Source organism: Marinobacter sp. AC-23, assembly GCF_001858325.1.
GTDB lineage: Bacteria > Pseudomonadota > Gammaproteobacteria > Pseudomonadales > Oleiphilaceae > Marinobacter.
Genome location: NZ_MBPP01000045.1, coordinates 113,787 through 158,692, shown reverse-complemented (window position 1 = coordinate 158,692; position 44,906 = coordinate 113,787). Strand labels below are relative to the sequence as shown.

General features: G+C 53.1%; 40 protein-coding genes and 4 pseudogenes (1 of these 44 only partly in view). 18 read left to right on the top strand and 26 right to left on the bottom strand.

From position 1 onward, the window contains the following. Nucleotides 1-227, bottom strand: a 227-nt coding sequence (locus BCA33_RS19890) for a helix-turn-helix domain-containing protein (RefSeq protein WP_139173022.1), incomplete at its 3' end; no start/stop codon positions are given. A 228-nt stretch (nucleotides 228-455) separates the two neighbouring features. Here BCA33_RS19890 and BCA33_RS14785 point away from each other — a divergent pair. Continuing rightward, entirely contained in the window at nucleotides 456-1,277 is an 822-nt protein-coding gene (locus BCA33_RS14785; protein WP_071267023.1) for a DUF5011 domain-containing protein, read from the top strand. Between the two features lie 88 nt (nucleotides 1,278-1,365). On the opposite strand, the gene BCA33_RS14780 is transcribed toward BCA33_RS14785, so the two are convergent. Further along, the gene (locus BCA33_RS14780) at nucleotides 1,366-2,211 is read right to left on the bottom strand and encodes a DUF72 domain-containing protein (RefSeq protein ID WP_071267021.1); all 846 of its coding nucleotides are present in this window, start codon (nucleotides 2,209-2,211) and stop codon (nucleotides 1,366-1,368) included. 128 nt (nucleotides 2,212-2,339) lie between these two features. Here BCA33_RS14780 and BCA33_RS14775 point away from each other — a divergent pair, with 128 nt between their 5' ends. After that, nucleotides 2,340-3,029 (top strand): MgtC/SapB family protein, encoded by a 690-nt coding sequence (locus BCA33_RS14775; RefSeq protein WP_071267019.1) that lies wholly within the window; start codon nucleotides 2,340-2,342, stop codon nucleotides 3,027-3,029. Nucleotides 3,030-3,035: 6 nt separating this feature from the next. Here BCA33_RS14775 and BCA33_RS14770 read toward each other — a convergent pair whose 3' ends face one another. Further along, nucleotides 3,036-4,163, bottom strand: coding sequence for a hypothetical protein (locus tag BCA33_RS14770; RefSeq protein WP_071267017.1), 1,128 nt, complete (start codon nucleotides 4,161-4,163; stop codon nucleotides 3,036-3,038). Nucleotides 4,164-4,328: 165 nt separating this feature from the next. On the opposite strand from BCA33_RS14770, the gene BCA33_RS14765 reads away from it, so the two are divergent. Further along, nucleotides 4,329-5,018, top strand: coding sequence for a DUF3592 domain-containing protein (locus BCA33_RS14765; protein WP_083394774.1), 690 nt, complete (start codon nucleotides 4,329-4,331; stop codon nucleotides 5,016-5,018). A 126-nt stretch (nucleotides 5,019-5,144) separates the two neighbouring features. Here BCA33_RS14765 and BCA33_RS14760 read toward each other — a convergent pair whose 3' ends face one another. The 5 genes and pseudogenes from BCA33_RS14760 to BCA33_RS14740 form a co-directional block, all read right to left on the bottom strand. Continuing rightward, nucleotides 5,145-5,468: a TM2 domain-containing protein gene (locus BCA33_RS14760; RefSeq protein ID WP_083394773.1), complete on the bottom strand. Its 324-nt coding sequence runs from the start codon at nucleotides 5,466-5,468 to the stop codon at nucleotides 5,145-5,147. Between the two features lie 130 nt (nucleotides 5,469-5,598). Beyond that, the gene (locus tag BCA33_RS14755; RefSeq protein ID WP_254774437.1) at nucleotides 5,599-6,501 is read right to left on the bottom strand and encodes an SUMF1/EgtB/PvdO family nonheme iron enzyme; all 903 of its coding nucleotides are present in this window, start codon (nucleotides 6,499-6,501) and stop codon (nucleotides 5,599-5,601) included. A gap of 82 nt (nucleotides 6,502-6,583) precedes the next feature. Further along, a complete protein-coding gene (locus BCA33_RS14750; protein ID WP_083394772.1) occupies nucleotides 6,584-8,626 on the bottom strand; it encodes a LysM peptidoglycan-binding domain-containing protein in 2,043 nt (680 codons plus the stop codon). Further along, nucleotides 8,626-9,456, bottom strand: coding sequence for a DUF4123 domain-containing protein (locus BCA33_RS14745; RefSeq protein ID WP_071267011.1), 831 nt, complete (start codon nucleotides 9,454-9,456; stop codon nucleotides 8,626-8,628). The genes BCA33_RS14750 and BCA33_RS14745 overlap by 1 nt, the downstream gene beginning before the upstream one ends. Continuing rightward, nucleotides 9,456-10,473: pseudogene (locus tag BCA33_RS14740) on the bottom strand (type VI secretion system Vgr family protein); the annotation flags it as partial. The pseudogene BCA33_RS14740 and the gene BCA33_RS14745, both read right to left, overlap by 1 nt. Before the next feature lie 171 nt (nucleotides 10,474-10,644). Here BCA33_RS14740 and BCA33_RS14735 point away from each other — a divergent pair. Further along, a complete protein-coding gene (locus tag BCA33_RS14735) occupies nucleotides 10,645-11,523 on the top strand; it encodes an SUMF1/EgtB/PvdO family nonheme iron enzyme (RefSeq protein ID WP_071267009.1) in 879 nt (292 codons plus the stop codon). A 19-nt stretch (nucleotides 11,524-11,542) separates the two neighbouring features. Here the strand turns inward: BCA33_RS14735 and BCA33_RS14730 are convergent, their stop codons facing one another. From BCA33_RS14730 to BCA33_RS14650, 17 genes and pseudogenes are all read right to left on the bottom strand, one after another. Continuing rightward, nucleotides 11,543-12,478, bottom strand: coding sequence for a hypothetical protein (locus BCA33_RS14730; protein ID WP_071267007.1), 936 nt, complete (start codon nucleotides 12,476-12,478; stop codon nucleotides 11,543-11,545). Continuing rightward, nucleotides 12,475-12,966 carry a hypothetical protein gene (locus BCA33_RS14725; RefSeq protein WP_139173021.1) on the bottom strand — a complete coding sequence of 164 codons (492 nt, stop codon included), beginning with the start codon at nucleotides 12,964-12,966 and terminating at the stop codon, nucleotides 12,475-12,477. The genes BCA33_RS14730 and BCA33_RS14725 overlap by 4 nt, the downstream gene beginning before the upstream one ends. Before the next feature lie 2 nt (nucleotides 12,967-12,968). Further along, nucleotides 12,969-14,132, bottom strand: coding sequence for a hypothetical protein (locus BCA33_RS14720; RefSeq protein WP_071267003.1), 1,164 nt, complete (start codon nucleotides 14,130-14,132; stop codon nucleotides 12,969-12,971). Next, nucleotides 14,116-14,982, bottom strand: coding sequence for a DUF4123 domain-containing protein (locus BCA33_RS14715; protein WP_071267001.1), 867 nt, complete (start codon nucleotides 14,980-14,982; stop codon nucleotides 14,116-14,118). Before BCA33_RS14715 ends, BCA33_RS14720 begins: the two co-directional genes overlap by 17 nt. Continuing rightward, entirely contained in the window at nucleotides 14,951-17,056 is a 2,106-nt protein-coding gene (locus BCA33_RS14710; RefSeq protein WP_071266999.1) for a type VI secretion system Vgr family protein, read from the bottom strand. Before BCA33_RS14710 ends, BCA33_RS14715 begins: the two co-directional genes overlap by 32 nt. 86 nt (nucleotides 17,057-17,142) lie before the next feature. Next, complete coding sequence (locus BCA33_RS14705; protein ID WP_071266997.1) at nucleotides 17,143-17,886, bottom strand: class I SAM-dependent methyltransferase; 744 nt, start codon at nucleotides 17,884-17,886, stop codon at nucleotides 17,143-17,145. Then, nucleotides 17,876-19,729 carry a phosphotransferase gene (locus tag BCA33_RS14700; protein WP_071266995.1) on the bottom strand — a complete coding sequence of 618 codons (1,854 nt, stop codon included), beginning with the start codon at nucleotides 19,727-19,729 and terminating at the stop codon, nucleotides 17,876-17,878. Before BCA33_RS14700 ends, BCA33_RS14705 begins: the two co-directional genes overlap by 11 nt. Nucleotides 19,730-19,761: 32 nt before the next feature. Then, nucleotides 19,762-21,018, bottom strand: a complete 1,257-nt coding sequence (locus BCA33_RS14695; protein ID WP_071266994.1) for a 2-oxo acid dehydrogenase subunit E2 — start codon at nucleotides 21,016-21,018, stop codon at nucleotides 19,762-19,764. A 26-nt stretch (nucleotides 21,019-21,044) separates the two neighbouring features. Next, nucleotides 21,045-22,021: pseudogene (locus BCA33_RS14690) on the bottom strand (alpha-ketoacid dehydrogenase subunit beta). A 1-nt stretch (nucleotide 22,022) separates the two neighbouring features. Further along, entirely contained in the window at nucleotides 22,023-23,207 is a 1,185-nt protein-coding gene (locus tag BCA33_RS14685; RefSeq protein WP_071266992.1) for a thiamine pyrophosphate-dependent dehydrogenase E1 component subunit alpha, read from the bottom strand. 336 nt (nucleotides 23,208-23,543) lie between these two features. Continuing rightward, nucleotides 23,544-24,068: a cytochrome C gene (locus tag BCA33_RS14680; RefSeq protein ID WP_071266990.1), complete on the bottom strand. Its 525-nt coding sequence runs from the start codon at nucleotides 24,066-24,068 to the stop codon at nucleotides 23,544-23,546. 11 nt (nucleotides 24,069-24,079) lie between these two features. After that, nucleotides 24,080-24,601: a methylamine dehydrogenase light chain gene (locus BCA33_RS14675; RefSeq protein ID WP_071266988.1), complete on the bottom strand. Its 522-nt coding sequence runs from the start codon at nucleotides 24,599-24,601 to the stop codon at nucleotides 24,080-24,082. 17 nt (nucleotides 24,602-24,618) lie between these two features. After that, nucleotides 24,619-25,227, bottom strand: a pseudogene (mauD, locus tag BCA33_RS22030) (methylamine dehydrogenase accessory protein MauD). Between the two features lies 1 nt (nucleotide 25,228). Continuing rightward, the gene (locus BCA33_RS14665) at nucleotides 25,229-25,768 is read right to left on the bottom strand and encodes a MauE/DoxX family redox-associated membrane protein (RefSeq protein WP_071266986.1); all 540 of its coding nucleotides are present in this window, start codon (nucleotides 25,766-25,768) and stop codon (nucleotides 25,229-25,231) included. 11 nt (nucleotides 25,769-25,779) lie between these two features. Then, nucleotides 25,780-26,919, bottom strand: coding sequence for an amine dehydrogenase large subunit (locus tag BCA33_RS14660; RefSeq protein WP_071266984.1), 1,140 nt, complete (start codon nucleotides 26,917-26,919; stop codon nucleotides 25,780-25,782). A 109-nt stretch (nucleotides 26,920-27,028) separates the two neighbouring features. Beyond that, a complete protein-coding gene (locus BCA33_RS14655; RefSeq protein ID WP_071266982.1) occupies nucleotides 27,029-28,438 on the bottom strand; it encodes an aldehyde dehydrogenase family protein in 1,410 nt (469 codons plus the stop codon). Between the two features lie 68 nt (nucleotides 28,439-28,506). Then, nucleotides 28,507-29,835, bottom strand: coding sequence for a hypothetical protein (locus tag BCA33_RS14650; RefSeq protein ID WP_139173019.1), 1,329 nt, complete (start codon nucleotides 29,833-29,835; stop codon nucleotides 28,507-28,509). 335 nt (nucleotides 29,836-30,170) lie between these two features. On the opposite strand from BCA33_RS14650, the gene BCA33_RS22875 reads away from it, so the two are divergent. From BCA33_RS22875 to BCA33_RS14615, 8 genes and pseudogenes are all read left to right on the top strand, one after another. After that, the gene (locus BCA33_RS22875) at nucleotides 30,171-30,710 is read left to right on the top strand and encodes a hypothetical protein (RefSeq protein ID WP_071266978.1); all 540 of its coding nucleotides are present in this window, start codon (nucleotides 30,171-30,173) and stop codon (nucleotides 30,708-30,710) included. A 113-nt stretch (nucleotides 30,711-30,823) separates the two neighbouring features. Further along, nucleotides 30,824-31,084, top strand: a complete 261-nt coding sequence (locus tag BCA33_RS22870) for a helix-turn-helix domain-containing protein (protein WP_368087255.1) — start codon at nucleotides 30,824-30,826, stop codon at nucleotides 31,082-31,084. Nucleotides 31,085-31,486: 402 nt separating this feature from the next. Beyond that, nucleotides 31,487-33,762: pseudogene (locus BCA33_RS14640) on the top strand (DUF2339 domain-containing protein). Nucleotides 33,763-33,791: 29 nt separating this feature from the next. Further along, complete coding sequence (locus BCA33_RS14635; RefSeq protein ID WP_071266976.1) at nucleotides 33,792-34,175, top strand: DUF2750 domain-containing protein; 384 nt, start codon at nucleotides 33,792-33,794, stop codon at nucleotides 34,173-34,175. Nucleotides 34,176-34,226: 51 nt separating this feature from the next. Next, nucleotides 34,227-34,667: a thioredoxin TrxC gene (gene trxC, locus BCA33_RS14630; RefSeq protein ID WP_071266974.1), complete on the top strand. Its 441-nt coding sequence runs from the start codon at nucleotides 34,227-34,229 to the stop codon at nucleotides 34,665-34,667. 210 nt (nucleotides 34,668-34,877) lie between these two features. Next, nucleotides 34,878-35,057 (top strand): hypothetical protein, encoded by a 180-nt coding sequence (locus BCA33_RS14625; RefSeq protein WP_071266972.1) that lies wholly within the window; start codon nucleotides 34,878-34,880, stop codon nucleotides 35,055-35,057. A gap of 183 nt (nucleotides 35,058-35,240) precedes the next feature. After that, nucleotides 35,241-36,722: a triacylglycerol lipase gene (locus BCA33_RS14620; protein WP_071266970.1), complete on the top strand. Its 1,482-nt coding sequence runs from the start codon at nucleotides 35,241-35,243 to the stop codon at nucleotides 36,720-36,722. A 106-nt stretch (nucleotides 36,723-36,828) separates the two neighbouring features. Beyond that, nucleotides 36,829-37,527 carry a crotonase/enoyl-CoA hydratase family protein gene (locus tag BCA33_RS14615; protein WP_071266968.1) on the top strand — a complete coding sequence of 233 codons (699 nt, stop codon included), beginning with the start codon at nucleotides 36,829-36,831 and terminating at the stop codon, nucleotides 37,525-37,527. Between the two features lie 17 nt (nucleotides 37,528-37,544). Here BCA33_RS14615 and BCA33_RS14610 read toward each other — a convergent pair whose 3' ends face one another. Then, on the bottom strand, nucleotides 37,545-38,372 hold the full coding sequence (locus BCA33_RS14610; RefSeq protein WP_071266966.1) for a zinc-dependent peptidase: 828 nt from the start codon (nucleotides 38,370-38,372) through the stop codon (nucleotides 37,545-37,547). Nucleotides 38,373-38,527: 155 nt separating this feature from the next. Here BCA33_RS14610 and BCA33_RS14605 point away from each other — a divergent pair, with 155 nt between their 5' ends. The 6 genes from BCA33_RS14605 to BCA33_RS14580 all read left to right on the top strand — a co-directional run. Beyond that, nucleotides 38,528-39,511 (top strand): hypothetical protein, encoded by a 984-nt coding sequence (locus tag BCA33_RS14605; protein WP_139173017.1) that lies wholly within the window; start codon nucleotides 38,528-38,530, stop codon nucleotides 39,509-39,511. 29 nt (nucleotides 39,512-39,540) lie between these two features. Continuing rightward, nucleotides 39,541-39,771 carry a DUF1656 domain-containing protein gene (locus BCA33_RS14600; RefSeq protein WP_254774434.1) on the top strand — a complete coding sequence of 77 codons (231 nt, stop codon included), beginning with the start codon at nucleotides 39,541-39,543 and terminating at the stop codon, nucleotides 39,769-39,771. A gap of 10 nt (nucleotides 39,772-39,781) precedes the next feature. Continuing rightward, nucleotides 39,782-40,654, top strand: a complete 873-nt coding sequence (locus BCA33_RS14595; protein ID WP_071266960.1) for an HlyD family secretion protein — start codon at nucleotides 39,782-39,784, stop codon at nucleotides 40,652-40,654. Between the two features lie 14 nt (nucleotides 40,655-40,668). Then, on the top strand, nucleotides 40,669-42,768 hold the full coding sequence (locus BCA33_RS14590) for an FUSC family protein (RefSeq protein WP_071266958.1): 2,100 nt from the start codon (nucleotides 40,669-40,671) through the stop codon (nucleotides 42,766-42,768). Nucleotides 42,769-42,889: 121 nt separating this feature from the next. Beyond that, on the top strand, nucleotides 42,890-43,921 hold the full coding sequence (locus tag BCA33_RS14585; RefSeq protein ID WP_071266956.1) for a low specificity L-threonine aldolase: 1,032 nt from the start codon (nucleotides 42,890-42,892) through the stop codon (nucleotides 43,919-43,921). Between the two features lie 105 nt (nucleotides 43,922-44,026). Continuing rightward, nucleotides 44,027-44,906, top strand: the 5' portion of a protein-coding gene (locus BCA33_RS14580; RefSeq protein ID WP_071267042.1) for a dicarboxylate/amino acid:cation symporter. Its footprint extends 377 nt past the window's final position; only the first 880 of its 1,257 coding nucleotides appear in the window; the start codon lies at nucleotides 44,027-44,029; its stop codon lies off the right edge, out of view.

Sequence of the window (44,906 nt, the reverse complement as noted above, 5' to 3'; positions counted from 1 at the left end):
GAGGACGCTCTTTTATGAGATTTGCGAGCTCCTTTGCGCCGGTGCCAAGACAAACGACTGGCTTCCATCGGCTCATACTCCTTCAGGGTTCGATTGCGACGCAGCTCCCGACTGATGGTCGAGCTGTGGCAATTGATCTCTTGGGCTATTCTTCGCTGACTCCAACCTACTCGCAAGAAGGCCGAAATCTGGTATCGTTGTGCTTGGGTCAGTTGTCGGTATCCCATGGTTCTCTTCACTTTGGTAGGTAAAGCGAATGAGGGTACCGGCAACGGCCCTCCTACCTCTACCTGCTGATCCAAAGTGCTGCACTTATTCTATGAATCCAAGATACGCCTGCCGAAACAGAGGCACAATCTGCTGCCTGTTCTCCTTCCTACCAGAATAACTACGGTTGCACCCGTACCCGGTATACTCAAGACGGTACCAGCGGTGCCCGGTCACTGGTTGAAACTGTGTACTTCGATGGGCCGTTATCCACGCCGAATTCGCAAGATACCAATACCGGCCATTACTGGGCTGGTGGCGAGCAAGGCAGTAATGGCAAGTGGGCGGTGCGTGTAGGGCCAAGCTATCCGGATATTATCTGGAGCTTTTTCGAAGCACACCCACGCAATGGCCTTCCTCCCAAGGAGTTTCCTGTCATCGAACTGGCTGGAGATAACCCCATGTCAGTGGAGTTGAATACTTCATTTGTTGATCCGGGCGCGACAGCAGAAGATGCTGAAGACGGGGCAATAGCGGTTACGGCGGACTGCAGTTCAGTCGATACCTCTATAGAAGGCACCTATTCTTGCGAGTATACCGCAACGGACAGTGACACCAATGAGACCACTGCCGTGCGCCAGGTTGTTGTGATTGACCCAACGAGCCCTACCGAAACCTGTGATCAGCTGACGGCATCACCCAGTGCTCACATAACCGCAGGCCGCGCATACGCAGGTGGCAATTACGGCCTTCGTGCGCTTGCAAGCGGTGACGACTCAGATATCGGGGGCTCGTTCGATAGCTGGAGCAGCGTCCTCCTTTATGAGGGTGATACAGGCCAATGGTTCGCCAGTGAGCCCGCGGCATGTAAGGGTGAACAGGGCGGTGAGCCTGTAACCTGTAAAGACTGGAATGCCAGCATCCTGAGCCACAGCGTGGCTGGCCGGGCCTATTACGGCGGTGGTTATTACACCACTGGAGGTGATGATTACCTGGGAGCTATCCCGGGGACTCAAGCATGGGTCAAGGAAACCTCGGAAGGGGTTTTTGAGAAAGGCCAATGCGAGTGAAAGATGTGGTGGGAGTAGTTTGATTTCTGCCCCCTGACACATTTCAGGTTTAACAAAACGGCGCTTCATTCAGTCTTGGTGAAGCGCTCTAAAACAGCCCCATTTGGGGCTGTTTTTCATTGAAATGCAGCGCTTTAACTCCCTCCAAGCGTTCGCTTAAAAGCCCAGTCCAGATTTCAGTGAGGGAGAGTGCATCGCCAATATTTGGCATATGCAGGAAAAAGTACGGGTGACGTTTTTCCTCAACCCAGGTAGCGACTCGCTCAACCCAGGGCTCGAGATAGCGGCGGTTGGCTTCCAGATCTGGGTGCCCGATGTAGCGGATTACCGGAGCTGCATCGCCGGGAAGCAAGTGCACTGGCACTTGAGGCTTCTTGCGCTGGGCTTCAAGGGTAATGTCGTTATCCGGGGTAGCGGAGAATAAGGCTCTGGTGTCCATGCATACGCGTGCGATGTTGCGCTCCCGGAGGCCACGGTTCAGGCTTCTTTCGGCTTCCCCCTTGCTAAAAAAAGCGCTGTGCCGGACTTCGACAGTACATGTCAGAGGTGCCGGCAAGGCATCAATAAAGCGCCAGAGGTTATTCAGGTGCTGAGGCCCGAACGCGGCGGACAGTTGCAGGAGGAATGGGCCAAATAGGTCCTCCAGTGGTGTAACAACCTCCAGAAAGTCCCGGACACTCGCGTCTACGCCAGATAGCAATCGGTCGTGAGTGACAGTGCGGGGAAACTTGAGCAGGAAGCGAAAATCGTCTGGCACCTGTGAGCGCCATTGCAGGCACTGTTCCTGGCTGGGCGTTGCGTAAAAGGTTGTGTTGCCTTCAACACAGTTAAACACTTTGCTATAGCGCTCCAGCGGGCTTGGGCCTGGTGGCAGCATGTTGTTCCATGCAGGGTGTTGCCATTGCGGGCAGCCAAGAAAGTAGGGGTGTGCCATGGGTTAGCGCTTCCTTCCGGTTCAGGTACTTTTTTTGCTGGCGCCCGGTTGTGTCGCCTTGGTCGTAGATCATGCATTATACCTGAGTGTAGCTACTCAGTATCCGGGGTGTTTTTAGGGGAATTTTGATGGAGCATGTTCTCGACTCGATTGCTCGTGATGGGGTTTTTGTATTGCGGCTGTTGGCCGCAATGCTGCTTGGTGGTTTGGTTGGCATGGAACGCCAGTCACGAGGTAGGGAGGCCGGCTTGCGAACCAATATATTGGTTTGCCTGGGTTCGGCTGCGGTCATTGTCGCCTTCCAAAAGCTATCTTCCGGGCTCAGTGTTGATGCGGACTCCATCATCAGGATGGATCCGGCTCGCGCGGCTGCGGGTGTTATTACCGGGATTGGTTTCCTTGGCGCCGGTACGATCGTAAAGAGCCACGACTTTGTGCGCGGGCTTACGACAGCAGCCTCCATCTGGGCGGTTGCTGCTATCGGCGTGACTGTCGGGCTTGGCGAATATGTGATTGCGACCGCGGTGACTCTTTTGGTGCTTGTTGCGCTTTACGTTCTGCACCAGCTTCCTGTGAGAGGGGACCGGTATGCCTCACTGGAACTGAAGTGGACGGGTGATTTTGATCTGCTAGCTGAAGTCACTGCCCAACTTGAAAAGCAAGGAGCGAAGATCAAGAACCGGAGCGTGATTCGCCAGCCAAAAGCGGAAAACTGCCAAGCTACGCTGGTGCTGCGCTTAGGAAAAAACGAAAATGACATGGAGATATTCGGGCGATTGCAGGCGGATGTGCGGTTTGATGAGGTGGGGTGGAGTTAATCTGTTTCACAACTTCTCGTATCGGGCGCTGTGACGGTAGCGCCCGCTCAGTATTGCCACCAGTTGGCTCATGGCCCGAAACAGCGCCATCAACAGTGGAGCCAGCAACCATAACAGCCAACTGCCGATGTAAAGGGCCGGAATAAGCAGTAGCAACCAACCGACAAACTGAACCGCGGCCACAGGGTAGCCAAGTACCTCCGCCACTCCCGCGAACAGGTCATTAATCAGGCTGGGGTGGGTGATAACGAGATAGCCGGCGCCGATAACCAAGGGCCACTTGGCGTAACGGGCGCTGCGCAGAGCCATTTTCCCGCTGCGGGTAACCCTTGAGGCCAGAGCAGCAGAGCGAGTGCCCCGGCTTGCACCTTTGGTGGTTGCTGCCGTAGCACGCCCAACGCGGAGCACTTTCACCGCACTGGCAAAAATCAGCACGTCTACCGATGCCCAGCCAACGTCGCCGGCGGTGATCTCATTTCCGGAGCGGTAGTTTCGTTCCAGATTACGGATGCCACTGGCGAAAAACTGATTCAGTCCTTCCAGTACACGCTCTGTGCCGATCCATTGAGTTGCACCCTGGCTATCGACAATAAACTGACCCAGGAAATCGTGGCCTTCACTTTGAATGAAATTGACGGCAAACCATCCTCGCTCTTCCGGTGAGAGGTCTTTGCGCTCGTTGGATGGTTGATTATCCGATTTCGATGCCTCCGGAGCGCTGGTGAAGAAACGCTTGGCGGCTTGAAATTGACGAGATGCCCTATTCATCCATTCAATGGTGCTGATGGGCTGGCTAACAAAGTGCTGAATGGGTGGCAGAATGTCTTCGCCATAGAGTTTGAGAATATCCCGAAACTCCGGCTCTGCAGCGTAAAGCGGAAACAGGTTTCGCGCCATATCGGGATAACGTATGAACGCAGCCTGAGCCTTCAAAAGCAGAAGGGGGTCATCGGACATATCAAGCAGTATGGCTTGAATCTCAACGGGCTCCTGTTCAATGCCCGGAAAATCACCGAGCACATCGCGGGCGTGAATGTTAATCAGCTTCTGCTCAATGGGAACCGGCTGGGCTATAGTGCTGAAAACAGCCGCCATCAGCAGGGCCATTGCACAAATCAGGAGTAGTTTTTTCAAAGGGTCTCCCGTGCAGTTCGATTGTTCATGCCGATCAGTCTAGCGCGAATTGGGTGAGTTGGTGACGATTTGCGGGTATAATTTCGCACGCAGTTTGATCGCCCCAAGGCAGGGGCGTTATAGCCAAAACCTCAACGCTTAAAAAGGAAGATATCGTTGAAGACTATGAATATCATCAAGTACGTTTTTGCAATTATCGGTGCCTGCATGCTGGCCGGTGCGTTTGCTTTATATAACCACACAGCTTCATTTCTTGATCGTTCTGTTACCGCACAAGGCATAGTGGTTGAGTTGATCCGTTCTCGCTCCAGTGACTCTGTAAGCTATTACCCTGTCGTTCAATTCGCGGCTGCCGGTGGCCGCGAAATCGAGTTCCAAGCCCGCACGGGCTCTAATCCGCCCTCGTATAGCCAAGGTGAGCAGGTAACGGTGCTTTATGATCCATCGAGCCCAGAAGCTGCAAAGATCAACGGTTTTTTCTCACTATGGGGTGCTGCGTTAATTGTCGGTGGGATTGGTTCGGTATTTGGATTAGTGGGCGGCGGAATGTTGGCGTACGGTGCGGTGAAGAACCGTACAAACGCCCATCTTCAGAAAAATGGCGTAGAAATTCATGCGTCAGTGCAACGGGTAGAGCAAAATACGGGCCTAACCGTAAATGGCCGCAGCCCTTTCAGAATCGTATGCCAGTGGCAGCATCCGCAAACTCGCGAACTCCATGTTTTTCGTAGTGAAAACTTATGGTATGACCCGACCGATCACGTCAACCAGGAGAAAATTCCGGTGTTGGTGGATGAGGGGAACTTGAAGAAGTATTGGGTTGATACTTCGTTCTTGCCCAAGTTGGCGGGTTGACTGGGTAGGTTGGATGCCTTGCTGGTGTTGGCAGGGCATCCTTTGGAACAATGAAGTATATTGCAGCAGTGCACTCAGGAGTTTTGAACTCCTGAGTAAGACCGATGACTAGTTAATGCAGGACCGTTAGGCGCCAGTATCGAACCAATCTCGTTGCAAACGGCCATTTTTCAGCCGGTACAGCGATAGTCCATAGCGAAGATCCTGGCCGTTAGCATCCTTTACGATTCCCGAGTCTTTCCCCAAGGAAAATAGAAACGCATCAAGCAGCATCAGAGCGTTATCAATAAACCACCATACTCCCAGACCACCCAGCGTAAGTGCTTTCACAATGCCACTTTTCCACTTGCCGAGGTAAAATCGGTCAGCGCCAAAAATGCCGAGAAACCCACCAAGAATTAGGGCTAGCAGGCGATTCTTTTGTTGTGGTATTTGCTCCATGTGTCTCATATTTCTTCCTTGTGGTTTGCTTGATTTCTTTTGTGGTGGACCTGTTTGGGGTATGTGTTCCGGATTAAAACGAATCAGTTCACCGGTTCGGGGCTGTTGACGACGCAGCGGAAGCCATTGCCCGAGCTTTCTATATGCGCACCTGCTCTGGCAAATACGGTTCCGCCTCCGCCATGTGATCTCCACGGCCAGCCCAGTCTCTAACGGTTTTTTGGGGTTTGTCTGGATTTATCGGCTTTGCCGGGCCACTGGGGTTATTGCCAGGTGCGTGCTCGTAGAAGTCTTCCTGAAACCAGTCTCGCGTCCACTCCGCCACGTTCCCTGTCATGTCGTAGAGGCCGATAGGGTTGGGGGGATAACTGCCTACTGGGCGGCGCTCGAACTTAACCGATGATTGCATCAGGGTATTGCCCGACGGCGGAATTGATGGGTCCACATATTCTTTTGGGCGCCGCAGGTAGGGATCTTTTTCAATAGTGCCTGAGTCAGTTGCGTAAGGAATATTCGTCCCTCGGCTACGGGCCGCATATTCCCACTGTGCTTCAGTAGGTAGTGCAAACGGTAGTCCGGTTTGCTCTGCCAGCCAGGCACAGTAACCTTCTGCCTCTCCATAATTGGGCACTCGAGCGGGCTTGCGATAGTAGTTGGGTGATAACGGGTCGTCCGTTGCTTTTACATACTTTTTATAGATGAAGTCGTCTGCGTACAGAAGAGTGCGGTCAAGAGCTTCGTAATAGACTTTCATTTCTCCCCACGTTGTTTCGTAACGAGAAATGGAGTAGCTGTCGACGCTCACTTCCGCAGTAGGGCGGCTAAAATCGGTGAGCGTCACATACGGTGAACCATTTGGGCGACCCACATCTCCCAGTATAAATGTACCGCCTTTGATAAACACCTGATTTGCAATGGCTTGTGCAGCTGTTTGCTGCGCAGCCTCAGACTCAACTTTATCGTTTAATAGTCCGCCACATCCTGCAGTCAGGACAGGCACTGTAAACAACCACACGGCACTAATTCGGGCAATTTTTAACATCAATACACTCCGTATTAAGCGATTCCACAGGTCTTGCAGACTCTAAAAGGGTCAAGTTTCACCGGACTGCCGGATATCGCAACTACGTTTCCCAATTGGTGTATAAACAGCCGTTGATCCACTTTGCGTTTGCCAATAAACTCGAACAAACGGTCAAAGTTTTCCTGAAATTCTGCGGGCCTTGAGGTGCCTTGAGGTTCATCCGAACAACAGTTTCCTCAAAATCACGCCAACTCTGAAATGTCCGGAGTATCTGATTTACGGCTTGTACTTTTATATCGCCACTGCTCCAAATACCCGGTGTTAGCCACCAATCGTAGAGAATGTTATCCAGCACTGTGCCTTTAACTTCAGGCGGTGAATGCAGGAGTACGGCGTTTTCCTGCAGCTTAAGATCCTCAATCACATTATGAGCCAGTTCTGTCCCTTGCTGCTCGCGCTGGCGACCAACAAAGAAACTATCGACGTAATCGACGAGACTGTCTATTGATCCGCCTGTAAACTCTTGAGCAGCAGCAATGCTTGAGATGCCTTTGCTCAAGGCGAATAAACTAAGGCGCTGGTACCATACAAAGGTATCCGAATCCCCATCAAACAGCTCCAGATACCTGAAATCCACATCCAGCAGAGCGTTATACACAAAGTGCAGCATCTTGATGATGTTGTTGGACTCTATTTCCAGTAGAAAACTGCCTGATGGACCAACCCCCAGAACCAGACCGGCATGACAGTTAAAATAAAACTTGCCTGTCTGATCACTGAACATAAGTCGAACCTCAAACTCCGCAGCTGCCCCTGCCGCAACCTCCACTTTCTCCCCGATCTTGCACAAAGTGTCCCATTCTTTCTCAGAGGTTAGAACATCCTTCCATCGCAGATCGCCAGCCACTTCGCAGCCGGCGCGAACACCAGCAAAAACACTACCTTCTATATTGGCACCTTGTCCTTTTTTACGAGCTGCTATGCCTTTAACTTTTGGGAGACCTTCGCTGCTATCCACGTGGACGTTCGCAGCTAATACGGCAGATGCACCAGCAAAACCTGAAGCCGTAATGGCCAGTTTTGCCTGAAAGTGCCCAAGGGATGCATATTTGCGTTCGCCATCCCAGCCACCGACTCGGTAGTAGATGCGGATTGCACTCTTGTTGCTTGCGGGAAATGACTGCTCAATGGTCGCTTTACCCTCCGCAAGTACATACTGTGCGTCCGCCTTTGCTTGGATATGAACCTTTCCTTTTTTTGGATTGTATTCGGCAAACCCGCTAGCTCCTGCCGCAAAACGCATAAACTGAGCTTCTGCAGAGGCATCAAAACCGGTCTCAGCAACTTTTTGCTTTCGGTTTTTGCCCCAGACCGACCACTCAGCCTCTTCATAAAACTGATTAAGCGCCTGCATCATCACGCCGTCGGGATCTGGACTTCCCAGCTCGAACTTTACTTGTACTTTGAGTTCACTCTCTATCGCTTCGGCCAGCTTTTTGCCGTTAATACCGTCTGACGTTAACCAACCTTTGCTGCGTGCTTTATCCCGGGATGCAATGCTATAGCGCCGTAAGTGGTTCTTCATTTTATCGGAGCGCACGTAGCTACGATGTTTTTTGCCAGAAAGCCGTTTGATCTCGGTTAATTTGGGGATGGTTTGCATGTCATTTGATATGGCACCTTTAGATATTAGATCATCAATCAGCGCTTGTTTGCGTTCCTGAACTTCAGACTTCAGGCTTCCTTCAGCTTCTTTCGGCCTGTCTTCTGAGTCAGGTTCGCCGCCAGACAAGTTTTTGAGATCTTTATAGAACGCCTCGATGGGGCCACAAATAGCATTTTCTTCTCTGGCCAGCTCCTCAGCTTCTGCCTTTGTGAGGAAGACGATTTCATTGCTGCCAGTTTCGTGAACAATCTCTACAATTTGATCTTCACAGGATGCCTTGCAAATAATCTCGCCAGGTTCGGTTGAGGAGGTGATTACCTCATTGGCGGCAGGTATAACAAGGATTTGCCCTGGATAAATTAGGCTAGGGTTTTCTATGGTTGGATTCAGACGAAGCAGGCGCGTAACCGTTGCGCCGTGTCGTTCTGCAATGGCACCAAGGGTATCTCCAGATACTATTTCATAGTTCGCCGGCATCAGGCACCTCCTGGCGCTTGCGCCATCAGGTTATCGAGTTCTGCCAGTCGCTCATCCGCTGGCTTTTCTTTATCGGACAGAATCGACTGTGCACCGGGCTGGTTAATTGCTTTTGGGTGATACGCTGCTATTTCCGTATAGCTGGCTAGCTCTGCCTCTGTGCGAAACCCATAGCGCCGTCCTCGCTCAACCAGTGTCCGCATCAGGCTCTCGTTCTCCGGAGTGAGCAGCAGACCGGAATTATTGACTAGAGCGCTGATAAACTTTGCTTCTTTGTGTGCGCTGATCGTTTGGATATGCTCTTCCGTCAGCTGAAACCAACCTTCTTCTCTGGCTTCATGATCCTGTGCTTGTTCCAAGCTGTGTATCGCTGTTGATTTCCAGCCTGTTCCAGAGTCAAAGTAATGCCATTTGAGTACAGGGCCGCTGAACTGAACGCGCTCGTTCGGATTAAAAGCGGAAAGCAGGCCATGGACCTGGGTTGGAGAATGGAACCTGAGATAGGCGAATGTTTGGTCGGGTAGTTTTACACTGATCAAGCTTCTAAAATGACCTGCAAGGGTCTGAATATCTGCATTACTTTCGATCACAACCGCCGCTGAGCGCCAGATAGGCTCGGCCGTCCACAGCCGGCTCGTTTCAGATGGCTTAACAATGCAAGGGCTCACTTCCAGAGCTGATTTGTGAGGCGTGCGCCGATAGATCTGATCGAATTCCGGACTGTCGTCGTGGCTATATATCAGCTTTGGTGCGTCCAGTTGAGCGCCATCTATCAGTAGGTAGACGTTGTGTCCGGCGAGCACTGAGGTTTCCTTCAGGTTCTCTATCATTATCCAGCCTCACAAGAACATGGGCTGAAGTCGCAACGTCCATCTGGTTGTTTGCCGCATTGTTTGCTTAACAAGGCATCATTCCGTGCAGCTTCACGCAGTTTAAAGATAGGGCTGGGCTGAGGCGTGGCCGCTGGCCGGGTTTCGGTTACCGCCAAGGCATCGGCATTGCCGGAAACAGTTTCGTTGGCGGCAACTACGCTTGGGGCTTGTGGTGTTTGTGCAGAGACTGCACTCCCACTCCCTGGTCCCCCACCAGAATTCATCCGCACCAGCGGCCCGGAAATAGTCACCCCACTAGGATCCACCTTCACAAAACTCCCACCGGCTTTGAGCGTCACTTCTGCTCCAGCCTCGATAACAATCTTCAATCCGGCTTTGTGGTGGATTTCATTCCCCGCTTCCACGAGCTGGGATTTGCCGAGTTTGCTGTGGTGGCTGCCGTCAACGGTGAGGCTGTAGTCTCCACCTACCTTTTCCCTGTGTTCGCCGTCTACCGTTGAGTGGTCGTTGGCTTTTACCTTGCTGAAGCGGTCGTTTTCCACGGTCAGGTGGCTGTCGTTCTTGATCACTTCGGTGCGGTTGTTTTCGGTGAGCAGATCCAGGTCTTTTTGAGCGTGAATGTAGATTTGCTCTTTGGCCGCCTCGTCTTCGAAACGTAGCTCGTTGCTGCCTTCACCCTTGTGGGTCTGGGTTTCAGGATGGTGCGGGTTTGTGCTCCGGTAGCGGGTAGGGCGGTGTATTGGTGGCGTGGTGTGTTCTTCCGGTGATGATGGGCTGGTCTGGGTCGCCATCAAGGAAGGAGACAATCACTTCGTGGCCGATTCTGGGCAGTGCCATGAAACCATACTGGCCGCCCGCCCAGCCCTGGCTTACTCGTAGCCATGCGCTACTGTGCTCGTTATTTTCAGTGCTCTCTACCCCATTTGGCCGCTGGCGCCTATCCCAGGGGAAACGCACTTTTCCCCGGCCGTATGCATCGCAGTGGATTTCTTCGCTTTCGAGGCGGGTAACTATGGGGCATCGCTTTTAACTATTGCCGGTCTGCCGCATTTCCAGCTTTGGCCACGACCTGCTAAAATTGCGGGCAAAACACGGACTGTTTTAGTCAAAGGCTTCTCACAACTGGCGTTGGTCGCTTCGATTAAGAGGCAGTTCTGATTCGCTTTCCAATGGACTGGACGGACAATGCTTATTTCCCATACTCGAAATTCCCTGCTACTTACTCTGTCCCTGACGATTCTGTCTGGCTGTGATGCCATCAACGACTGGTACGCGATAGAGATCGTTCAGCGCAACATGGACAACATGGTTTTTGTTGAAGGCGGCGAGTTCCTGATGGGCAATCCAGGGGGCTGGGCGATGGGGGCCGATACCATCCCGGCACATGAAGTGGTGTTGGACGATTTTTATATCCAGAAATACGAGGTAACCCAGGGCGATTTTGACGTATTTGTGAAGGCCTCTGGGCATGAGATTAAAGCACGCTTCTATGAGGACAAAAAAAACGAGTCTCCCGAACGCTTTGCGAGCGAACTCCCCGCGCCTGTATCCTGGCATGATGCCAAGGCATTCTGTCTTTGGTTAGGGGAGAGGTCTGGTCATACCTTGGACTTGCCCACCGAGGCACAATGGGAGTATGCCGCTCGCTCAGGTGGTGAACAAATTCGTCATGCTACCGATAATGGGAAAATAGAACCGGGCCGTAATATAAGTAGCGCCAACGACCCAGCTCTAGCTTTATATGGTAACGATCAGGATATTCCTGAAGCCCCAGGCTCATATACCCCCAACTCCGTGGGGTTATATGACATGTCTGGCAATGTTGCCGAGTGGGTCAGTGATTACTACGCCCAGGACTATTATCGAAAGTCAGAACGATTTAACCCCCAAGGCCCGAAATCAGGTAAAACTGTTACAGTCGGTCCCAATCTCAAAGAACCTGAAAGAATCATGCGAGGTGGGGACTATAAAGGACCCATCATTAACAGCTCCACAGTCTCTAGGAGAGTTGTACCTGAGTCCAGTATGCCTCTGACTGGCGGATTCCGTTGCGCAAGAAACTAATTTCCAGATCCATTATTGGTTATGAGTATAGCTCAACAAGCCATCGCTCCGTTGCTTTAGCTTTGGTTGAGCGATACAAAAACTTCAGAATTAAATTAACGTAGTTGTTCTTTAAGTTAACCACATCACCCTTGGCGTCACCTTCCTGTCCCATGCGTCGTAGAACTTCCATGAACTCTCGGTGAGATTGAATAGTGCTCAGTACAGCAAGGGCGGCAGAGGCAAATTGCTCGAAGTCTGTTATGCTCTGGCGCAACGCCTGTGAAGTATTGCCAGAAAGCAAATGGAGTATTTCAGCCTTAGCCTCCGGAGTGTAATTAATTACGTTGCGGTTTGTTGCAATTCGATTCGCAGAGTCGACAGCCTCCACATAATTTCCTTGGGTTGCATTCCAATAGCTATGAAGCCTATCGAGCGGCCAGGTTGCGAGATTAATCAACTCATCGCTGCTAACCGCCTGAACGCGCAGTAGCAGGGAGAGCATCGTGAATGCTTCGCTTTCCAGCCACTCCAGAAACCGGAAATTTGATTGTTCCAGAGACCAGCGCACAAAAGTAACAAGTTCCACGATCTGTGGGCCGTTCAGTTCCGCTGCAACACCACCGCCGCCACCGGGGCCGAGAACCAAGTGGCCTTTTAGCGTCATGTAGAGCCGCCGGTTCTCCGAAAGCCCAATTTTGAACTCAAACCCTGCACCAATACCCGCCGAAAGCGCAATTTCCGGCTTCACATCCAGCAAGGATTTAAACGCTTTATCTGCCCCCTCTTGTTGCTCCTGCTCTTCTTTTGAAACAGATTCTTCTTGCCTTGTAACCTGCGCCTCCCGAACCTCCGCATAAGCCGCTTTCCACTTCACACTGAACATTGCTTCATTCTTCAGAGTCGCGCCTGCAAACACCTCCCCATTAGATTCTCCGGTAATTCCAACATTCTGTGGAGCAGAAGATACCTTCACGTTAGCAGCCAGGGAGGCACATGCTCCGGCGAAGCTTGGATGGAGTATTCCGCGTCAGTGCGCAAGTGTCCGCAATGCAGTTTCACCAAATCACCTTTTTGATCCTGGTACGCCAGTACCAAGGGCGTGCCATCGACATTGGGCACCTGCGACTTAAGGGAGGCCTTACCTTCCAGCAGACTGTAAGCACTTTCTACTTCACCCCCAATGAAGGTTTCTTGTCTAACCGGGTTGTACGATGCGGCGAGCCCAGCTTGGGCTGCAAAGCGAAACATTTGAGCTTCTGTAGCGGCTGAAAAACGCCCATCTTCTGAGGATAGCTCTTTTTTAAACAGCTCAATGTTCAGTTGGTTGAAAAAATTATCGTCTTGGCTGCCCCATTTTGCCAGGGTAAGCTTTAGTTCCCGGCTTGTTTGCAAAGAATCACGTGCCTGAGCCCCGGCTTCCCGGAAACGACTTGAGGACATGGCTTTTTTCACGTCCGCCATAGTCATTGGGCGCCAGCCTGGCGGAATCGCAGCAGTGCCTCTTGGTGGATATAGCGGTACCCGGATTCGCTTGTACGCTTGATTTCCACTACATTCCATGCTGATGTGTTGCCGACGTTTGGGCTGGCAAACAGGTTGTTGTTAGAAGGCGGGCTGTTTTTAACCAAACGGCTCAGGGCCGCCTCCTGTTCTATTAGCAGGCGCTTTTTTTCATCTTGGAGTTTGTCGTAATGCTCCACCTCACTGGTATCAATCAGGTTCCACAGAGAGGGTGTCGGGTCACTGCTGACGACGTAACGAGCCGTTTCGCGCCACCAGGAGGGGCTGGGGGCTGCTTCGATTTCCTCTAATCGTTGCTGGCGTTGTACCAAGGCATCCATATCCGAATTAGCAATAAATTCTGGCCAAACGGTCCTCTCCCTAAGTATCGCCGACTCGTTGGCCAGCTGCGCTATGGTCACAGAACCGCGTAAGCCCGACGCCTGAGCAGCACGATAAGTGATTTCCGCCTCCAACGCAGCACGGAGAAATTCCAGTCGCTCATCTAGTAATTCGTAGTTCTTTCGTTTTGATTTAACCTTGCTCCTGTGAGCATCCAGTACAGTGTCGATGTCTGGTAGCGTCCGTTCCAATTCATTTGCTAACGATCTGAAGATTCGGATAGTGAGCATATCTTTGGGTTCGTTGGTTGGCTGTCGGTGCAGGGGAGCCAAAACCTCCCGACGGATTTGAGCTAGTTCGTTCCGGATGCGCTCCCGTCGGCGTTCCTGACGTTTTAAACGCTGCTCTGCCTGCTGCCAGCGAGCCCGGTACTCTTTCATTAATTCCTGGGCCGTGGTGCTCGATGCTATAGGAGGCAGGGCATCGAGATCTTTCAACGCGTGCCAGGCTTTGGCCCTGGCTTCTGGGATCCGGTCCTTTGATCCGCTTTCAGCCTGTTTCAGGCTTTTCAGAGGTAACTGCAGTTTTTCAATCGCGCTGCTCAGCTCATCGCACTGCCGTTTGGTCAGTGCATGTACCGCACCCGTCTCACCGGTAACATGAACCAATTCGACAAATTCCAGCTGACACTCGCTGCAAGAGGCGTCAGTAGAGCTGGCATCACTGGCGGACTTAGGGAATGGGAGGTTGATTTCATTAGTTTGAACTTCATTCTGTCGGGACATTGTCAGTCCTCCTTATACCTTCCATGATGGAGAGCTGTTCACTGGCGGGCAGGTTTTCCTGGCTAAGCACATCACGGAATCGGATTGAGGTCGGGAAAGCATTGCCATGACAAAAAGCTAGCCGTAACCAGCGTTCTTGGTCCGACACCTTCGAATATCCATGCTTACTTGCTTCCAGCAGGTGCGCTAGTACCCAAACGGTCGGGGCTTCATGTTCTGTTAACTGATCTTTATAATGGTCCGCCAAGAGTTGGGATTCGGCAGCCATGCGGTAAATGGGAACTTGCCTAAGTTGTTCGCCACTTATAAGAAACATGTCAGGGTCTGGAGTTACTGCTTTGTTCTCCGTCGAAAGCCGTGAACGCCAAGCCAGGCCGTCGTACCAAGACCATCGTTCACCTGTTAGCACCAGCCTTTCCCGCTGAGAACTTTCCATTACGCACAGAAGTGCCGCCAACATCCGGGGTTCGTAAAACCTGAGCAGTCGCTCTTGAGGTGATTCCAGGCTGAATAACCATTGCCGACTTCGTTGGAGAAAATCTGCAGCCCCCAGGGTAGACTGTATCAATATCCCCAGAGGTTGGTTCTCCATTCTGTTAACAAGTTGTTCCACAAAGGCCGCGTTGTTGCGTAGGTCAACCAAGATGGGCCCCTTGAACCAGCTTGCCTGCCAATTAGTGCCCTCGAAGAGGCTCCGCCACTCGATTGGATTACGCTGCATACCTTCATAAAGAAACTTCAAGAAGTCATGGTCCACTGCCAGGTCAACAATGGCATAATCAAAGGACTTCGGGCGGTCTCCCTTGGGAGCAGTATGGTCAAGCGTGGTTATGTAGTAGGCAGCGTCCATTGTCGTCATACTCGCAGTTGGAAACAGATAAGTTGCCAGCAACAGCAGCTTCATCCAGCAGGCTGAGCTTGGATGCGTTGATTCTAGCCTCTGGTCTCAGCGATGCTTGTGCGATAGCTGGGGAGTCACCGTCAGGCTGTCTATGCTCAGGAATTAAAGCGGTCATGTCGGGTATCTGGGCAGCCATCGAACTTCCACTCCCCGGCCCACCCCCAGAATTCATCCTTACCAACGGCCCGGAAATAGTCACCCCACTAGGGTCCACCTTCACAAAACTCCCACCGGCTTTGAGCGTAACCTCTGCCCCAGCCTCAATGACAATCTTCAACCCGGCTTTGTGGTGGATTTCATTCCCCGCTTCCACGAGCTGGGATTTGCCGAGTTTGCTGTGGTGGCTGCCGTCAACGGTGAGGCTGTAGTCTCCACCTACCTTTTCCCGGTGTTCGCCGTCTACCGTTGAGTGGTCGTTGGCTTTTACCTTGCTGAAGCGGTCGTTTTCCACGGTCAGGTGGCTGTCGTTCTTGATCACTTCGGTGCGGTTGTTTTCGGTGAGCAGATCCAGGTCTTTTTGAGCGTGAATGTAGATTTGCTCTTTGGCCGCCTCGTCCTCAAAGCGCAGTTCGTTGCTGCCTTCACCCTTGTGGGTCTGGGTTTTCAGGGTGGTGCGGGTTTTGTGCTCCGGCAGCGAGTAGGGCGGTGTATTGGTGGCGTGGTGTGTTCTTCCGGTGATGATGGGCTGGTCCGGGTCGCCATCCAGGAAGGAGACAATCACTTCGTGGCCGATTCTGGGCAGTGCCATGAAACCGTATTGCCCACCGGCCCAGCCCTGGCTTACGCGCAGCCAGGCGCTGCTGTGTTCATTGTTCTCAGAGTACCGATCCCAGGGGAAGCGAACTTTTACCCGGCCGTATTCATCGCAGTGGATTTCTTCACCTTCCGGGCCGGTAATTATGGCTATCTGTGGACCGTCCATCAGCGGCCGGTGGTCACACAATGGCCGCCAGGTTTTGTTGGCTGGTACAGCGCTGAACAGGTTGTGATAGGTGGTGGGCTCAGAGCCGCCTTCTTCTGCCAGTGCCTGGGGTTGTTCGCCCACATGGGTAATGGCAGTTAACAGCCAGTCGCGGTTTAGCCTGGCGCTGTCGTGGTTGGTGAGCTCCACTTTTGCGCCGCAAGTGAAATCCGGGCGATTGCTTTCGCCGTTTGCGGTGCTGGCATCGTTTCTGAGGGCATCTAACCGAGCTTCGGTAAACGGTTGGCCGCTGGCGTCGGCTTTGAATCGGCCTGGATAGTCGAAGTGCTGGTAATCCTGCCGCTGATTGGCACTGGCAGCACTGTGTTCGTGCATCAGGGCGTAGGCGGGGTTTTTGAAGGTGTAATCCTTGGTGGCTACGGAGGCTGCACGCACCCGTTCTTCGTAGCGGAGGCGAAACACCGCAGGTTGTTTGGTGCTTCCACCGGCTTTGCCGTTGTATTCGGCGGCCTCTAACCTTGGGGCATCACCGTGGTGGTCGGCAAGGATCAATCCGGGCTGCTCGTCCCCATCTACGCTGCCGTGTTGGTAGCGGTAATGCCAGCCTTCCTCGGCGGCCAGCCGTTCAATAAACGCCAGGTCGCTTTCCCGATGCTGCACGCAGTATTCCCGTTCCTGGGGCGCACGTTTAAGATCAAATACAGAATCCACAATGCCTCGTTCTTCCAGCAAGGTGCGCACGATGGTATCTGTGGTTTGAGTCTGGAATATGCGGCTGTTGTGCATCAGCCCTAAGCGCCATAGAGGCGGCTGGATGATCAGCTCGTAGCATGTGCGGCGATGGCCGGTGTCGCCCCGGGCAAATTCGTTCACTACGCCGGTAAAGCGACGCAGAGGCGTGCCATCCTGCCAAACCACCAAGTCTACCGGTTGTTCCAGTATGTCAGAGGCCTGAATGCCAGGATCTGTGCTGGCCATGATCAGGCGGCCATGGAAAAGCTCCGAAAGACCTTCGGTCAGTGCAAAGCTGACGACAGAAAACACATCTGAGGGAAACTCACCAACACGCGCGGTGAACTGCAATCCGTTTGCCTGAGGCATATCTTCAATCCTTGAAGGTATGTTTGTCTGGAGATAAATCTGAGCAGAAAGTTACCAGTGCTGGGCTTTAAAATCCAGTGGCCAGCCTACGCTTTCACACAAACAAAGATCGCATTCCCCGATGTTTTGCTCCACGGCATGATCTTTTCGTAGTCGTGTTCAAGAATATGCACGTCAAAGTAGGGCTGCAGAATGTTCGCCAGTTCTTCAAAACTCACCGCCACCATAGGGTGTTCGTCGTCCCATGACTGGGTGACACCATCGGTCGCTTTGGTGATGCTGAGCTTGAGGCCTTGCTTCTCGCCTTCGCCACAAAAATGCCATGCGGAGCTGAAGGTGAATAGGCTTTCCCCTTGGGTTACGGTGTGTCGTTCAAACAGGCTGTTGTCAATTTTGTTTTTATCAACGGAATTAAAGCAAAACACACCGCCTGGTTTTAGAGCACTGTGTGCACTGGCGATGCACTGTTTCAGTTTTTCGATGCCACTGCTGTAGTGGATGGAGTAAAGAAAGCAGGTGATTAAATCCAGAGGCTCATCAACCCGAAAGTCGCACATATCGCCTAATGAAAACCTGGCTTCCGGGCATCGGGCTTTCGCTTGCTCCAGCATGGGCTGGCTTATGTCCAGGCCACTGCTTTGAAACCCGAAATCGATAAAGTGGCGCACGTGGGGCCCGGTTCCGCAGGCCAGGTCCAGGTGGGTATTGCCATCATTGCCGAACAGTTGGTGCAGCCTGCGGGCGCCGTAACTTTGGGCCTGGTAGCTAATATCCGCACACATCAAGTCGTAGTAGGTGGACAAATCGGTGTACAGGTAATTAGAGGACATGGTGACCTGACGCTTCCAGCCGGGGATTTCTGGGGTAATAACGCTCAGGCATCCGCTCGATGTAAGGGAAAAAGCGGGCGTCTTTGTAGGGCATTTTCATAAAGCCGGATACGCCCAGCCCGGTGATTTGATCCACAGCTGCGAGGATTTCATCCAGCCGCTGGCGGAACTCCTCTTCTTTCTCTGGATCCAGCAGTCGGTACTGGCTGTGGATTTTAAGGTGGAGAGGGAGGGCCTCGAAAATAATCATGCCAGTATGGCGAATGCTGTTGAGCGCTTCGAGGGATGTGATGATGGTTTGTGGCAGTACCAGAAACTCCTCCGGGTCTGGCCCATCCTCAAAGTAGGAGTGCACTCGCGAGCGATCCTCCACTTCCGGCGCCGAACTCACTTGATACGGCAGTCGCATCTCTGGGGGCGCAATGAATGGTTGGTCTGGCTCGTCGCGCTCAATGTGCAGAGTATCCCGTGCGTTGAACAGGCAGCTTTTGAAGATACCCTGGCGATAGATGGCTTGAGCCAGGTTAACCATGTTGTTCACCGCCGTGGTGAAGGCGGTTCGAAGCTGGGGGTCGTGCAGGTTCAGGGAGGTATCCACGTAAACGCCGTCGGGCTCCCAGCGCACCGCCAGCCCACCTTCTACTGGGTAACGCCCCAATCTGCTGACTGCGGCCAGGAAGGCTTTTTCGGTTTCTCCCATGCCTTGCATGAAGTTTTTGTAGTAGCGATCAAGCTGCACGTCGTTAACGTCATTCAGAGACTCGTCGGCGCCCTCCTGGCGTAAAAAAGCCTTTCGGGAGCTGTACACCACAGTGTCGATTTCCCGGTCCGAGATGCGCGTCCATATGGGTACCAATTGCGTGGGGGGTGGGGCTGTAAAATCGATCATCACCGTACGCCCTATACGCGGCATCTCTTTCAAGTAATGGTCGCCGGCTCGCATGCGTAGCACAGGGTCCGGGTCCAACATGCCGTCCAGCATGCGGGCGAATTCCATGGGTAAACCGAGGGATGTGGCGGGTATGGCCAAATGCCCAAAACGGCATGACTGACCTGAGGCCAGCGCATAAAGCGTGGCTGCCGCGCCTTGCTCGTCAAACCTTGGGGACGACAGGCCCCCATAGAGCTGTTCTTCGCCAATAAAGTACACGTCGCCCAGGCGGGCATTGGTTTGTTGCAAGTTGTCAGACATCAGCTCCATCACGCTGGGACTGAGGAACTGTTGATTGGCGTCCAGCTGGGCAAAGACCGAGGAGCCCCAGTCGATCAGGGCGATATTCTCGGTTTCTGCATCAAATACCAAGTTGGACGGCTTGATGTCTCCATGCACGATGGGGCGCCCCCCACTATCGGATTCACGCCGCAGGTTGCGCAATATATCGGCCAGTTGATCGGCAATACGGATTATCAAGCGCGGGCTCAAACGGCCTTGTTCGAGAGATACTTCCTCCAGATTAAAGCCGGGGGCCCGCTCCATGACCAGGATTGGCTGGCTGCCGGCACGGTGGAAGGCGATCAGGCCGGGCACCCGGGGGTGCTCTACCTGTTCCAGAATATAGGCTTCGTCTTCCAGCCTGTCATGCAGGTGCTGGGGCAGGGTGATGCGGGTGAACTTGAACACATGCTCAAGATCCCGCGTACCTTCCAGTGGCCGTCGGCCAGCAAATACAAAACCGTAGGCGCCTTTGCCTATCATCGAGATGTCAGCGTAGCCCATCTGTCTGAGCTGGGTTGTGCACAGCTCAACCCAGTCTTTCAGCTTTCTCGCATCGTCGTGGCTGAGCAGGTAAACCGACTGCTCTTCCGGGATGTAGAATTGTTGCAGCTGTGACGGCTGTGGCATCTGCGATGACGGGTTTGGTGGCGCCATACCGGTCAGCCCATGTGGAGAAGCATGGATTGCGGTGACTCCAGATAACTCTTCCACAGGTTGTTGAACCGGGCAATGGTACCGCCATCAATAATGCGGTGATCGCCCGCCCAGCTGATTGTCATGATCGCGCGTTCTACCACCTGCCCATTGGCATCAAAGCGCGGCAGTTTCTGGGTACGCCCCAGAGCTACAATAGCCACTTCCGGAGCATTGATGATAGGTGCGGCGTAGGTGCCGCCCAGTGCGCCAATGTTGGAAATAGTAATGGTGCCGCCTTTGAGATCCGCTTGGCTTACCCGGCCTTCACGGGCCGCTTCGGTCAGCCGGGCTACCTCATCGGCAATCTCCAGCAGAGTAAGCTGGCCCACGTTTTTCACGTTTGGCACAAGCAGCCCTATTTTGCTATCCACGGCCATGCCTATGTTGCAGCTTGGCTGGTAGTGGATCTCCGTAACATCTTCGTTGATTTGGCTGTTGAGCACCGGGTACTCACGCACCGCGAGTGCGATGGCCTTCATGATGAAAGGCATGAGCGTGAGGCGAGAGCCACGGGCTTCGGCTTCGGGCTTGAGCTGCTGGCGCAGGCTCAGTAATTCGGTGACATCAATGTCTTCGCTGAAGATGAAGTGTGGAATGGTGGTTGCCGAAGCCACCATGCGCTTGGCCATAACGGCCTGCATGCCTTTGATGGGCTCGATGCGGACTTCCTGGCTTTGCGCCTTGCTTGCTGGAGCTGATGAACCGCCTGCCCCGGGCTGCTCAAGATGCGCCAGCACATCGGCCTTAAGCACGCGGCCATCCTTGCCTGAGCCCTCGATGTCCGACAGCGTCAGTTCGTTCTCGCGAACCAGGCGGCGCACAGCTGGGCTGGCGGGAATCCGCTGCCCGTCTTGCCGAGGCTCGGGCGATGCGGCGGTCGCTTCTGCCGGCTCAGGGCTGCCTTCAGGCTCAGCCTGCTTTGTTTCTGGCTCGGCGCTTTTGTTTTCATCGCTGGCCTTGGCCTGCTCACCCGAAGCTTCACCACTTTCATCAACCAACTCAAACAGCGGCGCATGCACTTTTGCTATGTCGCCTTCCTTCCAGTACAGGCGGGTCACTCGGCCTTTATAGGGGGCAGGGATTTCTACCAGGGCCTTGTCGGTCATAACTTCTGCGACCGGCTGATCTTCTTCGATCAGATCACCTTCACTCACCAGCCATTTAACCAGTTCACATTCCACGATACCTTCGCCGATATCGGGCAGTATAAAATCACTCATAATTGTTCTCCTGTCCGGATACCCGCTTAGAATTCGACGCTTTCCCGAATGGCCTCATAGACCTTCAGGTGATTAGGGAAGTGCTCTTTTTCCAGCACCAACGGGAAGGGTGTGTCCATCCCGGTGACCCGTGCGATCGGTGATTCCAGATAGAGGAAGCAGCGCTCCTGGATGGTGGCGGCTATTTCACCGGCAAAGCCGCCTGTCAGCGGTGCCTCGTGGGTGATCACCAGGCGCCCGGTTTTAAGCACTGATTCGGCAACGGTTTCCACATCCCAGGGGAGGATGGTGCGCAGATCAATTACTTCACAGGAGAAGCCTTCTTTTTCGGCCATTTCGACGGCCTTGTCGATCACTTCCATCTGAGCACCCCAGCCCAGAACCGTTACATCGGAACCTTCCTTCAGGACTTCGGCTTCGCCTATGGGCAACTGGTATTCGCCTTCCGGCACTTCGCCTGTGGAGGCGCGATACAGGCGTTTTGGCTCAAAGAACAGAGTAGGGTTTGGGTCGTTGATAGACGCCAGTAATAGCCCCTTAGCCTGGTGCGGGTTGCGCGGCACTACAATTTTCAAGCCTGGAGTGTGGGCGAAATAGGCTTCCGGTGACTGGGAGTGGTACAAACCACCGGCTATGCCACCGCCGTAGGGTGCGCGAATGGTTAAACCACCCACGTCGAACAGACTGCCCGAACGGTAGCGGAATTTCGCAGACTCGTTAACGATCTGGTCGAAGGCCGGGAATATGTAATCGGCGAACTGGATCTCAGCCACCGGGAACGAGCCTGAGCCGCCAGGCCGTTGGCGAAACCGATAATGCCTTGCTCTACCAGAGGTGTATTGAAACAGCGGTCTTTGCCGTACTTTTGTTGCAGGTTGCTGGTGGCGCGAAAGACGCCACCAAAAATTCCCACATCCTCACCAAAACACAGAACCTTATCGTTGGCAGCCATCGCGATATCAAGCGCATCGTTGATGGCTTGCAGCATGTTCATCTTAGCCATGTTATGCCCCTCCCTGAACGTGAGCTGCCGACTTGGGATACTCATCCGGGTATTTTCGAATGTGTGCTTTGAGTTTTTCAAACTGCGCGTTCAGCAACGGAGGCACCTCGTCGTAAACATCTGTTATCAAAGTTTCCAGAGGCGGAGGGGGAAGCTTTTGGGCACGTTTCATGGTTTCGAGCACTTCACGGCGCAGGCGCTCCTGCAGCTCCTTCTCTTCGCTCTCGCTCCACCATTTTTTCTTTGTGAGCCAGTTTTGCATACGCAGGATGGGATCTTTTTCGCGCCACACGGCTTCTTCGTCCTTGCTGCGATAGCCGGATGGGTCGTCAGACGAAGAGTGGGCAGCCAGGCGATACGTCATGGCTTCGATCAGAACCGGGCGGTTCTCTTCTACCGCCAGTTTGCGGGCCGCTTCGGTGGCCTGGTAAACGGCCAGAATATCGTTGCCGTCTACACGAATGGTGTCCATTTTGTAGCCAAACCCCCGAGGTGCTATGCCATCGGCGGCAAACTGCTCAACGGCGGGGGTGGAAATGGCGTAGCCGTTGTTGCGGCAGAAGAAAATAGCGGGTACGCGGTGCACGGCGGCCATATTAAGACCGGCGTGGAAGTCGCCTTCCGAGGCAGCACCTTCGCCGAAATAAACCACGGTGCAGTGCCCGTCACCAGCCATTTTCTGGCCATAGGCATAGCCGGTGGCTTGGGGGATCTGTGTGCCCAAAGGCGATGAGATAGTCATGTAGTTGAGTTTGCTGGAACCATAGTGAACCGGCATCTGGCGGCCTTTGCCATAGTCCAGTTCATTACCGAACAGCTGGTTCATGAACTCATCAATGGTGAAGCCACGATACGCCAGCGCGCCTTGCTCACGGTACTGGGCCATGATCATGTCGGCGTCATCCAGTGCAGCGGTACTGCCGATGACAGAAGCTTCTTCGCCTGTGCACTGCATGTAGAAACTCAGGCGGCCCTGGCGCTGGGCACCCAGCATGCGCTCATCCAGCACACGGGTGGTCACCATTGCACGATAGATTCGCAGGGCTTTTTCTTTATCGATATCAGGAGCTTTGCCGCCTTTGTAGAGCGAGCCGTCCTGCTTCAGAAGTTTAAACGTCGGAATGCGGTATTCGGCACCGTCTGTAAAAACAGGGGTGTAAACGGTTTTGGATTTTGTTGTTGTCATAATCCTCTTCCTGGGGTGATGGCTTGAGGAACAGAATGCCCCTTGTGAGGGCCTCGTTAAGTTACGGAGTCTTGTTCTATCTGCCGGTGTTTTTCCAGAGTATAGAACGCATTATGCAACCCTGCCGGTGTTGCGATGACGACTCCCTTTGCCAGTCCTTTCGGTTTGGGTAAAACCGGTTAATGTCTGGCAAGGTTGACCTTAACGTAAAGTGCGGTTCTTGGGTAGTGTCTGTTGGGAGGAGGTTTTGATTTATTGGCTCTAAAATGAAAAGACGCGGTTCAGTGTGTGACTGTGTTATGAACCGCGTTGACGCGCTGCAAGGGGCGAGTGAAATTACGGAATGACGCCGTCGGGAATATCTATGTCCAGATTTTGCATCTGTTCAATGAGCATCCGCCTGTGACCGGGCAAGTTTTTTATCATCACGCCTCTGTAGGTTTCGACCTCTTTTTCTGTATAGGGTTTGAAGTTTTTGGGGGCGCTGCCTGCAGCAATTCCGTCGCCCTTCAGAATCCAGTTGAGCAGCTCGGCCAACTGTTGGTTGTTTAATGCAGACAGAGATGAGCCTGGAACCTGTATGAGAAACTCCCGGCCGCCCTCTACTTTCAGGAAGTTCCCCACAAAGCCCTTCATCATAGGGACATCGTTACGAGGTGCGCCTTCGCCGTTTGTCAGATGGCAACCCAAGCACTGCAGCTGATAATTCACCGACGGTGAATAATTGGCCTGATGCAAAGGGGTCTGCTGAGCCCCGTTGCCAGGTGCTGGTTTCTGATTAGGATCAGGAATAACCCGTGCCTCCCCCAGAGGGGAGGCAACGACCAAGGTTATAGCTAACACACAGAATATCGAGCGCATAACTATGCTCCTCAGGACGCCGTGCCCTTGATAACGGCGACTGTGCAGTTGTAAACGCTACTGCTGGTACCAAGGCACCAGTTAATATCATTGTTGTTGAAGGGCCGGTACATGGGCTCTTCGCTGTCGTTACGTGTACACGCGCATTGAGCGCAGCTGTGCTTGCCGCAACAGTCATTGTAGGAAATGATGTAATCGATACCGTCGGCCGGGTTGCGACAGGTGCCAACCCAGGTGACCTGGGAGGATTCTGTTCCTGGCGGGCAGGTGGTAACCGAGCCTCCGCAACAACTGCACAGAAACCCGTCAACAGAACAATAGCGCCAGTAATCGCAACTTGTGGGATCACCTGGGTCGCCCGCTGATGGCGCGCCGGCCGCAAGTGCTTTACTTGTCCTGTCGATAGGGAGAAGGGCTGGTGCGGCTACGCCCACCGCTAAAAATGAGCCAAATTTTGCGATGAACTGGCGTCGCCCCGTTGTATTGGCCACGTGGCGTGACGAGCGTTCAAAAAAGCGATCAAGAAATTTCATTTTATTGTTCTCCTTAATCAGGATGGCGTGTGAATACCTGGGGATTCAGACTGAGCCTTTATGTAATCCTGAAGTGTTGATGAGCCGAGTAGTTCGGTTTCAAAAAGGCTGTCCAGATGCTCGCGGGAATTGACGAGGCCCTTGGCCTTCAGAGTGCCCGCCTTATCAATCAGCACCGCATACGGTAGCTTGCCAATCTGATAGGTCATGCCCACTTCAGGGCTCACGATATAGGTGGATTTTTCGAGTCCAGCCTGGGATATGAGCTTGTCGTGTTCGAGAGCATCTCCATCACTCACGTAAACAACATCCAGATCGTTAGCAGACCGGCTGATGGCTTTGATTGCAGGTATCAAAGATTTACAAATCGGGCAGGTCGGTGAAAGGAAGAAAAGCAGAGTCGACCGTTCGCGGCATAGCGATATTGATCGGGCGTCCGAAACGGTCTGCAGCTGTGACCTGCGGGGCTGCTTGGCCAACTTCAACGCCCTTGTCGAGCATAAGGCTCCGGCGGGGGCAATTCTTGAATGCAAAACGCCGATTTGCCGGATAAGGCCAAGAAGCACCAAAGAACTGGCTATCAAAAGCAGCCAAAGCAGAATGTTTGAAATGATGAGTGCTTGCATCTTATTTTTCTCCTGAGAGTTTTAGTAGTAGCGGTCTGTTGGCAAGCCAGAGGTCTGTGGTTGTGTAAAGTAAAACCAGCACGGTTCCTGCTGCGATCATGACGAAGTTGTCGAGCAACCCAAGAGGTCGGTCAAGCATGGGTAGCAACGCGCACAAGGCAACGATTGCCAGCAGCAGATTTCGAGCGAGCAGCGCGGGTTGTAGTGGCTGTCGCATTGCCGGCCCAGAACATCCGCAGTCGATGTCTTTGCGGCCCCGGGCGAGATTGATAGCGATAGCCAGTGCGTAAGCGCCAATCAGCAAAAATGCCAGAATGCCAGCGTAAGGTCTGCTGGTACTCCATAGCAGGCCGGCGGCAATTGCCAGCTCGGCAACCGGTAGAGCTACGGCCGCAGCTGGCACCATAAGCCCCGGGATTAGCTCGTACTCTTGCACCTGGCGACGAAACCAGCTGGGGTGCCGGAGTTTATGGCTGGCAGCGCTGGCGAATATAACGCTCAGCGCCAAAGCAGCCGATGTACTGATAATAGGATCTATCATCGTGTCACCTCTCAGTGGTTCAAAATCAGCGTCGGAGTTTTAGTCACGCCTTCCATTGTCCCTTTGTGCTCGCCGGTGGAGAGGTCAAATATCTCCAGCCCACCCTCAATGTTCGAACCAAGCAGAAGAGGCTTATCATCTGATGTGGCGCTCAGGCTCCAGATGAAGCTAGGCGATTCCAGGGTTCCAATTTTTTTGCCGGTTTTAAGGTCAAACTCCCAAATAATCTGGCTGGGGTCTTCCCAGTTATGGGGCTTGTGGTCGGGGTGCATCAGTACGTACAGGCGATTCAGGCCAGGCGCGGCCGCGAGCAGCTGCCAGCCGCCCGGAGCCCAGCCTTTAGCCATTTCCTCACGGGTGACCAGTGACCAGCGGGGTAGAATCTCTGGTTCATCTCCTGAGAGGTCGACTGGTACAACTTCGCCCAGTGTCGTTACAAAGTAATAGATCTCCCCAACGACCGTAGCTCTCTCGACCAACTTCACCACATTCGGGTCAAAAAATTTGGTTTGGGTACGATCTACTTCTTTACCATCGTCGTTCAGCGTAATCATCTGGAGCGATCCGTCGCCACATAAAGACGCAAACCGCCGTGCTCCTACCGGATAGTTCAGAATGCATCCATTGATCGCAATCTCGTTAACCATCTCTTGTTTGGTGGTATCGATGACCGTTACAGAGGTTGAAGGTGTGAAGTTGTAGATGTAGACGAATTTGTCGTCAGCGCTGGTTGCGAGTGAAAAGCGCTCAGTTAAGGTGAAGGCGCGTTGGCTTGATAGCTCAAGTTCCCATTTAGGGGATAGAGTCTGGCTATCCCAGGCGGTTAATACATCCGTACGCTCCCCTCGCACATAGCGGGTATAAAAGAAGTCAGCGGTATAGATGGTTTTCCTGTCCTGAGAAAGCGTTGCAGGAGCGGCGTGCCCCGTGGGTATCATTCCAAGGTATTTCTGTTTGTCGGGGTCAATTACAACAACCCGCGTAGACACCATGTTGTTGAACTCGAAGTCCACCATATAGCTTCGGTGATCGTCAGGCAGTGGCAGGGTAGTGCTGCCAACGGTTTCATTCGGTAACCGCGCGTTTGCGCTCGCAGCAATAAGGCCGGACGCTACCACCAGGCAGCACGCCAGTTTTTTGGGTAGATGCATCATTAAGATCCTCAATATTGTTTTTCTGAGAGTTAGGCGCGCGATGAATCATTGCCTGTCGCACGCCTGATTCGCTACTTACTTCAATCCTGAACGGAAGCAGGCCGTTTTATTTCTTCATACTTATCACCCGGCTCTGAGTGACTGCCTTGAGCCCTTCAACGCCGAACTCAACGCCGTAGCCGGATGCTTTATTACCGCCAAAAGGAACCATGGGGTGAATCGCGCCATGTTGGTTGATCCACACAGTTCCGGCCTCCAGTTGGGTCGCCAGCTCGCTCGCGTCTGCTGGTGTGTTTGTCCACAGGGATGCGCCAAGCCCTGCATCAAGCCTGTTCGCAGACTCTATGGCATCTTCCAGGTCGCGATAACGGATGATCGGCAGGGCGGGGCCAAATTGTTCTTCGTCAACCAGCCTGTGGCCGTCTTTGATGTCGCCAACCAGCGTAAGTGGCATGAAATAGCCTTGTTCTGGCACCTCGCCAAACTCACGAACATCGCAACCGCTTGTTTGTGCGTCAGATACGAGTTCCCGGACTTTCTCAAACTGCATCTTGTTTTGGAGGGGCCCAATCAACACGGACTCATCCATGCCATCCCCTATTTTCATCTCGTTGGCGATTGCGCTGAGCTCGGTCATAACAGCTTCGTAGTCATCTTCGTGCACATAGAGGCGCTTAATGCAGGCACAGGTCTGGCCCATGTTCAGGAACGCACCCCAGAACAAATCGGTGGCAATGTTTTTAATGTTCGTTCCGGGCATAACAATGGCTGCGTCGTTCCCGCCTAGCTCCAGGGTAATAGGTGACAGGCTTTTGGCGGAGGCTTCTATAATACGGCGCCCGGTAGTTTCGCTGCCGGTGAACATGATTTTACTGATATCAGGGTGATGGGTCAGCTTGCTGCCAATGGTTCCGTCTCCGGTTACGGTGTTTAGCACGCCAGCCGGAAGAGCCTGGTTAATCAGCCTCACCATCTCCAGCGTTGCAATAGGTGTGTATTCAGAAGGCTTCAGAACAACTGTGTTTCCCATTCGTATGGCCGGAATGATTTGCCATATGGCAATCATCAACGGCCAGTTCCATGGAGCGATTGCTGCTACAACACCCAGCGGAACGCGATGCAAGGTGTCTTTACGCTCGTCATCTTCGTACACAACCTCGGGAGGCAGTTCCAGGCTGGCTGGGACCTGAGTCCATCCGACACAGGCCTGCATTTCAAACCTTGAACCAGGGCCGGACAACGGCTTTCCCTGTTCCCGTGTAATCAGTTCAGCCAGATACTCGGAATTTTCCCCAAGAATCTGAGCGACCTTATGAATGATGTCGCGCCGCTCTTGATCACTGTGTTTTGCCCAGCTTTTTTGCGCGAGCATCGCTGATTGCACGGCGCGGTCTACCTCCTGTTCATCGCTCTCTGGCGCCATTCCCAGGGATTGCCCATTAGCAGGATTGAAGATTTCGTAACTGCTGGCGGGCTCTGCAAGCGTTCCGTTTACGGTATTCCGGTAAGTCTGCATTTCTCTGATCTCCGACGATTGGTAAGCCACATCTCTGCGGGGACTGGATGACTGGTCTGTCCCGACTATTAAAAGGAAATAACCGCCATTATTTGAGCGTAGGTGTTCAGATCGTTGTCCTGGAACTGACTGCCGCCGTCAGCGGCGCGCTTTTCCGGCTTGAAGAAACCAATAAGGGGGCTCAGGAACAGGTGGTCGTTAACGGCCCATTCAGCGTAGAGGTCGAGCTCCTGACTATCCAGCGAGCCGCTTCCCCGGGCTGTGTCACTGAAGTCAAAGAACAAAGCGCCTACGGCGACAGTGGGAGCGGGGTAGGCTTTTACACCAACGTGGAGAACATCTGTGTCGCTGTTGAATGGCCCGGCATAATTGGCGGCGACTTCACCTTGAAACCAGGTGCCGTAGCCGCGGTTAAAGCCAAAAAACAGGGGGTCGAAATCTTCGTCAAATGTTGAGTACCGGATATTGACGCTTGGAGACCATGCCTGTTGTTCAAAGCTCCACCCAGCTTCCATATACCAGGCGTCGGCGTCCTTTCGGCTAGCGTCACCTTGGTCCTGAGTCACAAACTCTGCGGAAAGGAAAAGCGGTTCTACGCCAGCGTTACCCTGATACCGAAGGCTGGTGGTGTTCTGTCCGTCTCTGGCTGTCAGACCAAGCGCCTGCGCATAACGCTCGTTAACGTCGAGACCCTTCAAGTGCATCAAACCGAAGGTGCCGTGAGGAGATACATACTCGAGGTTTATGCCAGTTAGCTCGGTATCGGCCTGGGCTTTATTGTCTGATTCAATCCAGAACAGATCTGAGCGTAACCCTTCGTCACCGCCAATCCGCGCCAGCGCCGTTTTGTTGAAAGCTTTTCTTGCAGCCAGCCAATAGGCGCCGCCGCGATCAAAATCGAAACCTCCACCACTCAGCCCTTCGCCCAGGTTCAAGGCGTCTCCGTTTATCAGAAAACCATCGCCAATCGCGAAGTTCTGACTACCGAGTGAAATGTCCAGGCCGTTCGGGCCAAGAAACGGCAGAAGGTCGCCGGATTTAAAGCCAATATAAGCATCTTCGAGCTCGGTTTTGCTTTCATCACCCGTGCTAAAACCACCGGCATCGCCATCACCCCATGTGCCTGACGAGAGTGCATTGACGCTTCCGTAAATGGCCGTGTTGTTGCCCGGTGAATAGGTACCCGACAGCCCGTACTTTATATAGCCTTCCTGCCATTGAGCACCGTCTTGGTCAGTGTCGTATAGGTAGCTCTTGTCGCTTGTGAAAATACCGGCGGCCAGTTCCAGGTCCGCGTTCAGCTGGTAATCTTCACCGTTCGAAACTTCAACAGCAGATGCGGTAGGAATCCCTATGCTGGCCGCGAAAACGCATAAAATCGCTCGTCGTAGTTGCATACTCTGGTGCATTGTTTAGCCTTTATTGTTGTATGTTTGGAGTGGCTTCAGGCGTAGATCTGGGCTACCGGTTGCCTGTGTGAGGTCAAGAGCCACCATAACGCCTATTTTTATCAACTAATTCTGCACTGTGCTTTCTCATGGGTGCCAGAAGCTTTCGTTCCTGCGCCAGCGATTCGAAACGTAACGTCGACCTGACACATTTTTTTGTGTGTTAGAGAAAAAATTGTATCGATATAAGAGGGTAGGGTTTCCAGAAGGATTTCTTGACTTTTGATTGTTTTTTGGTCATTTTCGTTAGATGCGATCACAAATAAGAGCAAGAGGTCATACCTGTGTCGTCATGCGCCCGCGAGACCAGTGATTTCGATAAATGGATCAGCAATATCAATGAGATATGCGGACCTTTTTTGGCGAATCCAGTGGGTGGGGAGTTCTCAGGGTCGGTGGAAAAAGTAGGCGGTTCGCTTGATATGTCCAGGGTTAATATCCAGGGGGCAGATCTTTACCGTACGCCAAAAGAGATACGCAAAAGCGGAATTCCTGACTTTTTTTGTGTTTTCCAGATCTGGGGGCGCTCGCTGGTTGAGCAGGTTGGAAACCGATCGTCTCTGACTTCAGGAGACGTTGTTCTTGTAGATTCCACGCTACCTTTTCGATTCTCATATCAGGAACCGTCGCAACAGATATCACTCATCTTGCCGCGCCAAATTATTGAGCGGGTACTGCATCTCAGTAAGGTTGAGCTTGGTGTCAAGATCCCCGCGAACTCTCACATTGCCCGTTTTGCCAGCAAGTTGGTGATCGAGCGTCACTGCATGAGAACCTTGATCAGGAGGAAGGAGCCGCGATTCTCGATTCGTTGGCCACACTGATAAAGCCGTCGGTATTGAAGAGTGTTCACAGTAGCGATCCCTACGACAAGGTATTTAGGGCCGCGTCTGAGTTTGTGAAAGAACACATCGGTGAGCCTGGCCTGAACGCATCCATGGTTGCCAGCTCAGTTGGGACGTCCGTGCGGAGCCTTCATCGAGCATTCTCAGGTCACTCGATCACGCTGTCAGAGTATGTAAAAACTCAGAGGTTGGAGATGTGCGCCAACTATATAAAAGCGCATAACGGGAGATTGAACCTAACTGAAGTTGTGTATAGGTATGGCTTTGGTAGTTCTAGCTATTTTTCAACTGCGTTTAAAGGTCATTTTGGAATGACTCCTTCCGATTTCAAAAAAAGCTGTTCTTTAGGCTAGTGCTGGTTTTACCTCGCTCCCGACATTAATGCCATTTCCTTTCGTCATATATAGACTGTGTATCCTACTGGCGGTTAATACTGCATCTGATGGGATTCTTGAAAAGGGAAAAGGGATTTGGAAGCAATACTCATTTTGCTTGGCGTGGGCCTCGCACTGTTCATACCTGTGGGCTCTGTACTTGGTTTTCTGGCTTACCGTAAACGGAATGAGCAGGTCGCCCGCTTAGATGCTCTGAAGCTTGAGGTTACATCGCTAAGCCATGAGTTGACTGAGTTACGCCTGCAGATCAAAGATGATCAGCCGCTGCCTGCTCCGCAACAACGTGAGCCAAAGCCAGAACCTGCCGTGGCAACCGCCATAGAGGGGCCGCCCGATTCGCAAACAGACGCGAGTGATTGGATGGAGGTTGGTGAACCCCGCGAGCCTTCCCGCATTATTGCGGCCCTGAAAGAAAACTGGATGGTCTGGCTTGGTGGTCTGAGTGTGGCACTGGCCGGTATTTTTATGGTCAGCCACTCTATCAGCGCTGGGTTAATTGGCCCTGTACAGCAATTTCTGCTCGCGCTTACCACGGGCCTCGCCCTGCACGCAGGCGCGGAGTTTCTGCGCCGGCGCCACATGAGCACAGATCAAATATTTGCAGCACTGGCCGGCGGTGGCAGCATTACTTTGTACGCCGCATTGCTTGCTGGAGTTCATCACTACCAACTGATCAGCCCGGTCGTCGGGTTAATCATGCTGGCGGCCGTATCTTTGGTCACTATGGTGCTGGCTTTGGTGCACGGCCCCTTGCTGGCCATTATGGGCCTGAGCGGTGCCTATATTGTGCCTCTTCTTATTGGTGGAGAAGGCGGCAGCGTCGCCTTTGTACTCTCCTACAGCTTCCTGATCACCCTCAGTTCGTTGCTGTTAATGCGTTATGTTTTCCGTGACTGGCTTTGGTACGCCACTTTGGCAGGTGCGTTGCTTTGGTGGGCCTTTACGGTGGTCGCGTCGCCGGCTGCCACGGCAACAGCTTGTTATCTGGCTGCATTGTTTGTGGTTTTTGCATGCTTGCCAGGCAAGGAGCGGGTTGTGCTATCGCGTTTGCGGGAGGCATTTTTGCCGTTATTGGCCGTTTGGGGGCTGTCTATTGCCCAGCAGTCTGGCGACAACACATCCTTGTGGAGTTGGCTGCTTATCCTGCCAGCGGCATCTCTGATACCTCAGAGCCGCGGGGCACTGTGGTTTTTACCCTGGGGTGCGGTGTTGGCCAGTGCCGCGGGCTGGCTGTTATACATGGGCAGAATGGATGGCGATCTGGTCTATCTGCTTCAGATTCCCTTGGCCCAGCAGCCGGGCTTTGTCAGTTATCTCATTGCCGCTGCCATAATCACCACCGGCCTTGGCTTGTGGCTGTGGGGGCGCTATGTCGATCAGCGCCGCTGGGCCTCACTAACGCTGCTTTCACCGTTGGTGTGGCTGGTGCTTGGTTGGCTTTTGTTGCATGGCTATGGCCAAACGTCAGTTGTGTGGGCGATCGTCACTTTGCTGCTTGGCGCTGCTTATGGCGTGCTGGCCTGGCGGATGGAAGGGTCGGCTCGTTATGGGAACGGCGTAGTTTGGGCATTGATGGCGGCGCACGTTAGTTATTCCTTGGCGACCGTTATGGCCTTTCGCGAATCGTCACTCACGCTGGCGCTATCGGTTCAGTTCGTCAGCCTTGTCTGGCTGGCGCGGCGGTATCAAATGCCGGAGTTGTACTTGTTGTTAAAAGGCGTGTTAGCGCTGGTTGTTGCACGACTTACCTTCAACCCCTGGGTGCAGGGTTATGATACCAGTGTGCATTGGTCTTTGTGGACCTATGGCGGCGCCACGTTGTTGGCCGCGGTTGCAACCAGACTGGCTGACAAGCGCCATTCGATTCGCCCTTGGCTGGAAGGAGCAACCCTGCATTTGCTGGTGTTGTTCCTAGGCACGGAGCTGCGCTACTGGCTTTACGACGGCGATATTTTTGTCCACGAATACAGTCTTATTGAAGCAACCATGAACACGCTGCTCTGGGGTGCGCTCAGTGTAACTTATGCGGTTCGGGCCAAAACCAGCCAATCACTGGCCTGGCTTTATCGGTTGTTCTCATGGATTTTGTTGGCACTTTCCGGAATCAGCTACCTCACGCTGCTCACCTTGCACAACCCTTGGTGGAATGACGGCACCATCGGCAGTACACCCGTCTTCAATATGCTGCTTCCTGCCTTTGGAGGGCCGGTACTTCTGGCGCTTGTTATCAGCGGTTCCCGGAGATTGTGCCCAGGCTCTGGTCGCTGTGTGTTGCGGGTGCGGGGTTTCTTTTGTTCACTGTCCTGGAGGTTCGTCAGCTCTGGCAAGGCAGCGACATGGCGCTGCGGTTTGGTATGACAGAGGGTGAGCTGTATACCTATTCGGTGGTCGGCATGTTCTACGCCATCGGCGCTATTATCTACTCCACGGTTTATTCGACAAAAAGTGCCCATATTATCTTGTACAAAGCAGGCATGGCTTTGTTGGGTACTGTGATCGGCAAAATCTTCCTGATCGATATGGCCGGCCTGCAAGGATTCTGGCGGGTCGCGGCCTTTATGGGGTTGGGGCTCGCCTTGTTGGGCCTTGCATGGATGTACCGAAAAGCGCAGCGTGCCAGTATTCAGGCCCCTTGAGGCTAATTCATTAAACAGAGAAACCGATTATGAGTGATGAGCAGTTAACGAGTGTGCTCGAGTCGAGCGGCGAAGAACGATACGACTACTTTTTGAGTGAAGTGTTGGAAGAGCGGGAGATCTGGATACTCGTTAATTCGGAGAGCCGCTTTCTGTCCATCGTCTCGGAAGACGATGGAGTGGCGCACTTGCCGGTTTGGCCCAGCTCGGAATTTGCCGTTGAGTACGCTAAAGGTTCCGATGATTTGAAGCCAAAGAGCATCTCGCTGCCGGATTTTTTCAAAAAGTGGGTGCCGGGTTTGTCGAAAGATGGACTGCAGGTTGGTGTATTCCCGGGCCTCGATAAAACCGTGTGGATAACTGAAGCGGACGAACTGAAAAAAGACCTGCAAGATGAGCTGTCCAGCTTCTAGTTTTTATTTTCTATCGAGAGAGATCGACTTTAAGTGCTGTGAGGTAGATTCATGAGTGACAATCTCAAACACGTAGTTTGTCCACATTGCGACAAGGTCAACCGTGTGCCAGAAGCTCGCTTGGCATCTGGCGGTAATTGTGGAGCCTGTAAGCAGCCTTTATGGCCAGAGAGCGTGCTAGAACTTACAGGGCAAAGCTTTGCTGCCCATACTGGGCGTAGCGACCTGCCGGTGTTGGTGGACTTCTGGGCGAGCTGGTGTGGCCCTTGCAAAGTGATGGCGCCTCAGTTTGAAAAGGCGGCTAGCGGCTGGCAGGGTAAAGTGCGTTTTGCCAAACTCAGTACCGAAGAACATCCTGGCCCGGCTGGGCAATACAGTATTCGCAGCATTCCTACGTTGATGCTGTTTCGCAATGGCCGCGAACTGGCCCGGCAAAGTGGCGCCATGAATCAGGGCCAGATCAATCAATGGCTGCAGAGTAATGGGTGCTGAGAGCCGGCGGCTCAGCATGGAAGTCACTGAACAGTAAATGATCTGGTCAGTTAACGGTCATATTTGTCGAACGCCCGTTTTAACTGGCCTGAACTGGCTTGTCCCGCGCCTGTTCACAAAGTTATCCACAGATTCGCGGGATAACTTTCAGGCAGGAAATTCATGTTCAGGCCCGGTGGGCTCGAAAACCGGTATTCAAGGAGCCTTTTGATGGGAACATTGCTGATTATTCTCGCCGTTCTGTTTTTGGCCCTGGTTGTTATCCTGCCTTTGGTGGAGAAATATGCTCCGAAAGGTGAAGCGCGTAATTATGGCAATTTAACGCGCTTCATCTTTCCACTAATGGCGCTGTTGATCGTGGCACAACTAATCCGGTATTACTTTTCCTGAGCAATGCCAATAACTGATGAGTGAACGGGCTGAGTTGGCTTCGCCCGTCAGTCTTTTTTACACATTCTTCCAGACCATTTTAGGTTGCGTCGCGCAAGTGCCGGTCTCTGCCCTATAAAAAACGTTCCGGAACAGATCTCGCATGCTTTCAGGGCAGGATCAGCCTGAAAGGATGCGCGCCTCATGAGCCAGTTCCACCCCATCATCTACGTTCGTGGCTACGCCATGACGGCCAGCGAAATTGCCGATACCGTCTCCATGCCTTATATGGGCTTTAATCTGGGCGCGACAAAGGTGCGCCAATCCTGGGATGGAGCTGTTTACAAGCAGGTTTTTGAATCACCGATGATGCGCTTGATGAAGGATTACGGATATACAGATGCGTTTTCTGACGGTGCCGAAATCGACCGGGACATCACCCTAAAAACCGTCGTTATCTACCGTTATTACGATCAGGCAGACCGGGACTTTGGCGAAGGGAAGCCGCTGTCCATTCCCGCAGCGGCATTGCAACTGCGGGATTTGATTCTGAATATCCGTAACCAGATATGCGGTGGCGATGCAGCTCTGCGGGCTGAATTTCGGGTGCACCTCGTAGCACACTCCATGGGCGGCTTGGTATGTAGGTGTCTTTTGCAAAATGGCGGAATCAGTACACCGGCCGTACGACAAATAGTGGATAAGGTGTTCACCTATGCCACGCCGCATAACGGCATAGAAATGGCTGGGATCAACGTGCCTGCATTCCTCGGCTTGTGGGATATCAACAACTTTAATCGTGCAACCATGGCGGGGTATCTGGGGCTAGAAGGCAGGCCTGAAAGAGTGGACTCTTTGGATGGCAAGTTCGACCCGGATCGCTTTTTTTGCCTGGTAGGGACCAATCAGCAGGACTATGGGGCAGCCAAAGGTGTGTCAAAGTGGCTGGCGGGCAAAATGAGTGATGGGTTGGTGGCTATCGAGAATGCGACGGTTCAGGGTGCGCCCAGAGCCTTTGTATACCGCAGCCACAGTGGCCCCTATGGCATCGTCAATTCAGAAGATGGCTACCAGAACATGGTGCGGTTCCTGTTTGGCGACGTCCGTGTAGATGGCGTGATGGATGTCGAGTCGTTGCCGCTGCCGCCTTCTGTGGAAAAGGCAAGGAAGGAGGGGCATAGGGTTCGCGCCTCCTATTATTTTGAGGCCACAGTATCGCCCAGGGGAGCCCGCAGCTTTCGGCTGACGGAAAGGCGCCGGGAGACCTTCAGCGCGGTGCTGCGAAAGTTCGATGAAATGATGAAACCAAAGCAAGCCGGCCTGGATTCTGCTCGCTCTCCGGTGTTGTTCTCCACGTTCCTTGATAGTTCAAAAATTACGGTTGATCGTGGCCGCACTCTTGTGATGACCGTTGAGCTTGCCGTATCCGCGACAGATTATTTTGTTGACGGTGCCCTGTGGACCGAGCATAGGGTTGAGGGCGAATACCTTTATCGCGATACCCTGACACTGAAAATGACCCCTGCCGGCGACGGTTGGAACCTGCGATATGTAACTACTGATGAACAGTGGAGTGAGCGCGGCGGAAGCAAAGCCGAGGTTGATGGCGATAGCCACCTGATACCGCTGTCGTCGAAGAAAGGTTTCACTGCCCAGTTGCGGATGACGCTTCGGCGGCGCCCCTGAGCCATCGAGAAAGAATCGGTATTCGGCGAAGAATAGTTTGTGGCAGCCAGCATAAGCTGGCAAAGTTCTGCGAAATCAGACTTAACTCCACCAAGAGGAAACGCCGGTGACGGATTTAGTAAATTACACACTGAACGATGGTGTCGCGACAATCGTTATTAACAACGGAAAGGCGAATGCCCTGAGCCATCAAGTGTTTGAGCAGCTGAACAAAGCCCTCGATCAGGCGGAACAAGACAAGGCTGTGGTTATTCTGACTGGTCAACCGGGAATATTCTCTGCCGGCTACGATCTGAAAGAAATGCAAAAAGGTATGAATGAGGCCGCGGCATTGGTTGCCGTGGGTTCAACGCTTACCCGCCGCTTGGCTGCTTTCCCGTTTCCGGTTATTGGCGCATGCAGTGGCCACGCTATTGCTAAAGGCGCGTTTATTATGCTGTCTGTGGACTACCGGCTAGGTATTGAGGGTAGTTTCAAACTTGGCCTTAATGAAGTGGCCATCGGCATGACCATGCACCACGCAGGCATTGAGATTGCGCGGCATCGTTTGGCCCCGGCTCATTTTTACCGTTCGGTTATCAACGCCGAAATATACAGCCCCGAAGGCGCAGTGGCAGCCGGCTACCTGGACGAAGTGGTTGCGCCGGATCAGCTCTTGACCCGTGCCAACGAGCTGGCCCAAGGGTTCCGGAAACTGAATATGCGAGCACACGCCCAGACCAAACTAAAAACCAAAGCCGGCTATCTGGAACTGCTGGATCTTAGCATTAAGAAGGATTCGGAGAGCTTGGGCCTTTCAGCTTAGAAGGCGTTTTGGGTGAGTTAGCTCGGCGCTAACTCGCCAGGGTCTATTCTGTAGAAGTCGCGGAGCAGGTCATACACGGCCGGTTGTTGTTCTTTCAGGTGTTGCGGTTGCTGATAAAAGGTTTCTGTCAGTACCGCAAAGAACTCAGCTGGCTTTGTTGCACCATAAGGGTCGAGCCAGCTTGTTCGGTGGTGCCTCAGGGAGTGCCGGAGATTATCATAGGCAATGGTCATGGTCTGTTGCCACTCCTTAGCTTGCTCTCCGCTAAGGGGTGGCGCGCCGTCGGCTGTTCCATCGAGGTAATCAAGCTGATGGGCAAACTCGTGGAGAATGACGTTATGTGGGCCATTTTTGTTGATGGCCCCGCTTTCACATTCCGACCAGGCCAATACCACTTGCCCCAGCGATGAGGCTTCACCTGCCCGGACCTGATCGCTGACGCCAACCACCATGCCGTCGCGTTCCTGGGCTTGTACCCGGTAAACATCCGGGTAGACAAGAATGCTGCGAACCTCGTTGTAATCCGCATACGAACGCATAACCGTTAGCAAGCACGCGTGCCCGGCGATCGCTACTCGAACCCGGTCGTCTACCTCAAAACCAGCGCAGCCATAGAAGTGCTTTTCTGCAATGAATAGCTGAATCTGGTCTCGCAGGGCTTTCTGCAGATGCGTAGGCAATTGGCGGTACAAAGGTACTGTCGACTGCAGATGCTTTCGCCAGGCCTTCGGGAAGGGTTGTTTTAGCTCCAGTTCCCGCCGCCAGGCGCGGTAGAAAAACAGGTAGAACACCGCCGTTGCGATTAAGACTATGGCAAAGACTGCAAATAAAATCACCGGGGACATTCTTTTAAACTCGTTGCCTACACATAGCCGTCACTCTAGCACATGCAGATTAGCCAAAAACTAAAACGGCACCTATGATCAAACACTTGGTCGTAAGTCACGCTGTATTATTTTCAAGAGGCTCTGGCTTTATGCGCTTTATTTCAGGGGTGATCATGTCAGCGTGTCTTATGTCGGGGGCGCAATTAGTGGCCGCAGACACTTTGACTAACCCTCCCTTGCTTCGCGATGGAAGCGCCTCAGAACATTTTGAGCTGGTGTTTCTGAGCGACAGCTATCTCGCTGATGTCAGTTACAGCCCTGAAGGCAGCTTTTTTCTGGCACAGGCAAAGCAGGTGAAAACGTTCGACTCAAGCGGGCAACTAAGGTTCACCCTAGAGTGGAGCGAAGATATGGATCGCATCCCGATGACACACTACTTTGTCACCAGTGAGGGTATCTACGATCTAAGTGAGGCGGAACCGAAGCTTAATGTCTTTGCGGCTAGCCTGAACGACGACACAACGCGTACGTTGAAGGTCGAAAGCTGGAGGCGTGTGTTCACTGAGCTTTACGAAAAGTCAGACGTGGTGGTTTATGGTAGAAGGCCGAGCTTCGAGTTGGGCTTGTTTCCCGCATACATGCGTATTGAGGGCCGTTGGCTGGTCATTTACACTTCTCCCGATATTGACGTTAAGAATGATTTTGACTTGGGCTCCCGGATTGCGGCCTTCCCGCCAAAGTTTGATCGCATGGTTTATCTGAAAGACCCAGAGACAGGTAACCTGGCGGCTGATAATCGCAGGCTTCGGGAAACCTCAGATATGCTGCCAGAAGACGGTTTAACCTATCGCAGGCCGGGGCGTTTGGATTGGGTATCGCTGAACGCGAATCGGGTTCTGGATAGCAGCTACTACCTCTCAATACCGCTGGCCTACACAGGCCCCGCTGTTCACGAGCTGACGTTACAGGGTGAAGTGCTGCGATTTCGTGAATATGGTGTAAAACCGGTGCTTGGCGCTCGCGAATCCAACCTGAATTGGTTTGCGTTGCCGGAAAGTCTGGCTAATCGCTCGCAAGTCAGCTTTATTGAGTTTGTACCTAACACCAATATTAGCAGCCAGGGTAGTGACGGCATCTATATTCTGCGGCCCAGATAAACGTATTTTATGGGTTATCGGAATGCTTCTTGCGGCAACACGTCGATAATAAGGATGACATGCTTTACGAAATGAGCATTGGTGGAATGTTGTTCAGCCCCTTCGTGGTGCTGGTGCCTATGGCGTTTATTTTGACGGCAGCTACGCGACTGGCTCTGCATTATTTGGGCCTGCGCCATTATATTTGGAAGGAAGCCTGGTTTGATGTGGCTGTCTTCGTTTGTTATTTGGCTGCTATTGTTTATCTGTTTGGGGACTAAAAGGAAGCTCATGGGAAAGTTGGGGCGCGTTGGACTGACATTGCTGGTGGTAGCTGCTGCCGTTATAGCTGGGGCCTGGGTGTGGGATCACTACCTCTATTCGCCCTGGACACGAGACGGCCGGATTCGCGCGGATGTCATCACGATCGCGCCTGACGTGTCGGGTTGGGTAACCGGTGTGAATGTGGACAACAACCAGCTTGTTAGCAAAGGCGACCCACTGTTCACTATCGACGATACCCGCTATCGGGCAAAATTCGCAGAGAATAATGCGCGCCTTGCTCAGGAGCGCACAGGTTGGGATCTCGCCAAGCATCAGTATGAACGCCGGCAGCGCATGGCTGAGAGCAGGTCTATTAGCGAGGAAAGCCTGGAGGCCTATCGTATTCGCGCCGAGACAGCCAAAGCCAGTTATCAGCTTGCACAAGCCGAGCTCAATACAGCCCGAATTGATCTGAAGCGGACAAAGGTGCTGGCGCCCGAGAGCGGTATTGTGAACAACCTTTCTTTACGCCAGGGCAATTTCGCATCTCGGGGCACAGACGTATTATCGCTTATTAAAAGCGACTCTTTTTACGTAACCGGGTACTTTGAAGAAACCAAGCTGCATTTGGTGCAGGTAGGGCAAAAAGCCCGGATTACTCTGCTGTCTGGCGGTAAAAAGCTTAGTGGCGAGGTGGCCAGCATCGCCCGTGGTATTGCGGATTCGAATACCAGCAGTGATAGCCAGATGCTGCCCCAGGTGCAGCAAGCCTTTAACTGGGTGCGCCTTGCCCAGCGCATCCCGGTGGATATAGCCCTCGACCCCCTTCCGGAAGGTGTAAATATCAGTGCCGGCATGACGGTTTCCATTTATCTGGAAGCTGATCCCGAATCAGACTAGGGGAGTTGCCTTTCATGACGCTTCACCCGCTGCTTGCCCAGCTTCTGACGCCAAACAGGCACGCGGTGATATTTGCTGTGAAAGGGGTGATATCCATGGCGCTGGCGTTGCTGGTGTCCATGTACCTGCAGCTTGACCGTCCCTATTGGGCGCTGGTATCCGCCGTTTTCCTACAGATTCGCCCGGAAAGCGGGCTGGTAACTGAAAAAGCCCTGTGCCAGATTTCCGGTTCGGTGGTGGGCGGCGGTGTGGGGATTTTAATCCTGGCATTTTTCATGCCTTACCCGCTGTTGGCACTGGCCTGTCTCACGCTGTGGATTGGCCTGAACTCCGCTGCCTCCTCCATGGTGCACAACACTAACTTCATCTACGCCTTTGCCATGTCAGGAATGACGGCAGGCCTGGTGGTCATCATGGTTATGGCCGACGCCAGTGCCGCGGACGGTCGGGCCGTGTTTGATATTGCCCAGTCCCGTATCAGCGAAATAACGGTTGGTGCTCTCTGTGCCATGCTGGTCAGCCAGTTGTTGTGGCCGGTGACGGTAAAAGACAGCCTTCGTAATCATTCCCGAAACGTGATCAACAAAACCCTCGAATACCTCTCACTGGAGCTGGACCCGAGCAGCACCCATGAGCAGCGACACCAGCATGCGGATGAGATTTTGGAAACGCTGGTTGTGCTGAATGATGATTCCAGCGCTGTGGCCTATGAGGGGCCTGAAGGGCCGGGGCGGAGCAGGGCAGCAAACCTGCTCTGCAACAAGGTGATGTCTCTGTTGGCGGTGACGCAAATTATGGGGCGCTTTCCGAGAAATCATCCGGATTTGGTTTCAAAGGCATTCAGCAACTTACTGGCAGACATGCGAACTCTCTTCATACGAATCGCAGAAGCAGACAGCTATGAAGAATCCTATCATCAGGCCCAGGCACTGAGGCGGGCACTTCTGGAACATAGAGCCGCTTACGTAAACGAATCTGCCATTGTTATCCGCCTTACCCAGACAGCTGTGGAGCTGGTGGCGGATCTGGTTATGGTCTTGAGGGCTTACAACGCACTTGAAAACCGCGATCAGACACTGCTCAAAGCCTCCAAGCTGAAAACCCACAGGGATCCGTTGGTGGGTATTGTTAATGGGTTCCGAACAGCGGTCGTGTTCGCAATCGGGGCAACGATATGGTTAGGCACCGGCAGCCCTGCGGCCATCATGCTTATGATCATGCCCGTGGTATTTTCTGTAATGTTTGCCCGCTTTTCTCTGGTCGTGTTGACGTTCATGCTGCGCCGCCTGCTGCTCGGGGTTGTGGTGGCGATCCCGGTGGCGCTGTTTTTCGGGCTGGGTCTTTTGTCGAGAAGTAGTGGAGACTTTGAAATGTTGGTGCTGGTGCTTGCCGGGCCTTATTTTATAGGTCTGTTGGCGCTTGCAGATCGGCCGACTCTGCCTTACGGCCTAGGCTTTTGCATCCCTTTTACGCTTATTGTTCAGCCCGGAAACAATATGACGTTCAGTACGGACGTTGCGACCAGTAATGCTCTGGGACTGTTTGTGGGTATCAGTATTCTTTACTGGGTGTTCAAACTGATCACGCCTTTGGATGGCCAACTCATGCAGCGCCGGCTACTCAAAGCAACCGCTCGCGATCTTACCGCCATTGATTACCAGCGCCGGCCTGAGAGCTGGCTTAATGGCCGCATGGGGGAGCGCCTGTTGCGGCTTGCCAACTATGATCAGGGATCGGGGAGCTCCAACCGGGATATGACGGACCTGGGCTTTACCGGCCTTAACATTGGCCATATGTCCATTCGCCTGAGAAGGCGGATCAAAAACCATCGCAGCGCTGAGGTAGATGCGAAACTTGCCCAGTGGCAACAGGTGTTGGCAGACACCTATCTGTTAAGCGCCCGCGGCGAAATAAACGCCCGATTCCGGAAAGTGAGTGCCGAGTTGCTAGCCGCTGTTCATGCAACCAAAGAGGCAGATGCACAAACGGCAACCGTTGAAGGTATGTTCGAGCGCATAGCCCTGACGTTTGAGCGAACCGCCAGAACCATTGCTGGAGCTAATAACCCGACGTCGTCCAGTGATCAAAGCGCATCTCCAGTGATAGCCGCCTGATGATCGATCCTCGCTCTGCGTACCAAACGGCCTCGTACTCTGGTCTCATTGGCGTTCAATAAAAACTCGTGTAGCTTCAAGGGATTCCCCGCGTTTAATTACCCGATTGAGGAGTGTTGCCGTGTCACGTTCGGAGCAGTTTGCCAGCGATAATTACAGTGGCGTATGTCCCCAGGCCTGGAAGGCGATGGAGGCGGCAAACCGCGTGGATGAGCCAGCGTACGGCGAGGATAGCTGGACACAGCGGGCAGCAGATGGGTTGCGCTCTTTGTTTGATACAGATTGCGATGTCTACTTTGTATTTAATGGTACGGCGGCCAACTCGTTGGCGCTGGCGTCCATGGGGCAATCGTTTCACAGCGTGATATGCCATGAGCTGGCGCACATTGAAACAGATGAGTGTGGCGGGCCGGAATATGCCTCCAATGGTGCCAAACTGTTGTTAGGGCAGGGCGAAAACGGGAAGCTGACACCGGAGAGTATTGAGCATCTGGTGACTAAGCGCACCGATATTCACTACCCTAAACCCAAGGTTCTTAGCCTTACTCAGGCAACGGAAGTTGGCACCATCTATACGCCGGATGAACTTCGCGATATCCGCACACTGGCGGATCAGTACAAACTGAATATACACATGGACGGCGCTCGGTTTGCGAATGCTGTGGCGGCGCTAGATGTACACCCATCGGAAATCACCTGGAAAGTGGGCGTTGATGTGCTGTGTTTTTCCGGAACCAAGAATGGTTTGGCCTTGGGCGAGGCTGTGGTGTTTTTTAATAAGGCGCTGGCCGAAGACTTTGAATGGCGCTGCAAGCAGGCCGGACAACTGGCCTCTAAAATGCGATATATTTCTGCGCCCTGGTGTGGGTTGCTAGAAAATAATGTGTGGCTGGAAAATGCCCGTCATGCCAACGCCTGTGCGACAAGGCTTGCTGATGGACTGGCCGGCTTGCCAGGAATTAAGCTCAGGTACCCAAGGCAGGTAAATGGGGTTTTTGTAGAAATGCCCGAGGCCTTGCAGGCTGCGTTGCGGGCAAAAGGTTGGCGTTTCTACAACTTTATCGGCGGCTGCGCACGCCTGATGTGCTCCTGGGCCACCACACCGGAGGTTGTTGATCGGTTTTTGGCGGATGTGCGCCAGTTGCAGGCATAAGCTAGCGGTTTACCTGCCTGATGATTTCCACCACAATCGGCGCCATCCCGAATCAGGAACTCGTACTATGCCATTGTGCACATCATTATTATCGGGGGCGATCGGATGAGAGCCCTCTTCCATAGCTATCTGAACTCCTCACTGATCCTTCGCGTAAGCATCGCACTGGTGCTAGGTGTTGCAGTCGGAATGCTCGGCGGGCAGCAGGCTGCCGACTGGCTGGCGCCCTTTGGCGAGTTGCTGCTGCGCCTGCTCAAGTTTCTAATTGTGCCTATTGTGTTGTTCACCCTGATGGTGGGTATCAATCAGGCCAATATCGGCAGCATGGGCCGAGTTGGGCGCAAACTGTTCGGGTTTTACGTGATGACCTCAGCACTGGCCATTGTGGTGGGGTTGGTTGTGGCTACCCTGCTTGAGCCAGGAAGCGGTATGGCGCTGGATGAAAGCGCAGATGTAAAAGTGCCGGATAACCCCGGGTTCGTGAGTGTGCTGCTGAAAATCGTGCCCGATAATATTTTTGCAGCGTTTACCGAGCTAAACCTGTTGGGCATCATCTTCACTGCCATTGTTTTTGGTATTGCGCTGCTGAAACTACGTGAGAGTGAGGCCCATGCAGAGCTTGGCGAACACCTTTACAAGGTTGTAGAAGGGCTTAACGAGATCACCCTGAAAGTCATGTCTGGCGTGCTGCAGTACGTTCCTATTGGTGTGTTCGCGATTGTTGCCAAGACCGCTGGTGAGCAGGGCATGACCACTATACTGGCGCTGGGCGATATGGTGATGGTGCTTTATATCGCGCTGGCTGTGCACCTGGTTGTTTACTGCATTCTGATGCGCTTTTACGGTGTGCGAGTGCGGGAATTTTTTCGTGAAGCGCGTACGCCCATGGCAACGGCTTTTGCTACCCAGAGCAGTTCAGGCACCTTGCCGCTGACACTGGATGCGGCACGGCGGTTGGGTATTCCCAAGCAGATCTATGGTTTCA

Bases quoted from the DNA above. Each gene is read 5' to 3' on its own strand.
- trxC (WP_071266974.1), top strand. From the start codon at position 34,227: ATGAGTGACAATCTCAAACACGTAGTTTGTCCACATTGCGACAAGGTC.
- BCA33_RS14765 (WP_083394774.1), top strand. From the start codon at position 4,329: ATGAATATCATCAAGTACGTTTTTGCAATTATCGGTGCCTGCATGCTG.
- BCA33_RS14705 (WP_071266997.1), bottom strand. From the start codon at position 17,886: ATGTCCTCTAATTACCTGTACACCGATTTGTCCACCTACTACGACTTG.
- BCA33_RS14760 (WP_083394773.1), bottom strand. From the start codon at position 5,468: ATGAGACACATGGAGCAAATACCACAACAAAAGAATCGCCTGCTAGCC.
- BCA33_RS14755 (WP_254774437.1), bottom strand. From the start codon at position 6,501: ATGTTAAAAATTGCCCGAATTAGTGCCGTGTGGTTGTTTACAGTGCCT.
- BCA33_RS14720 (WP_071267003.1), bottom strand. From the start codon at position 14,132: ATGTCCCGACAGAATGAAGTTCAAACTAATGAAATCAACCTCCCATTC.
- BCA33_RS14780 (WP_071267021.1), bottom strand. From the start codon at position 2,211: ATGGCACACCCCTACTTTCTTGGCTGCCCGCAATGGCAACACCCTGCA.
- BCA33_RS14675 (WP_071266988.1), bottom strand. From the start codon at position 24,601: ATGAAATTTCTTGATCGCTTTTTTGAACGCTCGTCACGCCACGTGGCC.
- BCA33_RS14710 (WP_071266999.1), bottom strand. From the start codon at position 17,056: ATGCCTCAGGCAAACGGATTGCAGTTCACCGCGCGTGTTGGTGAGTTT.
- BCA33_RS14725 (WP_139173021.1), bottom strand. From the start codon at position 12,966: ATGGCGGACGTGAAAAAAGCCATGTCCTCAAGTCGTTTCCGGGAAGCC.
- BCA33_RS14715 (WP_071267001.1), bottom strand. From the start codon at position 14,982: ATGGACGCTGCCTACTACATAACCACGCTTGACCATACTGCTCCCAAG.
- BCA33_RS14695 (WP_071266994.1), bottom strand. From the start codon at position 21,018: ATGAGTGATTTTATACTGCCCGATATCGGCGAAGGTATCGTGGAATGT.
- BCA33_RS14625 (WP_071266972.1), top strand. From the start codon at position 34,878: ATGGGAACATTGCTGATTATTCTCGCCGTTCTGTTTTTGGCCCTGGTT.
- BCA33_RS14620 (WP_071266970.1), top strand. From the start codon at position 35,241: ATGAGCCAGTTCCACCCCATCATCTACGTTCGTGGCTACGCCATGACG.
- BCA33_RS14655 (WP_071266982.1), bottom strand. From the start codon at position 28,438: ATGCAGACTTACCGGAATACCGTAAACGGAACGCTTGCAGAGCCCGCC.
- BCA33_RS14700 (WP_071266995.1), bottom strand. From the start codon at position 19,729: ATGCCACAGCCGTCACAGCTGCAACAATTCTACATCCCGGAAGAGCAG.
- BCA33_RS14680 (WP_071266990.1), bottom strand. From the start codon at position 24,068: ATGCGCTCGATATTCTGTGTGTTAGCTATAACCTTGGTCGTTGCCTCC.
- BCA33_RS14775 (WP_071267019.1), top strand. From the start codon at position 2,340: ATGGAGCATGTTCTCGACTCGATTGCTCGTGATGGGGTTTTTGTATTG.
- BCA33_RS14610 (WP_071266966.1), bottom strand. From the start codon at position 38,372: ATGTCCCCGGTGATTTTATTTGCAGTCTTTGCCATAGTCTTAATCGCA.
- BCA33_RS14750 (WP_083394772.1), bottom strand. From the start codon at position 8,626: ATGCCGGCGAACTATGAAATAGTATCTGGAGATACCCTTGGTGCCATT.
- BCA33_RS14635 (WP_071266976.1), top strand. From the start codon at position 33,792: ATGAGTGATGAGCAGTTAACGAGTGTGCTCGAGTCGAGCGGCGAAGAA.
- BCA33_RS14650 (WP_139173019.1), bottom strand. From the start codon at position 29,835: ATGCAACTACGACGAGCGATTTTATGCGTTTTCGCGGCCAGCATAGGG.
- BCA33_RS14660 (WP_071266984.1), bottom strand. From the start codon at position 26,919: ATGCATCTACCCAAAAAACTGGCGTGCTGCCTGGTGGTAGCGTCCGGC.
- BCA33_RS14595 (WP_071266960.1), top strand. From the start codon at position 39,782: ATGGGAAAGTTGGGGCGCGTTGGACTGACATTGCTGGTGGTAGCTGCT.
- BCA33_RS14590 (WP_071266958.1), top strand. From the start codon at position 40,669: ATGACGCTTCACCCGCTGCTTGCCCAGCTTCTGACGCCAAACAGGCAC.
- BCA33_RS14685 (WP_071266992.1), bottom strand. From the start codon at position 23,207: ATGACAACAACAAAATCCAAAACCGTTTACACCCCTGTTTTTACAGAC.
- BCA33_RS14735 (WP_071267009.1), top strand. From the start codon at position 10,645: ATGCTTATTTCCCATACTCGAAATTCCCTGCTACTTACTCTGTCCCTG.
- BCA33_RS14665 (WP_071266986.1), bottom strand. From the start codon at position 25,768: ATGATAGATCCTATTATCAGTACATCGGCTGCTTTGGCGCTGAGCGTT.
- BCA33_RS14605 (WP_139173017.1), top strand. From the start codon at position 38,528: ATGTCAGCGTGTCTTATGTCGGGGGCGCAATTAGTGGCCGCAGACACT.
- BCA33_RS22870 (WP_368087255.1), top strand. From the start codon at position 30,824: ATGGTTGCCAGCTCAGTTGGGACGTCCGTGCGGAGCCTTCATCGAGCA.
- BCA33_RS14745 (WP_071267011.1), bottom strand. From the start codon at position 9,456: ATGATAGAGAACCTGAAGGAAACCTCAGTGCTCGCCGGACACAACGTC.